63 protein-coding genes (2 of these 63 running past the window's edge) are annotated in these 54,517 nt (G+C 58.4%); 49 read left to right on the top strand and 14 right to left on the bottom strand.

All coding sequences use genetic code 11. From position 1 onward, the window contains the following. From rpoB to bfr, 36 genes are all read left to right on the top strand, one after another. Positions 1 to 3,994, top strand: partial view of a DNA-directed RNA polymerase subunit beta gene (gene rpoB / locus M2497_RS28465; protein ID WP_019819139.1) — the 3' portion only. It extends 80 nt beyond the left edge of the window; only the last 3,994 of its 4,074 coding nucleotides appear in the window; its start codon lies off the left edge, out of view; it ends in the stop codon at positions 3,992 to 3,994. A gap of 64 nt (positions 3,995 to 4,058) precedes the next feature. Further along, positions 4,059 to 8,258, top strand: a complete 4,200-nt coding sequence (rpoC, locus tag M2497_RS28460; protein ID WP_058424562.1) for a DNA-directed RNA polymerase subunit beta' — start codon at positions 4,059 to 4,061, stop codon at positions 8,256 to 8,258. Positions 8,259 to 8,475: 217 nt separating this feature from the next. Further along, positions 8,476 to 8,847 carry a 30S ribosomal protein S12 gene (gene rpsL, locus M2497_RS28455; RefSeq protein ID WP_002555494.1) on the top strand — a complete coding sequence of 124 codons (372 nt, stop codon included), beginning with the start codon at positions 8,476 to 8,478 and terminating at the stop codon, positions 8,845 to 8,847. Positions 8,848 to 8,965: 118 nt separating this feature from the next. Continuing rightward, complete coding sequence (rpsG, locus tag M2497_RS28450; RefSeq protein ID WP_002555493.1) at positions 8,966 to 9,436, top strand: 30S ribosomal protein S7; 471 nt, start codon at positions 8,966 to 8,968, stop codon at positions 9,434 to 9,436. A gap of 30 nt (positions 9,437 to 9,466) precedes the next feature. Then, positions 9,467 to 11,572, top strand: a complete 2,106-nt coding sequence (fusA, locus tag M2497_RS28445; protein ID WP_010206921.1) for an elongation factor G — start codon at positions 9,467 to 9,469, stop codon at positions 11,570 to 11,572. Positions 11,573 to 11,602: 30 nt separating this feature from the next. Then, positions 11,603 to 12,796 carry an elongation factor Tu gene (gene tuf / locus M2497_RS28440; RefSeq protein ID WP_003176426.1) on the top strand — a complete coding sequence of 398 codons (1,194 nt, stop codon included), beginning with the start codon at positions 11,603 to 11,605 and terminating at the stop codon, positions 12,794 to 12,796. 159 nt (positions 12,797 to 12,955) lie between these two features. Then, on the top strand, positions 12,956 to 13,267 hold the full coding sequence (rpsJ, locus tag M2497_RS28435) for a 30S ribosomal protein S10 (protein ID WP_003186070.1): 312 nt from the start codon (positions 12,956 to 12,958) through the stop codon (positions 13,265 to 13,267). Between the two features lie 81 nt (positions 13,268 to 13,348). Continuing rightward, positions 13,349 to 13,984 (top strand): 50S ribosomal protein L3, encoded by a 636-nt coding sequence (rplC, locus tag M2497_RS28430; RefSeq protein WP_003194649.1) that lies wholly within the window; start codon positions 13,349 to 13,351, stop codon positions 13,982 to 13,984. Positions 13,985 to 13,996: 12 nt separating this feature from the next. Further along, the gene (rplD, locus tag M2497_RS28425) at positions 13,997 to 14,599 is read left to right on the top strand and encodes a 50S ribosomal protein L4 (protein ID WP_003176424.1); all 603 of its coding nucleotides are present in this window, start codon (positions 13,997 to 13,999) and stop codon (positions 14,597 to 14,599) included. Next, positions 14,596 to 14,895 carry a 50S ribosomal protein L23 gene (gene rplW, locus M2497_RS28420; RefSeq protein WP_002555488.1) on the top strand — a complete coding sequence of 100 codons (300 nt, stop codon included), beginning with the start codon at positions 14,596 to 14,598 and terminating at the stop codon, positions 14,893 to 14,895. The genes rplD and rplW overlap by 4 nt, the downstream gene beginning before the upstream one ends. A gap of 14 nt (positions 14,896 to 14,909) precedes the next feature. After that, entirely contained in the window at positions 14,910 to 15,734 is an 825-nt protein-coding gene (gene rplB, locus M2497_RS28415; protein WP_003186055.1) for a 50S ribosomal protein L2, read from the top strand. A gap of 16 nt (positions 15,735 to 15,750) precedes the next feature. After that, a complete protein-coding gene (rpsS, locus tag M2497_RS28410; RefSeq protein WP_003232420.1) occupies positions 15,751 to 16,026 on the top strand; it encodes a 30S ribosomal protein S19 in 276 nt (91 codons plus the stop codon). Between the two features lie 11 nt (positions 16,027 to 16,037). Next, positions 16,038 to 16,370: a 50S ribosomal protein L22 gene (gene rplV, locus M2497_RS28405; protein ID WP_003103908.1), complete on the top strand. Its 333-nt coding sequence runs from the start codon at positions 16,038 to 16,040 to the stop codon at positions 16,368 to 16,370. A gap of 13 nt (positions 16,371 to 16,383) precedes the next feature. After that, entirely contained in the window at positions 16,384 to 17,070 is a 687-nt protein-coding gene (gene rpsC / locus M2497_RS28400) for a 30S ribosomal protein S3 (protein ID WP_003176422.1), read from the top strand. A 12-nt stretch (positions 17,071 to 17,082) separates the two neighbouring features. Next, positions 17,083 to 17,496 (top strand): 50S ribosomal protein L16, encoded by a 414-nt coding sequence (gene rplP, locus M2497_RS28395; protein WP_003176421.1) that lies wholly within the window; start codon positions 17,083 to 17,085, stop codon positions 17,494 to 17,496. Then, a complete protein-coding gene (gene rpmC / locus M2497_RS28390; protein WP_002555481.1) occupies positions 17,496 to 17,687 on the top strand; it encodes a 50S ribosomal protein L29 in 192 nt (63 codons plus the stop codon). The genes rplP and rpmC overlap by 1 nt, the downstream gene beginning before the upstream one ends. Before the next feature lie 2 nt (positions 17,688 to 17,689). Beyond that, complete coding sequence (gene rpsQ, locus M2497_RS28385) at positions 17,690 to 17,956, top strand: 30S ribosomal protein S17 (protein WP_003176419.1); 267 nt, start codon at positions 17,690 to 17,692, stop codon at positions 17,954 to 17,956. A 23-nt stretch (positions 17,957 to 17,979) separates the two neighbouring features. Further along, positions 17,980 to 18,348, top strand: a complete 369-nt coding sequence (gene rplN, locus M2497_RS28380; protein WP_002555479.1) for a 50S ribosomal protein L14 — start codon at positions 17,980 to 17,982, stop codon at positions 18,346 to 18,348. An 11-nt stretch (positions 18,349 to 18,359) separates the two neighbouring features. Then, positions 18,360 to 18,674 (top strand): 50S ribosomal protein L24, encoded by a 315-nt coding sequence (rplX, locus tag M2497_RS28375; protein WP_003176416.1) that lies wholly within the window; start codon positions 18,360 to 18,362, stop codon positions 18,672 to 18,674. A 22-nt stretch (positions 18,675 to 18,696) separates the two neighbouring features. Next, positions 18,697 to 19,236, top strand: coding sequence for a 50S ribosomal protein L5 (gene rplE, locus M2497_RS28370; protein WP_003194642.1), 540 nt, complete (start codon positions 18,697 to 18,699; stop codon positions 19,234 to 19,236). Between the two features lie 13 nt (positions 19,237 to 19,249). Continuing rightward, on the top strand, positions 19,250 to 19,555 hold the full coding sequence (gene rpsN, locus M2497_RS28365; protein ID WP_003176414.1) for a 30S ribosomal protein S14: 306 nt from the start codon (positions 19,250 to 19,252) through the stop codon (positions 19,553 to 19,555). A 206-nt stretch (positions 19,556 to 19,761) separates the two neighbouring features. Then, positions 19,762 to 20,154 (top strand): 30S ribosomal protein S8, encoded by a 393-nt coding sequence (rpsH, locus tag M2497_RS28360; protein ID WP_010206883.1) that lies wholly within the window; start codon positions 19,762 to 19,764, stop codon positions 20,152 to 20,154. Between the two features lie 12 nt (positions 20,155 to 20,166). Continuing rightward, positions 20,167 to 20,700 (top strand): 50S ribosomal protein L6, encoded by a 534-nt coding sequence (gene rplF, locus M2497_RS28355; protein WP_003194640.1) that lies wholly within the window; start codon positions 20,167 to 20,169, stop codon positions 20,698 to 20,700. Between the two features lie 10 nt (positions 20,701 to 20,710). After that, positions 20,711 to 21,061, top strand: a complete 351-nt coding sequence (gene rplR / locus M2497_RS28350; RefSeq protein WP_003186037.1) for a 50S ribosomal protein L18 — start codon at positions 20,711 to 20,713, stop codon at positions 21,059 to 21,061. Positions 21,062 to 21,064: 3 nt separating this feature from the next. Further along, the gene (rpsE, locus tag M2497_RS28345; protein ID WP_003176409.1) at positions 21,065 to 21,565 is read left to right on the top strand and encodes a 30S ribosomal protein S5; all 501 of its coding nucleotides are present in this window, start codon (positions 21,065 to 21,067) and stop codon (positions 21,563 to 21,565) included. A gap of 2 nt (positions 21,566 to 21,567) precedes the next feature. Further along, entirely contained in the window at positions 21,568 to 21,744 is a 177-nt protein-coding gene (gene rpmD / locus M2497_RS28340) for a 50S ribosomal protein L30 (RefSeq protein WP_003176408.1), read from the top strand. Positions 21,745 to 21,747: 3 nt separating this feature from the next. Further along, positions 21,748 to 22,185, top strand: a complete 438-nt coding sequence (rplO, locus tag M2497_RS28335; protein WP_003176407.1) for a 50S ribosomal protein L15 — start codon at positions 21,748 to 21,750, stop codon at positions 22,183 to 22,185. Beyond that, entirely contained in the window at positions 22,186 to 23,514 is a 1,329-nt protein-coding gene (secY, locus tag M2497_RS28330; RefSeq protein WP_003176406.1) for a preprotein translocase subunit SecY, read from the top strand. A gap of 28 nt (positions 23,515 to 23,542) precedes the next feature. Continuing rightward, a complete protein-coding gene (rpmJ, locus tag M2497_RS28325; RefSeq protein WP_002555468.1) occupies positions 23,543 to 23,659 on the top strand; it encodes a 50S ribosomal protein L36 in 117 nt (38 codons plus the stop codon). 129 nt (positions 23,660 to 23,788) lie between these two features. Continuing rightward, on the top strand, positions 23,789 to 24,145 hold the full coding sequence (rpsM, locus tag M2497_RS28320) for a 30S ribosomal protein S13 (RefSeq protein WP_024077676.1): 357 nt from the start codon (positions 23,789 to 23,791) through the stop codon (positions 24,143 to 24,145). A gap of 30 nt (positions 24,146 to 24,175) precedes the next feature. Continuing rightward, positions 24,176 to 24,565: a 30S ribosomal protein S11 gene (rpsK, locus tag M2497_RS28315; protein ID WP_002555466.1), complete on the top strand. Its 390-nt coding sequence runs from the start codon at positions 24,176 to 24,178 to the stop codon at positions 24,563 to 24,565. Positions 24,566 to 24,583: 18 nt separating this feature from the next. Beyond that, the gene (rpsD, locus tag M2497_RS28310) at positions 24,584 to 25,204 is read left to right on the top strand and encodes a 30S ribosomal protein S4 (protein ID WP_003176404.1); all 621 of its coding nucleotides are present in this window, start codon (positions 24,584 to 24,586) and stop codon (positions 25,202 to 25,204) included. 22 nt (positions 25,205 to 25,226) lie between these two features. Then, complete coding sequence (gene rpoA, locus M2497_RS28305) at positions 25,227 to 26,228, top strand: DNA-directed RNA polymerase subunit alpha (protein ID WP_003176403.1); 1,002 nt, start codon at positions 25,227 to 25,229, stop codon at positions 26,226 to 26,228. 41 nt (positions 26,229 to 26,269) lie between these two features. Continuing rightward, positions 26,270 to 26,656 (top strand): 50S ribosomal protein L17, encoded by a 387-nt coding sequence (gene rplQ, locus M2497_RS28300; RefSeq protein ID WP_003176402.1) that lies wholly within the window; start codon positions 26,270 to 26,272, stop codon positions 26,654 to 26,656. A 238-nt stretch (positions 26,657 to 26,894) separates the two neighbouring features. Continuing rightward, positions 26,895 to 28,343 (top strand): catalase, encoded by a 1,449-nt coding sequence (locus M2497_RS28295; RefSeq protein ID WP_248484931.1) that lies wholly within the window; start codon positions 26,895 to 26,897, stop codon positions 28,341 to 28,343. 155 nt (positions 28,344 to 28,498) lie between these two features. Continuing rightward, positions 28,499 to 28,963 (top strand): bacterioferritin, encoded by a 465-nt coding sequence (gene bfr / locus M2497_RS28290; RefSeq protein WP_033900044.1) that lies wholly within the window; start codon positions 28,499 to 28,501, stop codon positions 28,961 to 28,963. A 66-nt stretch (positions 28,964 to 29,029) separates the two neighbouring features. Here bfr and uvrA read toward each other — a convergent pair whose 3' ends face one another. Next, on the bottom strand, positions 29,030 to 31,864 hold the full coding sequence (uvrA, locus tag M2497_RS28285) for an excinuclease ABC subunit UvrA (protein WP_248484930.1): 2,835 nt from the start codon (positions 31,862 to 31,864) through the stop codon (positions 29,030 to 29,032). Positions 31,865 to 32,042: 178 nt separating this feature from the next. Here uvrA and M2497_RS28280 point away from each other — a divergent pair, with 178 nt between their 5' ends. Together M2497_RS28280 and M2497_RS28275 are read left to right on the top strand one after the other, a co-directional pair. Then, positions 32,043 to 33,437 (top strand): MFS transporter, encoded by a 1,395-nt coding sequence (locus M2497_RS28280; RefSeq protein WP_248484929.1) that lies wholly within the window; start codon positions 32,043 to 32,045, stop codon positions 33,435 to 33,437. A 9-nt stretch (positions 33,438 to 33,446) separates the two neighbouring features. Further along, the gene (locus M2497_RS28275) at positions 33,447 to 33,962 is read left to right on the top strand and encodes a single-stranded DNA-binding protein (protein ID WP_003232445.1); all 516 of its coding nucleotides are present in this window, start codon (positions 33,447 to 33,449) and stop codon (positions 33,960 to 33,962) included. Positions 33,963 to 34,019: 57 nt separating this feature from the next. On the opposite strand, the gene M2497_RS28270 is transcribed toward M2497_RS28275, so the two are convergent. Next, entirely contained in the window at positions 34,020 to 34,937 is a 918-nt protein-coding gene (locus M2497_RS28270) for a LysR family transcriptional regulator (RefSeq protein ID WP_248484927.1), read from the bottom strand. 102 nt (positions 34,938 to 35,039) lie between these two features. Here M2497_RS28270 and tam point away from each other — a divergent pair, with 102 nt between their 5' ends. Then, positions 35,040 to 35,801 (top strand): trans-aconitate 2-methyltransferase, encoded by a 762-nt coding sequence (tam, locus tag M2497_RS28265; protein ID WP_248484926.1) that lies wholly within the window; start codon positions 35,040 to 35,042, stop codon positions 35,799 to 35,801. A 21-nt stretch (positions 35,802 to 35,822) separates the two neighbouring features. On the opposite strand, the gene M2497_RS28260 is transcribed toward tam, so the two are convergent. Beyond that, positions 35,823 to 36,386 carry a cysteine hydrolase family protein gene (locus M2497_RS28260; RefSeq protein WP_248484925.1) on the bottom strand — a complete coding sequence of 188 codons (564 nt, stop codon included), beginning with the start codon at positions 36,384 to 36,386 and terminating at the stop codon, positions 35,823 to 35,825. A gap of 96 nt (positions 36,387 to 36,482) precedes the next feature. Here M2497_RS28260 and M2497_RS28255 point away from each other — a divergent pair, with 96 nt between their 5' ends. Beyond that, the gene (locus tag M2497_RS28255) at positions 36,483 to 37,442 is read left to right on the top strand and encodes a GlxA family transcriptional regulator (RefSeq protein WP_248484923.1); all 960 of its coding nucleotides are present in this window, start codon (positions 36,483 to 36,485) and stop codon (positions 37,440 to 37,442) included. Positions 37,443 to 37,460: 18 nt separating this feature from the next. Here M2497_RS28255 and M2497_RS28250 read toward each other — a convergent pair whose 3' ends face one another. Genes M2497_RS28250 through M2497_RS28240 form a run of 3 tightly spaced genes read right to left on the bottom strand, consistent with a single transcriptional unit; the run spans position 37,461 to position 40,436 of the window. Further along, entirely contained in the window at positions 37,461 to 38,408 is a 948-nt protein-coding gene (locus M2497_RS28250) for a lysylphosphatidylglycerol synthase domain-containing protein (RefSeq protein ID WP_248484920.1), read from the bottom strand. Beyond that, a complete protein-coding gene (gene clsB, locus M2497_RS28245; protein ID WP_248484917.1) occupies positions 38,398 to 39,660 on the bottom strand; it encodes a cardiolipin synthase ClsB in 1,263 nt (420 codons plus the stop codon). The genes M2497_RS28250 and clsB overlap by 11 nt, the downstream gene beginning before the upstream one ends. Beyond that, on the bottom strand, positions 39,657 to 40,436 hold the full coding sequence (locus tag M2497_RS28240; protein WP_248484915.1) for an endonuclease/exonuclease/phosphatase family protein: 780 nt from the start codon (positions 40,434 to 40,436) through the stop codon (positions 39,657 to 39,659). The genes clsB and M2497_RS28240 overlap by 4 nt, the downstream gene beginning before the upstream one ends. Positions 40,437 to 40,592: 156 nt before the next feature. Here M2497_RS28240 and M2497_RS28235 point away from each other — a divergent pair, with 156 nt between their 5' ends. Further along, positions 40,593 to 42,677 (top strand): mechanosensitive ion channel family protein, encoded by a 2,085-nt coding sequence (locus tag M2497_RS28235; RefSeq protein ID WP_248484912.1) that lies wholly within the window; start codon positions 40,593 to 40,595, stop codon positions 42,675 to 42,677. 86 nt (positions 42,678 to 42,763) lie between these two features. Then, positions 42,764 to 43,648, top strand: coding sequence for a sugar nucleotide-binding protein (locus tag M2497_RS28230; protein WP_248484909.1), 885 nt, complete (start codon positions 42,764 to 42,766; stop codon positions 43,646 to 43,648). 134 nt (positions 43,649 to 43,782) lie between these two features. On the opposite strand, the gene M2497_RS28225 is transcribed toward M2497_RS28230, so the two are convergent. The 5 genes from M2497_RS28225 to M2497_RS28205 all read right to left on the bottom strand — a co-directional run bounded on the left by M2497_RS28225 (position 43,783) and on the right by M2497_RS28205 (position 47,674). Continuing rightward, positions 43,783 to 44,481, bottom strand: a complete 699-nt coding sequence (locus M2497_RS28225) for an OmpW family outer membrane protein (protein WP_248484907.1) — start codon at positions 44,479 to 44,481, stop codon at positions 43,783 to 43,785. A 94-nt stretch (positions 44,482 to 44,575) separates the two neighbouring features. Then, complete coding sequence (locus tag M2497_RS28220; RefSeq protein ID WP_248484905.1) at positions 44,576 to 45,088, bottom strand: DUF3299 domain-containing protein; 513 nt, start codon at positions 45,086 to 45,088, stop codon at positions 44,576 to 44,578. An 11-nt stretch (positions 45,089 to 45,099) separates the two neighbouring features. Further along, entirely contained in the window at positions 45,100 to 46,365 is a 1,266-nt protein-coding gene (locus M2497_RS28215) for an ABC transporter permease (protein WP_058424578.1), read from the bottom strand. 1 nt (position 46,366) lies between these two features. Continuing rightward, the gene (locus M2497_RS28210) at positions 46,367 to 47,077 is read right to left on the bottom strand and encodes an ABC transporter ATP-binding protein (RefSeq protein WP_248484903.1); all 711 of its coding nucleotides are present in this window, start codon (positions 47,075 to 47,077) and stop codon (positions 46,367 to 46,369) included. A gap of 6 nt (positions 47,078 to 47,083) precedes the next feature. Continuing rightward, positions 47,084 to 47,674 carry a DUF2796 domain-containing protein gene (locus M2497_RS28205; RefSeq protein WP_248484901.1) on the bottom strand — a complete coding sequence of 197 codons (591 nt, stop codon included), beginning with the start codon at positions 47,672 to 47,674 and terminating at the stop codon, positions 47,084 to 47,086. Between the two features lie 130 nt (positions 47,675 to 47,804). On the opposite strand from M2497_RS28205, the gene M2497_RS28200 reads away from it, so the two are divergent. Further along, a complete protein-coding gene (locus M2497_RS28200) occupies positions 47,805 to 48,152 on the top strand; it encodes a hypothetical protein (protein ID WP_248484899.1) in 348 nt (115 codons plus the stop codon). On the opposite strand, the gene trxA is transcribed toward M2497_RS28200, so the two are convergent. The 3 genes from trxA to M2497_RS28185 are packed head-to-tail and all read right to left on the bottom strand — an operon-like array spanning position 48,149 to position 50,168. After that, complete coding sequence (trxA, locus tag M2497_RS28195) at positions 48,149 to 49,021, bottom strand: thioredoxin (protein WP_248484896.1); 873 nt, start codon at positions 49,019 to 49,021, stop codon at positions 48,149 to 48,151. The genes M2497_RS28200 and trxA overlap by 4 nt on opposite strands. 32 nt (positions 49,022 to 49,053) lie before the next feature. After that, positions 49,054 to 49,716 (bottom strand): 50S ribosomal protein L11 methyltransferase, encoded by a 663-nt coding sequence (locus M2497_RS28190; protein WP_248484893.1) that lies wholly within the window; start codon positions 49,714 to 49,716, stop codon positions 49,054 to 49,056. After that, positions 49,713 to 50,168, bottom strand: coding sequence for a YbaY family lipoprotein (locus M2497_RS28185; protein ID WP_058424585.1), 456 nt, complete (start codon positions 50,166 to 50,168; stop codon positions 49,713 to 49,715). Before M2497_RS28185 ends, M2497_RS28190 begins: the two co-directional genes overlap by 4 nt. Before the next feature lie 141 nt (positions 50,169 to 50,309). Between M2497_RS28185 and nrdR the strand changes: the two genes are divergently transcribed. The 6 genes from nrdR to nusB all read left to right on the top strand — a co-directional run. After that, a complete protein-coding gene (gene nrdR / locus M2497_RS28180) occupies positions 50,310 to 50,774 on the top strand; it encodes a transcriptional regulator NrdR (RefSeq protein WP_010206843.1) in 465 nt (154 codons plus the stop codon). Then, complete coding sequence (gene ribD / locus M2497_RS28175; RefSeq protein ID WP_248484892.1) at positions 50,771 to 51,907, top strand: bifunctional diaminohydroxyphosphoribosylaminopyrimidine deaminase/5-amino-6-(5-phosphoribosylamino)uracil reductase RibD; 1,137 nt, start codon at positions 50,771 to 50,773, stop codon at positions 51,905 to 51,907. The genes nrdR and ribD overlap by 4 nt, the downstream gene beginning before the upstream one ends. A 47-nt stretch (positions 51,908 to 51,954) precedes the next feature. Beyond that, positions 51,955 to 52,617, top strand: coding sequence for a riboflavin synthase (locus M2497_RS28170; protein ID WP_058424587.1), 663 nt, complete (start codon positions 51,955 to 51,957; stop codon positions 52,615 to 52,617). Positions 52,618 to 52,632: 15 nt separating this feature from the next. After that, complete coding sequence (gene ribBA, locus M2497_RS28165; RefSeq protein ID WP_248484890.1) at positions 52,633 to 53,724, top strand: bifunctional 3,4-dihydroxy-2-butanone-4-phosphate synthase/GTP cyclohydrolase II; 1,092 nt, start codon at positions 52,633 to 52,635, stop codon at positions 53,722 to 53,724. A gap of 90 nt (positions 53,725 to 53,814) precedes the next feature. Beyond that, positions 53,815 to 54,291 carry a 6,7-dimethyl-8-ribityllumazine synthase gene (ribE, locus tag M2497_RS28160; protein WP_003176356.1) on the top strand — a complete coding sequence of 159 codons (477 nt, stop codon included), beginning with the start codon at positions 53,815 to 53,817 and terminating at the stop codon, positions 54,289 to 54,291. Further along, positions 54,288 to 54,517, top strand: the start of a protein-coding gene (gene nusB, locus M2497_RS28155; protein ID WP_010206836.1) for a transcription antitermination factor NusB. The gene runs 271 nt beyond the window's last position; 230 of the gene's 501 nt are visible here — the first part of the coding sequence; its start codon is at positions 54,288 to 54,290; the stop codon falls past the right edge of the window. The genes ribE and nusB overlap by 4 nt, the downstream gene beginning before the upstream one ends.

Raw genomic sequence — 54,517 nt, 5'->3', positions numbered from 1 at the left:
TCTGGCTATCCAGCTGGATTCGTATCGTGAATTCTTGCAGGCGGGAGCGACCAAAGATCAGTTCCGCGACGTGGGCCTGCATGCGGCCTTCAAATCCGTTTTCCCGATCATCAGCTACTCCGGCAATGCTGCGCTGGAGTACGTCGGTTATCGCCTGGGCGAACCGGCATTTGATGTCAAAGAATGCGTGTTGCGCGGTGTTACGTACGCCGTACCTTTGCGGGTAAAAGTCCGTCTGATCATTTTCGACAAAGAATCGTCGAACAAAGCGATCAAGGACATCAAAGAGCAAGAAGTCTACATGGGTGAAATCCCATTGATGACTGAGAACGGTACCTTCGTAATCAATGGTACCGAGCGTGTGATCGTTTCCCAGCTGCACCGTTCCCCGGGCGTGTTCTTCGACCACGACCGCGGCAAGACGCACAGCTCCGGCAAGCTCCTGTACTCCGCGCGGATCATTCCGTACCGTGGTTCGTGGTTGGACTTCGAGTTCGACCCGAAAGACTGCGTGTTCGTGCGTATCGACCGTCGTCGCAAGCTGCCGGCCTCGGTACTGCTGCGCGCGCTCGGCTATACCACTGAGCAAGTGCTCGACGCCTTCTACACCACCAACGTATTCAGCCTGAAGGATGAAACCCTCAAGCTGGAGCTGATCGCTTCGCGTCTGCGTGGTGAAATTGCCGTCCTGGACATCCAGGATGAAAAAGGCAAGGTCATTGTTGAGGCTGGCCGTCGTATTACTGCGCGCCACATCAACCAGATCGAAAAAGCCGGTATCAAAGAGCTGGAAGTGCCTCTGGACTACGTCCTGGGTCGCACTACCGCCAAGGTTATCGTTCACCCGGCGACAGGCGAAATCCTGGCTGAGTGCAACACCGAGCTGAACACCGAGATCCTGGCCAAAATCGCCAAGGCTCAGGTCGTTCGCATCGAGACCCTTTATACCAACGACATCGACTGCGGTCCGTTCATCTCCGACACTCTGAAGATCGACTCCACCAGCAACCAATTGGAAGCGCTGGTCGAGATCTATCGCATGATGCGTCCAGGCGAGCCGCCAACCAAAGACGCTGCCGAGACCCTGTTCAACAACCTGTTCTTCAGCCCTGAGCGCTATGACCTGTCTGCGGTCGGCCGGATGAAGTTCAACCGTCGTATCGGTCGTACCGAAATCGAAGGTTCGGGCGTGCTGTGCAAGGAAGATATCGTCGCGGTACTGAAGACCCTGGTCGACATCCGTAACGGTAAAGGCATCGTCGATGACATCGACCACCTGGGTAACCGTCGTGTTCGCTGCGTAGGCGAAATGGCCGAGAACCAGTTCCGCGTTGGCCTGGTACGTGTTGAGCGTGCGGTCAAAGAGCGTCTGTCGATGGCTGAAAGCGAAGGCCTGATGCCGCAAGACCTGATCAACGCCAAGCCAGTGGCTGCGGCGGTGAAAGAGTTCTTCGGTTCCAGCCAACTGTCCCAGTTCATGGACCAGAACAACCCGCTCTCCGAGATCACCCACAAGCGCCGTGTTTCTGCACTGGGCCCGGGCGGTCTGACCCGTGAGCGTGCCGGCTTTGAAGTTCGTGACGTACACCCGACGCACTACGGTCGTGTTTGCCCGATCGAAACGCCGGAAGGTCCGAACATCGGTCTGATCAACTCCCTGGCCGCTTATGCGCGCACCAACCAGTATGGCTTCCTCGAGAGCCCGTACCGAGTGGTGAAAGACGCTCTGGTCACCGACGAGATCGTGTTCCTGTCCGCCATTGAAGAAGCTGATCACGTGATCGCTCAGGCTTCGGCCACGATGAACGACAAGAAAGTCCTGATCGACGAGCTGGTAGCGGTTCGTCACTTGAACGAGTTCACCGTCAAGGCGCCGGAAGACGTCACCTTGATGGACGTTTCGCCGAAGCAGGTAGTTTCGGTAGCGGCGTCGCTGATCCCGTTCCTGGAGCACGATGACGCCAACCGTGCGTTGATGGGTTCCAACATGCAGCGTCAAGCTGTACCGACCCTGCGCGCTGACAAGCCGCTGGTAGGTACCGGCATGGAGCGTAACGTAGCCCGTGACTCCGGCGTTTGCGTCGTGGCTCGCCGTGGCGGCGTAATTGACTCCGTTGATGCCAGCCGTATCGTGGTTCGTGTTGCCGATGACGAAGTTGAAACTGGCGAAGCCGGTGTCGACATCTACAACCTGACCAAATACACCCGTTCGAACCAGAACACCTGCATCAACCAGCGTCCGCTGGTGAGCAAGGGTGATCGCGTTCAGCGTAGCGATATCATGGCCGACGGCCCGTCCACCGACATGGGTGAACTGGCACTGGGTCAGAACATGCGCATCGCGTTCATGGCATGGAACGGCTTCAACTTCGAAGACTCCATCTGCCTGTCCGAGCGTGTCGTTCAAGAAGACCGCTTCACCACGATCCACATTCAGGAACTGACCTGTGTGGCCCGTGACACCAAGCTTGGCCCAGAGGAAATCACTGCAGACATCCCGAACGTGGGTGAAGCTGCACTGAACAAACTGGACGAAGCCGGTATCGTTTACGTAGGTGCTGAAGTAGGCGCAGGCGACATCCTGGTCGGCAAGGTCACTCCGAAAGGCGAGACCCAACTGACCCCGGAAGAAAAACTGCTGCGTGCCATCTTCGGTGAAAAAGCCAGCGACGTTAAAGACACATCCCTGCGTGTACCTACCGGTACCAAAGGTACTGTCATCGACGTACAGGTCTTCACCCGTGACGGCGTTGAGCGTGATGCTCGTGCACTGTCCATCGAGAAGACCCAGCTCGACGAGATCCGCAAGGACCTGAACGAAGAGTTCCGTATCGTTGAAGGCGCGACCTTCGAACGTCTGCGTTCTGCCCTGGTAGGCCACAAGGCTGAAGGCGGCGCAGGTCTGAAGAAAGGTCAGGACATCACCGACGAAATCCTCGACGGTCTTGAGCATGGCCAGTGGTTCAAGCTGCGCATGGCTGAAGATGCTCTGAACGAGCAGCTCGAGAAAGCCCAGGCCTACATCGTTGATCGCCGCCGTCTGCTGGACGACAAGTTCGAAGACAAGAAGCGCAAACTGCAGCAGGGCGATGACCTGGCTCCAGGCGTGCTGAAGATCGTCAAGGTTTACCTGGCAATCCGTCGCCGCATCCAGCCGGGCGACAAGATGGCCGGTCGTCACGGTAACAAAGGTGTGGTCTCCGTGATCATGCCGGTTGAAGACATGCCGCACGATGCCAATGGCACCCCGGTCGACGTCGTCCTCAACCCGTTGGGCGTACCTTCGCGTATGAACGTTGGTCAGATCCTTGAAACCCACCTTGGCCTCGCGGCCAAAGGTCTGGGCGAGAAGATCAACCGTATGATCGAAGAGCAGCGCAAGGTTGCAGACCTGCGTAAGTTCCTGCACGAGATCTACAACGAGATCGGCGGTCGCAACGAAGAGCTGGACACCTTCTCCGACCAGGAAATCCTGGATCTGGCGAAGAACCTGCGCGGCGGTGTTCCAATGGCTACCCCGGTGTTCGACGGTGCCAAGGAAAGCGAAATCAAGGCCATGCTCAAACTGGCGGACCTGCCAGAAAGCGGCCAGATGCAGCTGTTCGACGGCCGTACCGGCAACAAGTTCGAGCGTCCGGTTACTGTTGGCTACATGTACATGCTGAAGCTGAACCACTTGGTAGACGATAAGATGCACGCTCGTTCTACCGGTTCGTACAGCCTGGTTACCCAGCAGCCGCTGGGTGGTAAGGCTCAGTTCGGTGGTCAGCGTTTCGGGGAGATGGAGGTCTGGGCACTGGAAGCATACGGTGCTGCTTACACTCTGCAAGAAATGCTCACAGTGAAGTCGGACGATGTGAACGGTCGGACCAAGATGTACAAAAACATCGTGGACGGCGATCACCGTATGGAGCCGGGCATGCCCGAGTCCTTCAACGTGTTGATCAAAGAAATTCGTTCCCTCGGCATCGATATCGATCTGGAAACCGAATAACACGTGACGCGAATCGAGAGCGGGGCTGTTTAGCCCGCTCTCTGCTCCGCCAGGAGGAAAGGCCTTGAAAGACCTACTGAATTTGCTGAAAAACCAGGGTCAAGTCGAAGAGTTCGACGCCATCCGTATTGGGTTGGCATCGCCTGAGATGATCCGTTCGTGGTCGTTCGGTGAAGTTAAAAAGCCGGAAACCATCAACTACCGTACGTTCAAACCTGAGCGTGACGGCCTGTTCTGCGCCAAGATCTTTGGCCCGGTTAAGGATTACGAGTGCCTGTGCGGTAAGTACAAGCGCTTGAAGCACCGTGGTGTGATCTGCGAGAAGTGCGGCGTTGAAGTTGCACTGGCCAAGGTTCGTCGTGAGCGCATGGCGCACATCGAACTGGCTTCGCCGGTTGCCCACATCTGGTTCCTGAAATCGCTGCCGTCCCGTATCGGCTTGCTGATGGACATGACCCTGCGTGATATCGAACGTGTTCTCTACTTCGAGAGCTATGTCGTTATCGATCCAGGCATGACCACCCTTGAAAAAGGTCAACTGCTGAACGACGAGCAGTACTTCGAAGCGCTGGAAGAGTTCGGCGATGATTTCGATGCCCGCATGGGTGCCGAAGCTGTCCGCGAACTGCTGCACGCTATCGACCTGGAGCACGAGATTGGCCGTCTGCGTGAAGAGATTCCGCAAACCAACTCCGAAACCAAGATCAAGAAGCTGTCCAAGCGTCTGAAGTTGATGGAAGCCTTCCAGGGTTCCGGCAACTTGCCAGAGTGGATGGTGCTGACCGTTCTGCCGGTTCTGCCGCCAGACCTGCGTCCGCTGGTACCGTTGGATGGTGGTCGTTTCGCGACTTCCGACCTCAACGACCTGTACCGTCGCGTGATCAACCGTAACAACCGCTTGAAGCGCCTGCTTGATCTGTCCGCTCCGGACATCATCGTGCGCAACGAAAAGCGTATGTTGCAAGAAGCTGTCGATGCCCTGCTCGACAACGGTCGTCGTGGCCGCGCTATCACCGGTTCGAACAAGCGTCCTCTGAAATCCCTGGCTGACATGATCAAGGGTAAGCAAGGTCGTTTCCGTCAGAACTTGCTCGGTAAGCGTGTTGACTACTCCGGTCGTTCGGTAATTACCGTAGGCCCGACCCTGCGTCTGCACCAGTGCGGTCTGCCTAAGAAGATGGCACTTGAGCTGTTCAAGCCATTCATCTTCGGCAAGCTGGAAATGCGCGGTCTTGCGACCACCATCAAAGCCGCCAAGAAAATGGTCGAGCGCGAACTGCCAGAGGTTTGGGACGTTCTCGCCGAAGTGATCCGCGAACACCCGGTTCTCCTCAACCGTGCACCGACCCTTCACCGTCTGGGTATCCAAGCGTTTGAACCGGTACTGATCGAAGGTAAGGCTATCCAGCTGCACCCGTTGGTCTGTGCTGCGTACAACGCCGACTTTGACGGCGACCAAATGGCCGTGCACGTACCGCTGACACTGGAAGCCCAGTTGGAAGCGCGTGCGTTGATGATGTCGACCAACAACATTCTGTCGCCAGCCAACGGTGAGCCAATCATCGTTCCGTCGCAGGACGTTGTATTGGGTCTGTACTACATGACGCGTGAAGCGATCAACGCCAAGGGCGAAGGTCGTGTGTTCGCTGACCTGCAAGAAGTTGACCGTGTGTTCCGTGCCGGCGAAGCCGCACTGCACGCCAAGGTCAAAGTGCGGATCAACGAAACCGTCAACGATCGTGATGGCGGCAGCGTGAGCAACACTCGTATTGTCGACACCACTGTCGGCCGTGCGTTGTTGTACCAGGTTGTGCCAAAAGGTCTGTCGTACGACGTCGTCAACCTGCCGATGAAGAAGAAGGCGATCTCCAAGCTGATCAACCAGTGCTACCGCGTGGTTGGTTTGAAAGAGACCGTGATCTTCGCTGACCAGTTGATGTACACCGGTTTTGCCTATTCGACCATTTCTGGCGTTTCCATCGGTGTTAACGACTTCGTTATCCCGGATGAAAAAGCCCGCATCATCAGTGCTGCCACTGATGAAGTGAAAGAGATCGAAAGCCAGTACGCCTCCGGCCTGGTAACCCAGGGCGAGAAGTACAACAAGGTAATCGACCTTTGGTCCAAGGCGAACGACGAAGTTTCCAAGGCGATGATGGCCAACCTCTCGAAAGAGAAAGTCATCGACCGTCACGGCGACGAAGTTGACCAAGAGTCCTTCAACTCGATGTACATGATGGCCGACTCGGGCGCACGGGGTTCTGCTGCGCAGATCCGTCAGCTCGCCGGTATGCGTGGCCTGATGGCCAAGCCGGACGGTTCCATCATCGAAACGCCGATCACTGCGAACTTCCGTGAAGGTTTGAGCGTACTTCAGTACTTCATCTCGACTCACGGTGCTCGTAAGGGTCTTGCGGATACCGCGTTGAAAACTGCTAACTCCGGTTACCTGACTCGCCGTCTGGTAGACGTTGCACAAGATCTGGTTGTAACCGAGATCGATTGCGGCACAGAGCATGGCCTGCTGATGACGCCGCACATTGAAGGCGGTGACGTTGTAGAGCCGTTGGGTGAGCGCGTATTGGGTCGTGTTATTGCCCGTGATGTATTCAAGCCAGGTACCGAGGAAGTTATCGTTCCTGCCGGCACCCTGGTTGATGAGAAGTGGGTCGAGTTCATCGAACTCAACAGCATCGACGAAGTGATCGTTCGCTCGCCGATCAGCTGCGAAACCCGCTACGGCATCTGCGCCAAATGCTACGGCCGTGACTTGGCTCGTGGTCACCAGGTGAATATCGGTGAAGCGGTCGGCGTTATCGCTGCCCAGTCCATCGGTGAGCCCGGTACCCAGCTGACCATGCGTACATTCCACATCGGTGGTGCGGCAAGCCGGACCTCCGCAGCCGACAGCGTTCAGGTGAAGAATGGCGGTACTGTCCGTCTGCACAACCTGAAACATGTTGAGCGAGTGGATGGCCACCTGGTTGCTGTGTCCCGTTCCGGTGAGCTGGCAATCGCTGATGACTACGGTCGTGAGCGTGAGCGTTACAAGCTGCCGTACGGTGCTGTGATTTCGGTTAAAGAAGGTGACAAGGTCGACGCTGGCGCAATCGTGGCCAAGTGGGATCCGCACACTCACCCAATCGTTACCGAAATGAAAGGTACCGTGACCTACGTGGGCATGGAAGAAGGCATCACGATCAAGCGTCAGACTGACGAATTGACCGGTATGACCAACATTGAAGTACTCGACGCGAAAGATCGTCCAGCTGCCGGCAAGGACATCCGTCCTGCCGTGAAGATGGTCGATGACAACGGCAAGGATCTGTTGCTGCCAGGCACTGACGTAATCGCTCAGTACTTCCTGCCAGCCAACGCCCTGGTCGGTGTAGCGGATGGTGCGAAGATCGCCATCGGTGATGTTATCGCGCGTATCCCGCAAGAAACTTCGAAAACCCGTGACATCACCGGTGGTCTGCCGCGTGTTGCCGACTTGTTCGAAGCGCGTCGTCCGAAAGAAGCGTCGATTCTGGCTGAAGTCAGCGGCACCATCGCGTTCGGTAAGGAAACCAAGGGCAAGCGCCGTCTGGTCATTACCCCGAACGACGGTAGCGATCCGTATGAAGAGCTGATTCCGAAGTGGCGTCACCTGAACGTCTTCGAAGGCGAACAGGTAAACCGCGGCGAAGTTATCTCTGACGGTCCAAGCGATCCACATGACATCCTGCGTCTGCTGGGTGTAAGTGCGCTGGCCAAGTACATCGTTAACGAGATCCAGGACGTTTACCGCCTGCAAGGCGTGAAGATCAACGATAAGCACATCGAGACCATCCTGCGTCAGATGCTGCGTAAAGTTGAAATCGCTGAATCCGGCGATTCCAGTTTCATCAAGGGCGACCAGATGGAACTGACTCACGTACTGGTGGAAAACGAGCGCTTGGCGACCGAAGACAAATTCGTGTCCAAGTTCACTCGCGTGCTGTTGGGTATCACCAAGGCGTCGTTGTCGACTGAATCGTTCATCTCGGCGGCCTCTTTCCAGGAGACCACCCGCGTACTGACCGAAGCAGCGGTAACCGGCAAGCGCGATTACCTGCGCGGCCTGAAAGAAAACGTAGTTGTGGGTCGTTTGATCCCAGCCGGTACCGGTTTGGCTTACCACAGCGAGCGTAAGCGCCGCCGTGATGCTGACAAGCCGTTGCGCGTAAGCGCCAGTGAAGTGGAAGCTGCACTGACCGAAGCGCTGAACTCCAGCGGTAACTGAGTTCTGCGATAAATAAGTCCGGGCCCTGGCAGCCCCCATTCGTCGGATCGAGGCAGTTTTGTCCCGGTTCGATGAGAGGGGAGGTCGGGGCCTTGCCTTGACTGGGGACAAGATCCTCTTTAGACTCTTGTACCCCTAAATTTGGCGGGAATTCGTTCCTGCCATTTTGCTTTTCTTGCAAGACAATAGCGTCGCAAGACAACAGTGGAGCTAGTAGATGGCAACTATCAACCAGCTGGTACGTCAGCCGCGTAAGCGTATCGTCGAGAAATCCGACGTGCCTGCGCTGCAGAACTGCCCGCAACGTCGTGGCGTATGCACTCGCGTGTATACCACTACGCCGAAAAAACCTAACTCGGCACTGCGTAAAGTATGCCGTGTGCGCCTGACCAACGGTTTCGAGGTTTCCTCGTACATCGGTGGTGAAGGTCACAACCTGCAAGAGCACAGCGTGGTACTGATCCGCGGCGGTCGTGTAAAAGACTTGCCAGGTGTTCGTTACCACACCGTACGCGGCTCCTTGGATACTTCCGGCGTTAAAGGTCGTAACCAGGGTCGTTCGAAGTACGGTACCAAGAAGCCTAAGTAGTAGCGGCTTTTTGTAACACTGAATCATCTTATTTTCTGAGTCGATAAGAGTAAGGTCGGAGGCGTCCCGAAAGGGCACCGATTCCGAGCGAACCTGAAGACCGTTTGAGGGCTTATCCATGCCAAGAAGACGCGTAGCAGCCAAGCGCGAAGTGCTTGACGATCCAAAATACGGAAGCCAAATCCTGGCCAAGTTCATGAACCACGTGATGGAAAGCGGCAAGAAAGCCGTTGCCGAGCGTATCGTTTATGGCGCGCTGGAGAAGGTTAAAGAACGCAAGAACAGCGATCCCCTGGAAATCTTCGAGAAAGCTCTCGACGCCATCGCTCCGCTGGTCGAAGTGAAGTCGCGCCGTGTAGGCGGTGCTACTTACCAGGTTCCGGTCGAAGTTCGCCCGTCCCGTCGTAACGCTCTGGCAATGCGCTGGTTGGTAGACTTCGCCCGTAAGCGCGGCGAGAAGTCTATGGCTCTGCGTTTGGCCGGCGAGCTGTTGGACGCTGCTGAAGGTAAAGGTGCTGCTGTTAAGAAGCGTGAAGACGTGCACCGTATGGCTGAAGCTAACAAAGCTTTCTCGCACTACCGCTTCTAATCTTAGCTTCACTAATTTTGCGAGGGCTTTATGGCTCGTACTACTCCGATTAGCCGCTACCGTAACATCGGTATCGTTGCTCACGTGGATGCTGGTAAAACCACCACCACCGAGCGCGTACTGTTTTACACCGGCAAAAGTCACAAAATGGGCGAGGTGCATGATGGCGCCGCGACCACAGACTGGATGGTTCAGGAGCAGGAGCGTGGTATTACCATTACTTCTGCTGCTATTACCGCCTTCTGGAAAGGTTCCGAGAAGCAGTACAAAGACGAGCATCGCTTCAACGTAATCGATACCCCGGGTCACGTAGACTTCACCATTGAAGTTGAGCGTTCCCTGCGCGTACTCGACGGCGCTGTCGTTGTGTTCTGCGGTACTTCGGGTGTTGAGCCTCAGTCGGAAACCGTATGGCGCCAAGCCAACAAGTACGGCGTTCCACGTCTTGTTTATGTAAACAAGATGGACCGTGCTGGTGCCAATTTCCTGCGCGTGATCGGTCAGATCAAGCAGCGTCTGGGTCACACCCCGGTGCCAATCCAATTGGCTATCGGTTCCGAAGACAACTTCCAGGGTCAGATTGATCTGATCAACATGGAAGCTGTTTACTGGAATGATTCCGACAAAGGTATGGTTCCTGTTCGCAAGCCTATCCCTGCAGAGTTGCAGGAACTGGCTGACGAGTGGCGCAACAACATGGTTGAGGCTGCGGCCGAAGCCAGCGAAGAGCTGATGAACAAGTACCTCGAAGGTGAAGAGCTCACCAACGTGGAAATCAAGGCTGCTCTGCGTCAGCGTACTATCGCTGGTGAGATCGTCCTGGCTGTTTGCGGTTCTTCCTTCAAGAACAAGGGTGTTCCCCTGGTTCTCGACGCCGTTATCGACTACCTGCCGGCTCCAACCGACATTCCTGCTATCAAGGGTACCAACCCTGATAACGAGGAAGAAGAAATGGAGCGTCACGCCGATGACAGCGAGCCGTTCTCGGCTCTGGCGTTCAAGATCGCTACCGACCCATTCGTGGGTACTTTGACCTTCGTCCGCGTTTATTCGGGCGTGTTGGCCTCCGGCGACGGCGTGATCAACTCGGTTAAAGGCAAGAAAGAGCGCGTGGGTCGTATGGTGCAAATGCACGCAAACGCCCGTGAAGAGATCAAGGAAGTGCGCGCTGGTGACATCGCGGCCCTGATCGGCATGAAGGACGTCACCACGGGTGAGACTTTGTGCGACGCTGCCAAGCCAATCATCCTGGTTCGCATGGACTTCCCGGAGCCGGTTATTTCGGTTGCCGTAGAGCCTAAGACCAAGGATGACCAGGAAAAAATGGGTATCGCTCTGGGCAAGCTTGCTCAGGAAGATCCATCTTTCCGCGTCAAAACTGATGAAGAGACTGGTCAAACGATCATCTCCGGCATGGGCGAGCTTCACCTGGACATCCTGGTTGACCGGATGCGCCGTGAGTTCAACGTCGAAGCCAACATCGGTAAGCCTCAGGTTTCCTATCGTGAGCGCATCACGAAAAACTGTGAAATCGAAGGCAAGTTCGTTCGTCAGTCCGGCGGTCGTGGTCAGTTCGGTCACTGCTGGATCCGTTTTGCTCCTGCTGACGAAGGTCAGGAAGGTCTGCAATTCGTGAACGAAGTAGTAGGTGGTGTGGTTCCTAAGGAATACATCCCTGCTATCCAGAAGGGTATCGAAGAGCAGATGAAGAACGGTGTTGTTGCCGGCTATCCGCTGATCGGCCTGAAAGCAACCGTTTTTGACGGTTCTTACCACGACGTCGACTCCAACGAGATGGCGTTTAAGGTGGCTGCTTCCATGGCAACCAAGCAACTGGCCCAGAAGGGCGGTGGTGAGTTGCTTGAGCCAATCATGGCGGTAGAAGTTGTTACACCTGAAGACTATATGGGTGATGTCATGGGCGACCTTAACCGTCGTCGCGGCATGATCTTGGGTATGGAAGACACGGTTTCCGGCAAAGTGATTCGCGCCGAGGTTCCGTTGGGTGAGATGTTCGGTTATGCGACCGACGTTCGCTCCATGTCCCAGGGTCGCGCAAGCTACTCTATGGAATTCAAAAAATACAACACAGCTCCGGCGCACATCGCTGAAACTGTATCCAAAAAACAAGGCTGATTCAGTCCTTTAGGCAAGGAGTTAATTGTCGTGGCTAAAGAAAAATTTGATCGTTCCCTACCGCACGTCAACGTTGGCACCATCGGTCACGTTGACCACGGTAAAACCACTCTGACTGCTGCTCTGACTCGCGTTTGCTCCGAAGTTTTCGGTTCCGCAATCGTTGATTTCGATAAAATCGACAGCGCGCCAGAAGAAAAAGCTCGTGGTATCACCATCAACACCGCGCACGTTGAATACAACTCGCTGATCCGTCACTACGCTCACGTTGACTGCCCAGGTCACGCTGACTATGTGAAGAACATGATCACCGGTGCTGCTCAAATGGACGGCGCTATCCTGGTTTGCTCGGCCGCTGATGGTCCGATGCCACAAACCCGTGAGCACATCCTGTTGTCCCGCCAGGTAGGCGTTCCGTACATCGTGGTTTACCTGAACAAGGCTGACCTGGTAGACGACGCTGAGCTGCTGGAACTGGTTGAGATGGAAGTGCGCGATCTGCTGAGCACTTACGACTTCCCAGGTGACGACACTCCGATCATCATCGGTTCTGCTCGTATGGCTCTGGAAGGCAAAGACGACAACGAAATGGGCACCACGTCCGTTCGTAAGCTGGTTGAGACTCTGGACAGCTACATCCCAGATCCAGTCCGTGTTATCGACAAGCCGTTCCTGATGCCAATCGAAGACGTATTCTCGATTTCCGGTCGCGGTACTGTTGTAACTGGTCGTATCGAGCGCGGTATCGTCAAGGTTCAAGATCCACTGGAAATCGTTGGTCTGCGTGACACTACCGTCACCACCTGCACCGGTGTTGAAATGTTCCGTAAGCTGCTCGACGAAGGTCGTGCTGGCGAGAACTGCGGCGTTCTGCTGCGTGGTACCAAGCGTGACGACGTTGAGCGTGGCCAGGTTCTGGTTAAGCCAGGTTCGGTTAAGCCGCACACCAAGTTCGAAGCTGAAGTGTACGTGCTGAGCAAAGAAGAAGGCGGTCGTCACACTCCGTTCTTCAAAGGCTACCGTCCACAGTTCTACTTCCGTACTACTGACGTGACTGGTAACTGCGAACTGCCGGAAGGCGTAGAAATGGTAATGCCAGGCGACAACATCAAAATGGTTGTCACCCTGATCAAAACCATCGCTATGGAAGACGGTCTGCGTTTCGCAATCCGTGAAGGCGGCCGTACCGTTGGTGCTGGCGTCGTAGCTAAAATCATCGAGTAATTATCTCTTCTGAGATAGCTCTGATGTTTTGAAAAGGCCCCCGCTCAGCGGGGGCCTTTTTTATTGGGTTGACACCTATCAGGGCCGTCTATAGAATTGCGCCTCCTTTTAACGGGCGTATTGCGCTCGCTGGGAATAGCAGCCGGAGTCTGAAATCCAATGCAAAATCAGCAAATCCGTATCAGGTTGAAGGCTTTTGACCATCGCCTGATCGACCAATCCACCCAGGAAATCGTGGAAACCGCGAAACGTACTGGTGCACAAGTGCGTGGTCCAATTCCACTGCCTACCCGTAAAGAGCGGTTCACCGTTCTGGTCTCCCCGCACGTCAACAAAGACGCGCGTGACCAGTACGAGATCCGTACTCATAAGCGCGTACTGGACATTGTCCAGCCAACGGATAAAACCGTTGATGCACTTATGAAGCTCGATCTGGCGGCCGGTGTGGAAGTACAGATCAGCCTCGGCTAAGACTCGGGTCTTAGTCGTGTAACGCTCTGAAATGGGCGGCCATAGCGGGTGAAAGCCCCGTACACTCATGAGGTTTACAACATGACTATTGGTGTAGTCGGTCGTAAATGCGGTATGACCCGTATTTTCACCGAAGAAGGTGTCTCCATTCCGGTCACGGTCATTGAGATCGAGCCGAATCGCGTCACCCAGTTCAAAACTGAAGAAACCGATGGCTATCGTGCAGTGCAAGTCACTGTCGGCGAGCGTCGTGCTTCGCGTGTGACTGCTGCTCAAGCAGGCCACTTCGCTAAAGCAAACGTTGCAGCTGGTCGCACTGTTATGGAGTTCCGTCTTGAAGACGGTGACTACCAGGCTGGCGATCTGATCAACGCTGAAATCTTCGCTGCTGGTCAACTGGTTGATGTAACCGGTCAGTCCAAAGGTAAAGGCTTCCAGGGTACGATCAAGCGTTGGAATTTCCGTGGCCAAGACAACACTCACGGTAACTCCGTTTCCCACCGCGTCCCGGGCTCTATTGGCCAGTGCCAGACTCCTGGTCGTGTATTCAAGGGCAAAAAAATGTCCGGTCATATGGGCGCTGAGCGCGTGACCGTGCAGTCCCTCGAAGTAGTGCGCGTCGACGCTGAACGCAATCTGTTGTTGGTCAAGGGTGCTGTTCCTGGCGCTACTGGCGGCAACCTGGTTGTACGTCCAGCGGCCAAGGCTCGCGGTTAAGGGGAAGCTGACATGCAATTAAATGTAAATGACGCTCAAGCGATCGAAGTTTCCGAACTGACATTTGGCGGCGAATTCAACGAGACGCTGGTTCACCAAGCAGTCGTGGCCTACATGGCCGGCGGCCGTCAAGGTAGCAAGCAGCAAAAGACCCGTTCCGACGTACGTGGTGGCGGTAAGCGCCCTTGGCGTCAGAAAGGTACTGGCCGTGCTCGTGCCGGTACTATCCGTAGTCCAATCTGGCGTGGCGGCGGTACCACTTTCGCAGCTCGTCCGCAGGATCACTCGCAGAAGCTCAACAAGAAGATGTACCGCGCAGCTCTGCGCTCCATCCTTGCTGAACTCGTGCGTACTGACCGTCTGGTCGTGGTTCAGGACTTCGCTGTTGAAAGCCCGAAAACCAAAGATCTGCTGGGCAAACTGAACAACATGAGCCTGACCGACGTTTTGATCGTGTCGGAAGCTGTTGATCAGAACCTGTACCTGGCTGCTCGCAACCTGCCACACGTTGATGTACGTGACGTGCAAGGTTCCGATCCAGTTAGTCTGATCGCATACGACAAGGTGTTGATCACCGTGTCGGCCGTGAAGAAATTCGAGGAGCTGCTGGGATGAACCAGGAACGCGTATTTAAAGTTCTGCTTGGCCCGCACGTTTCCGAAAAGGCTACGGTTCTGGCTGACAAGAAAGGCCAGTTCGTTTTCAAGGTTGCAACTGACGCAACCAAGCTGGAAATCAAGAAGGCCGTCGAAAGCCTGTTCAGCGTGAAAGTAGAGCGTGTTACTACCCTGAATGTTCTGGGTAAGAGCAAGCGCACTGCTCGCGGTCTGGGCAAGCGTAATGACTGGAAGAAGGCAGTTATCTCCCTTCAGCCAGGCCAAGATCTCGATTTCAGCAGCAGTGCTGAGTAAGGAAGGGGTGCATCATGGCAATCGTTAAATGCAAACCGACTTCCCCTGGCCGCCGTTTTGTGGTCAAGGTGGTCAACCAGGAGCTGCATAAAGGCGCTCCTCACGCACCGCTGCTCGAGAAAAAATCGAAGTCTGGTGGTCGTAACAACAATGGTCGTATTACCACTCGTCACATCGGTGGTGGCCATAAGCAGCATTATCGTCTGGTCGACTTCCGTCGCAACGACAAAGATGGCATCGCTGCCACTGTCGAGCGTATCGAATACGATCCAAACCGTACTGCTCACATCGCTCTGCTGCTGTACGCAGATGGCGAGCGTCGCTACATCATTGCCCCTAAAGGCGTGAGCGCTGGCGACCAGCTGATCGCAGGTGCCCTGGCACCGATCAAGCCGGGCAACGCTCTGCAACTGCGCAACATTCCAGTTGGTAGCACCGTACACGGCATCGAATTGAAGCCAGGTAAAGGCGCGCAAATCGCTCGTTCCGCTGGTGCTTCGGCTCAGCTGATCGCTCGTGAAGGTGTCTACGTGACCCTGCGTCTGCGTTCTGGTGAGATGCGTAAAGTGCTGGCTGAATGCCGCGCGACCCTGGGCGAAGTCTCGAACTCCGAGCACAGCCTGCGTTCGCTGGGTAAAGCTGGTGCCAAACGCTGGCGTGGCGTTCGCCCAACCGTTCGTGGTGTTGCCATGAACCCGGTTGACCACCCACACGGTGGTGGTGAAGGTCGTACCTCTGGTGGTCGTCATCCGGTATCGCCATGGGGCTTCCCGACTAAGGGCGCGAAGACTCGTGGTAATAAGCGTACCGACAAAATGATCGTCCGTCGTCGCAAGTAAATAGAGGGATACGACAGTGCCACGTTCTCTGAAAAAAGGTCCTTTTATTGATCTTCACCTACTGAAGAAGATCGAAGTGGCGGCGGAAAAGAACGATCGCAAACCAGTTAAGACCTGGTCGCGTCGTTCGATGATCCTGCCACAAATGGTCGGTCTGACCATCGCTGTACACAACGGTCGCTTGCACGTCCCAGTTCTCGTGAACGAAGACATGGTCGGCCACAAACTAGGCGAGTTTGCCGGTACCCGCACTTATCGTGGGCACGTGGCAGACAAGAAAGCCAAGCGTTAAGGGGTAAGGAAATGGAAGTAGCCGCTAAGTTGTCGGGCGCTCGAATCTCCGCCCAGAAAGCCCGCTTGGTCGCCGACCAGATCCGCGGGAAGAAGGTGGGCGAAGCGCTCAACCTGTTGGCTTTCAGCAGTAAGAAAGCCGCCGAGATCATGAAGAAAGTGCTGGAGTCGGCCGTAGCCAACGCCGAGCATAACGAAGGCGCAGACGTTGATGACCTGAAGGTCAGCACCGTTTTCGTCAACGAAGGGCGTTCGCTGAAGCGCATCATGCCACGTGCCAAAGGCCGTGCTGATCGCATCGTCAAGCGGTCTTGCCATATCACTGTCAAGGTTGCTGACAAGTAACGGAGTCGAAGAGATGGGTCAGAAAGTACATCCCATTGGCATTCGCCTGGGAATCGTCAAGGAGCACACCTCCGTCTGGTACGCAGACGGTCGGACTTATGCGGACTACTTGTTCGCTGATCTGAAGGTGCGTGAGTATCTCCAAGACAAACTAAAAAGCGCGTCCGTAAGCCGTATCGATATCCATCGTCCGGCGCAAACTGCACGTATCACCATCCACACCGCTCGTCCAGGTATTGTTATCGGGAAGAAAGGTGAAGATGTTGAGAAACTGCGTCAGGACCTGACCAAGCAAATGGGTGTGCCTGTGCACATCAATATCGAAGAGATCCGCAAGCCGGAGCTCGACGGTATGCTGGTTGCGCAGAGCGTAGCTCAGCAGCTGGAGCGTCGCGTAATGTTCCGTCGCGCTATGAAGCGCGCTGTACAGAACGCCATGCGCATTGGTGCCAAAGGCATCAAAATCCAAGTGAGCGGTCGTCTCGGCGGTGCTGAAATCGCACGTACTGAATGGTATCGCGAAGGTCGTGTGCCACTGCACACCCTGCGTGCCGACATCGACTATGCCAACTACGAAGCTCACACCACTTACGGTGTGATCGGTGTAAAGGTTTGGATCTTCAAAGGCGAAGTAATTGGTGGTCGCCAAGAAGAACTGAAACCACAAGCACCAGCGCCTCGTAAAAAAGCTGCTAAGTAAGGGGTACGCCAAATGTTGCAACCTAAGCGTACGAAGTTCCGCAAGCAGATGACAGGCCACAACCGTGGTCTGGCTCAGCGCGGTAGCAAAGTCAGCTTCGGCGAGTTCGCGCTGAAGTCTGTAGCTCGTGGTCGTCTCACCGCTCGTCAGATCGAGTCAGCGCGTCGTGCACTGACCCGTCACGTGAAACGTGGCGGCAAGATCTGGATCCGTGTATTCCCGGACAAGCCGATCTCCAAAAAACCTCTCGAGGTTCGGATGGGTAAAGGTAAGGGTAACGTGGAATACTGGGTAGCCCAGATTCAGCCAGGCAAAGTCCTGTATGAAATCGAGGGTGTTTCTGAAGAGCTGGCGCGTGAGGCTTTCGCCCTGGCTGCTGCAAAGCTGCCGCTCGCCACCTCCTTTGTTAAACGGACGGTGATGTGATGAAAGCGAATGAACTTCGTGAAAAATCCGCACAGCAGCTGAACGAGCAACTGCTCGGCCTGCTGCGCGACCAGTTCAATCTGCGTATGCAGAAAGCAACTGGCCAGTTGGGGCAGTCTCATCTGCTCTCGCAAGTTAAGCGTGACATCGCTCGCGTGAAGACTGTGCTCAACCAGCAGGCAGGTAAGTGATCATGGCTGAAGCCGAAAAGACTGTCCGTACGCTGACTGGCCGTGTTGTCAGCGACAAGATGGACAAAACCATCACCGTTCTGATCGAGCGTCGCGTTAAGCACCCGATCTACGGTAAATATGTTAAGCGTTCGACTAAGCTGCACGCGCACGACGAAACCAATCAGTGCCACATCGGCGACAAAGTCACTATTCGTGAAACTCGTCCGCTGGCCAAGACCAAGTCTTGGGCACTGGTTGATGTTCTCGAACGCGCTGTGGAAGTCTAAGGACTAGGGGTCGGAGAAATTATATGATTCAGACTCAATCCATGCTCGATGTGGCCGATAACAGCGGCGCTCGCCGTGTTATGTGCATCAAGGTGCTGGGTGGCTCCCATCGTCGTTACGCTGGTATCGGTGACATCATCAAAGTTACCGTGAAGGAAGCAATTCCTCGCGGTAAAGTGAAAAAAGGCCAAGTGATGACTGCTGTTGTAGTCCGCACTCGCCACGGCGTACGTCGTGCTGATGGCTCCATTATCCGCTTTGATGGCAACGCTGCTGTTCTTCTGAACAACAAGCAAGAGCCGATCGGCACCCGTATCTTTGGGCCAGTGACCCGTGAGCTTCGTACTGAGAAGTTCATGAAGATCGTCTCGCTCGCCCCAGAAGTGCTGTAAGGAGATCCGACATGCAAAAGATTCGTCGTGACGACGAGATCATCGTGATCGCCGGCAAAGACAAAGGTAAGCGCGGTAAGGTGCTTAAGGTTCTCGCTAATAACCGTCTGGTTATCGGTGGTCTGAACCTGGTCAAGCGTCATACCAAGCCTAACCCGATGTCGGGCGTGCAGGGCGGTATCGTCGAGAAAGAAGCTCCGCTGGACGCTTCTAACGTCGCCATCTTCAACGGCGAAACCAACAAGGCTGACCGCGTTGGTTTCAAAGTAGAAGACGGTAAGAAAATTCGTGTCTTCAAGTCGACCCAAAAAGCGGTTGATGCTTGAACACTGCTAGGTAGATTAGACCATGGCACGACTACAAGAGATTTACCGGAAGGAAATCGCCCCTAAGCTTAAGGAAGAACTTAAGCTTGGGAACGTGATGGAAGTTCCGCGCGTTACCAAAATCACCCTGAACATGGGTCTGGGCGAAGCGATCGGTGACAAAAAAGTCATCGAGCACGCTGTTGCTGACCTGGAAAAGATCACCGGCCAGAAAGTCGTTGTGACCTACGCTCGGAAATCCATCGCTGGCTTTAAAGTCCGTGAAGGTTGGCCGATCGGCGTCAAAGTGACCCTGCGCCGTGAGCGTATGTATGAGTTCCTGGATCGTCTGCTGTCGATCTCCCTGCCTCGGGTTCGCGACTTCCGCGGCCTGAACGCCAAGTCCTTCGATGGTCGTGGTAACTACAGCATGGGCGTGAAAGAGCAGATCATCTTCCCGGAAATCGACTACGACAAGATCGATGCTCTCCGCGGTCTGGACATCACCCTGACCACCACTGCTAAGAACGATGATGAAGGTCGCGCCCTGTTGCGTGCTTTCAAATTCCCGTTCCGCAACTGATTGGAGTAGGACCATGGCCAAGATGAGCATGAAAAACCGCGAGCTGAAGCGTCAGCTCACGGTTGCCAAGTACGCCAAGAAGCGTGCAGCACTGAAAGCAATCATCGTTGATCTGAACGCAAGTCCAGAAGCGCGTTGGGAAGCGACAGTTGCCCTGCAGAAGCAGCCACGTGACGCAAGCGCCTCGCGCATGCGTAACCGCTGCCGCCTGACCGGTCGTCCACACGGCGTTTACCGCAAGTTCGGCCTCGGCCGTAACAAACTGCGTGAAGCGGCAATGCGTGGTGACGTACCAGGTCTGGTTAAAGCCAGCTGGTAAGTACTTTCGAAGTCCAGGTGGTTCGAATCGCAAGATAACGACCACCGGTGACCTTGAATCTGGAACAAGCCCCTTTTGGGGCTTGTTTCATTTCTGGAGTGTGTCTAAAATACGCGGCTCGCCTGAGCCCGTGTGTTTTACCCGGAGATTCTCGGCGACATATGTAGCCGCAAGGCTAATTTTTTTGTATTAGGAGCGTCTAGCCCATGAGTATGCAGGACCCGTTAGCGGACATGCTAACTCGTATCCGTAATGCCCAGATGGCTGAAAAGTCCGTCGTAAGCATGCCATCTTCCAAGTTGAAGGTAGCTGTTGCCAAAGTCCTGAAAGACGAAGGCTACATTGCGGGTTATCAGATCAGCAGCGATGTAAAAGCACTGCTGTCCATCGAGCTGAAGTACTTCGAAGGCCGTTCGGTCATCGAGGAAGTGAAGCGCGTTAGCCGTCCAGGCCTGCGTCAGTACAAGTCCGCTGAAGATCTGCCGAAAGTTCGTGGCGGTCTGGGCGTGTCTATCGTCTCCACCAACAAAGGTGTGATGACGGATCGTGCTGCGCGCGCTGCCGGTGTCGGCGGCGAAGTTCTTTGCACTGTGTTCTAAGGGGGGATAAGCATGTCTCGCGTCGCTAAGAACCCCGTTAAGCTGCCAGCCGGTGTCGAAGTCAAATTCGCAGGCCAACAGCTTTCGGTGAAGGGTGCCAAGGGTACTCTTGAACTGAACATCCATTCGTCCGTTGAGATCGTTGAAGAAGCTGGTGAGCTGCGTTTCGCTGCTCGCAATGGCGATCAACAAACTCGCGCAATGGCCGGTACCACGCGTGCGTTGGTAAACAACATGGTCCAAGGCGTAAGCCAAGGCTTCGAGCGTAAGCTCCAGCTGGTCGGTGTTGGTTACAAAGCGCAAGCAAAAGGCACGGTTTTGAACCTGGCCCTTGGCTTCTCGCACCCTGTGGATTACGAACTGCCAGCGGGCATCACTGCTGAGACTCCTAGCCAGACCGATATCCTGATCAAGGGCATCGACAAGCAGCTGGTAGGTCAAGTGGCCGCTGAGATCCGCGACTTCCGTCCACCAGAGCCGTACAAAGGCAAAGGTGTGCGCTACGCGGACGAAGTCGTCCGTCGTAAAGAAGCCAAGAAGAAGTAGGGCATAGCAAATGACCGACAAAAAAGTTACTCGACTGCGTCGCGCTCGCAAAGCACGCCTGAAAATGCACGAACTCGAAGTCGTGCGTCTCTGCGTGTTCCGCTCGTCGCAGCACATCTACGCCCAGGTCATCTCGGCCGACGGCAACAAAGTCCTGGCAAGCGCCTCGACTTTGGATAAAGAACTGCGTGATGGTGCCACCGGCAACATCGACGCGGCCACAAAGGTTGGCCAGCTGGTCGCTACGCGTGCTAAGGCCGCTGGCGTCTCGCAAGTGGCTTTCGACCGCTCTGGCTTCAAGTACCACGGTCGCGTGAAAGCGCTGGCTGATGCTGCTCGTGAAGCTGGGCTGGAGTTCTAAGTTATGTCAAATAACGACCAAAAGCGCGACGAAGGCTACATTGAGAAGCTGGTTCAAGTTAACCGCGTAGCCAAAACCGTTAAAGGCGGCCGTATCTTCACTTTCACCGCGTTGACCGTGGTAGGTGATGGTAAAGGGCGTGTTGGCTTCGGCCGTGGCAAGTCACGTGAAGTGCCTGCTGCGATCCAGAAGGCAATGGAAGCTGCTCGTCGCAACATGATCCAAGTTGATCTGAACGGCACCACTCTGCAGTACGCAATGAAGTCCGCCCATGGCGCTTCGAAGGTGTACATGCAGCCTGCTTCTGAAGGTACCGGTATCATCGCTGGCGGCGCTATGCGTGCTGTCCTCGAAGTTGCTGGCGTTCAGAACGTTCTGGCCAAGTGCTACGGCTCGACTAACCCGGTAAACGTGGTTCACGCCACTTTCAAAGGTTTGAAAGCTATGCAATCTCCTGAGTCCATCGCTGCCAAGCGTGGCCTGACTGTCAAGGAGATCTTCTGATCATGGCTACCGTTAAAGTAACGCTGATCAAAAGCATGACCGGCCGCATCCCTAACCACAAACTGTGCGTTAAAGGTTTGGGTCTGCGTCGCATCGGTCACACTGTAGAAGTCCAGGATACTCCCGAGAATCGCGGGATGATCAACAAGGCTTACTACATGCTGCGTGTAGAGGGTTAATCGATGAAACTCAATGATCTGAGTCCAGCGCCGGGTTCCCGTCGCGAAAAGCATCGTCCGGGCCGTGGTATCGGTAGCGGTTTGGGTAAGACTGGTGGCCGTGGCCACAAAGGTCAAACCTCCCGCTCCGGTGGCACCATCGCTCCAGGCTTTGAAGGCGGTCAACAGCCGCTGCATCGTCGCCTGCCTAAGTTCGGTTTCGTTTCTCTGAAAGCCATGGATCGCGCAGAAGTGCGTCTGTCCGAGCTGGCTAAAGTGGAAGGCGACATCGTTACTGTGCAGACCCTGAAAGATGCCAACGTGATCAACGTCAACGTACAGCGCGTGAAAATCATGCTGTCCGGTGAAGTGACTCGCGCTGTCACTATCGGCAAGGGAATCGGCGCCACCAAAGGTGCGCGTTCGGCTATCGAAGCAGCTGGCGGCAAGTTCGAGGAATAAATGGCTAAGCAAGGTGCTCTCTCAGCGCTCGGCAAAGGCGGTATGTCTGAACTTTGGGCTCGTCTGCGTTTTCTGTTCCTGGCGATTATCGTCTACCGAATAGGCGCACACATCCCGGTTCCAGGTATCAACCCGGACCGACTCGCAGACCTGTTTCGACAGAATGAGGGGACCATTCTTAGCTTGTTCAACATGTTTTCCGGCGGCGCGCTGGAACGGATGAGCATCTTTGCACTGGGGATCATGCCGTACATCTCGGCATCGATCATCATGCAACTGATGACCGCCGTCAGTCCGCAGCTGGAGCAGTTGAAGAAGGAAGGTGAAGCTGGCCGTCGCAAGATAAGCCAGTACACCCGCTACGGCACTGTCATCCTCGCCTTGGTCCAAGCTATCGGCATGTCCGTTGGCCTGGCCGGGCAGGGTGTTGCGTTCACTGGTGACTTTGGCTTCCATTTCGTCGCGGTATCCACTTTTGTGGCTGGTGCGATGTTCATGATGTGGCTGGGTGAGCAGATTACTGAGCGTGGTGTTGGCAACGGTATCTCGATGTTGATTTTCGCAGGTATCGTCGCCGGTCTTCCGAGAGCGATTGGGCAGTCTTTCGAGTCTGCACGTCAGGGTGATATCAACATTTTTGCCTTGGTTGCCATCGGTTTGCTGGCAGTAGCGATTATCGGTTTTGTGGTGTTCATTGAGCGTGGCCAGCGTCGTATTGCTGTTCACTACGCCAAGCGTCAGCAGGGCCGTAAGGTTTTTGCTGCGCAGACTAGCCACTTGCCGCTGAAAGTGAATATGGCCGGTGTTATTCCGGCAATTTTCGCGAGCAGCATTTTGCTGTTTCCGGCTTCGTTGGGTACCTGGTTTGGTCAGTCTGAAAATATGGGCTGGCTGCAGGACCTCTCTCAGTCGATCGCTCCTGGTCAGCCGTTGAATATTCTGCTGTTTAGTGCAGGGATTATTTTCTTCTGCTTCTTCTATACGGCGTTGATGTTCAATCCGAAAGACGTAGCGGAAAACCTGAAGAAGTCCGGTGCCTTTATTCCGGGCATCCGTCCAGGTGAGCAGTCTGCACGCTACATTGATGGCGTTCTGACTCGTTTGACCCTGTTCGGTGCTCTATATATGACGGCCGTGTGCTTGTTGCCCCAGTTCCTGGTGGTTGCAGCAAACGTTCCGTTCTACCTTGGCGGGACCTCGTTGCTGATCGTGGTCGTGGTTGTGATGGACTTCATGTCCCAAGTACAATCGCACCTCGTTTCGCACCAGTACGAATCCCTGATGAAGAAAGCCAACCTGAAGGGCTACGGCAGCGGCATGTTGCGCTGAGTACCCCATAAGGTTCGAGGAGTTGGTGATGAAAGTTCGTGCATCGGTGAAAAAGCTGTGCCGTAACTGCAAGATTATTCGCCGCGAAGGTGTTGTTCGAGTAATTTGCAGCGCGGAACCGCGTCACAAACAGCGCCAAGGCTGAGTGTGATCCGCTTGAAGCCCGGCAGCTAGTGCGCTGCCGGGTTGATTATTTGTTATTACAGCGATATTATCTCGCGCCCTATTTCTTGGCTTCCGGGGCGTAGGTAGCTGTCAATTGGAGTCCCACTGAATGGCCCGTATTGCAGGCGTTAACATTCCAGATAACAAGCACACTGTTATCTCGCTGACCTACATCTATGGTGTTGGTCGCACTACTGCGCAGAAAATTTGCGCAGTTGCTGGGGTAAACCCAGCCGCTAAGATCAAGGATCTGAGCGACGAGCAGATTGAATTGCTGCGTGGCGAAGTGGCGAAGTTCACCACTGAAGGTGACCTGCGTCGCGAAATCAACATGAAAATCAAGCGTTTGATGGACCTCGGTTGCTATCGCGGTCTGCGTCATCGTCGTGGTCTTCCAGTGCGCGGTCAGCGTACCAAGACTAACGCGCGTACCCGTAAAGGTCCGCGTAAGCCGATCCGCAAGTAATCGCCCCAGCGAATCGACAGGAAAATTATCATGGCAAAACCTGCTGCTCGTCCTCGTAAAAAAGTTAAAAAGACAGTGGTTGATGGCATCGCCCACATCCATGCTTCTTTTAACAACACCATCGTGACCATCACCGACCGTCAAGGTAACGCGCTTTCTTGGGCTACCTCCGGTGGTTCGGGTTTCCGCGGTTCCCGCAAGTCCACCCCGTTTGCTGCTCAAGTAGCTGCTGAACGTGCTGGTCAAGCTGCGCTGGAATACGGCCTGAAAAACCTCGACGTTAACGTCAAAGGTCCAGGTCCAGGTCGTGAGTCTGCTGTCCGTGCTTTGAACGGCTGTGGCTATAAGATCGCCAGCATCACCGACGTGACGCCAATCCCGCACAACGGGTGCCGTCCGCCGAAGAAGCGCCGCGTGTAATCCAGGAGATTGTAAAGAATGGCTCGTTACATTGGTCCAAAATGCAAACTCGCTCGTCGCGAAGGCACCGATCTCTTCCTGAAGAGCGGCGTGCGCGCGATCGAATCGAAGTGCAACATTGAAGCAGCACCTGGTATCCACGGCCAACGCCGCGGTCGCCAGTCCGATTACGGCACCCAACTGCGTGAAAAGCAGAAGGTCCGTCGTATCTACGGCGTTCTCGAGCGTCAGTTCAGCGGCTACTACAAAGAAGCTGCTGGCAAGAAAGGTGCAACCGGTGAAAACCTGCTGCAACTGCTCGAATGCCGTCTGGACAACGTTGTATACCGTATGGGCTTTGGTTCGACTCGTGCCGAATCCCGTCAGCTGGTATCGCACAAGTCGATCAGCGTTAACGGTCAGACCGTAAACGTTCCGTCCTACCAGGTTCGTGCTGGTGACGTGGTCGCAGTTCGCGAGAAAGCAAAAAACCAACTTCGCATTGTCCAAGCTCTCGATCTGTGTGCCCAACGTGGCCGCGTAGAATGGGTAGAAGTAGACACTGAGAAGAAGTCGGGCGTTTTCAAGAACGTTCCTGCTCGCAGTGATCTGTCCGCCGACATCAACGAAAGCCTGATTGTCGAGCTCTACTCCAAGTAAGGGCTAGAAAATAGGTGCATCCATGCAGATTTCGGTAAATGAGTTCCTGACACCCCGCCACATTGATGTGCAGGTTGTCAGTCCAACCCGCGCCAAAATTACTCTCGAGCCTCTCGAGCGTGGTTTTGGCCACACCCTGGGCAACGCGCTGCGCCGCATCCTGTTGTCCTCAATGCCCGGCTGTGCAGTAGTCGAGGCCGAGATTGACGGTGTGCTCCACGAGTACAGCGCCATCGAAGGTGTACAGGAAGACGTAATTGAAATCCTGTTGAACCTTAAAGGTCTGGCTATCAAGCTGCACGGCCGTGACGAAGTTACGCTGACCTTGTCGAAGAAGGGTTCGGGGGTGGTTACCGCTGCCGATATTCAGCTGGATCATGATGTCGAGATCGTTAACCCCGATCACGTAATCGCTAACCTGGCGTCTAACGGCGCCCTGAACATGAAGCTCACCGTAGCTCGTGGTCGTGGTTATGAACCGGCCGACTCGCGTCAGAGCGATGAAGACGAAAGCCGCAGCATTGGTCGCTTGCAGCTTGACTCTTCGTTCAGCCCGGTTCGCCGCATCGCATACGTGGTGGAAAACGCCCGTGTCGAGCAGCGTACTAACCTGGACAAGCTGGTTATTGATCTGGAAACCAACGGTACTCTGGATCCTGAAGAGGCTATCCGCCGCGCTGCAACCATCCTGCAACAGCAGTTGGCTGCGTTCGTCGACCTCAAAGGTGACAGCGAACCAGTGGTAATCGAGCAGGAAGACGAGATCGATCCGATCCTGCTTCGCCCGGTTGACGATCTGGAACTGACTGTACGTTCGGCTAACTGCCTTAAGGCGGAAAACATTTACTACATCGGCGACCTGATTCAGCGTACCGAAGTAGAACTGTTGAAGACTCCGAACCTGGGCAAGAAATCCTTGACTGAAATCAAGGACGTTCTGGCCTCCCGCGGTCTGTCCCTCGGCATGCGCCTCGACAACTGGCCGCCTGCAAGTCTTAAGAAGGACGACAAGGCGACTGCCTGATCGTCGTAATCACCGAACGTGAGTTTGGTAAGGAATGAACCATGCGTCATCGTAAAAGTGGTCGTCACCTGAGCCGTACCAGCTCGCACCGCAAGGCCATGTTCCAAAACATGGCGGTGTCGCTGTTCGAGCACGAGCTGATCAAAACTACACTGCCGAAAGCTAAAGAACTGCGTCGCGTTGCTGAGCCGCTGATTACTTTGGCCAAGACAGACAGCCTGGCTAACCGCCGTCTGGCTTTCGACCGTACTCGTTCGAAAGCTATCGTTGGTAAGCTCTTCAACGATCTGGGCAAGCGTTACGCTACCCGTGAGGGTGGCTACCTGCGCATCCTCAAGTGCGGTTTCCGCGCTGGCGACAACGCGCCTATGGCGTACGTCGAGTTGGTTGATCGTGCTACTGCTGGCGAAGCTGTAAGCGCCGAGTAAGACGACAAGCTGTAACGAAGAACCGGGCCTAGTGCCCGGTTTTTTGTGCGCGTAAGAAAAGCGCGATTTGTACAATTTTCTGTCGGTTGTGCTTGGCACTATGAGTCGCGGGGAGTTTGGTAGTTATTTTCTATCGAAGCCTACAATTTAATGAATTTGTAGACGTCATATTGATGATCAATACTCCCTCCAAGCCGATTAGCCGGCAGTTCCAAGTCTGACCTGAGGGAAATTGAACATGAGCCAGAATAAAATCCTTACTACCGCCAGCGGCGCTCCCGTTGCGGACAACCAGAATTCCCGTTCTGCCGGCCCGCGCGGTCCGTTGCTCCTCGACGATTTTCACCTGATCGAGAAGCTCGCTCACTTCAACCGTGAAAACATCCCGGAGCGCCGCGTACACGCCAAGGGCTCGGGTGCCTACGGCACCTTCACGGTTACCCAAGACATTACTCAATACACCAGCGCCAAACTGTTCGAGTCCGTCGGTAAGCAAACGCCTACCTTCTTGCGATTCTCCACAGTGGGTGGCGAACGCGGTTCGGCGGATACCGAGCGCGACCCACGCGGCTTCGCCCTGAAGTTCTATACCGAAGAAGGCAACTGGGACATCGTTGGCAACAACACCCCGGTATTCTTCATTCGCGACCCATTGAAGTTCCCTGACTTCATCCACACCCAGAAGCGTCTGCCGCAAAGCAACCTGAAGAGCGCGCAAATGATGTGGGACTTCTGGTCTCACTCGCCAGAGGCGCTGCACCAGGTCACCATCCTGTTCTCGGACCGTGGCATCCCTGATGGCTACCGCCACATGCACGGCTTTGGCAGCCACACCTATAGCCTGATAAACGCCAAGGGCGAGCGTCACTGGGTCAAGTGGCACTACAAGACCAAACAGGGCATCAAGAATCTGGCACCCGCCGAAGCTGCTCGCCTGGCCGGTACTGATCCGGACTATGCCCAGCGCGATCTGTTTGGTGCGATCGAGCGCGGTGATTTCCCGAAATGGCGCGTGTGCATCCAGATCATGACCGAGGCCCAGGCCAACGCTCATTACGAGAATCCTTTCGATGTGACCAAAACCTGGTCGCAGAAGGAATTCCCTTTGATTGAAGTCGGCGAACTGGAGTTGAACCGCAACCCGCAGAACTACTTTGCTGAAGTGGAACAAGCCGCATTCGGCCCGAGCAACATGGTTCCAGGCGTAGGCCTGTCGCCAGACCGCATGCTGCAAGGTCGTGTCTTTGCCTACGCAGATGCCCACCGCTACCGTGTCGGCACCAATCACCAGCACTTGCCGGTGAACGCCCCACGTAGCCCGGTGAACAGCTACCAGCGTGATGGTTCGATGGCGTTCGGCAGCAACGGCGGTGCTGCACCTAACTACGAGCCGAACAGCTACGCCGATGCGCCGAAACAGGCTCCTCAGTACGCTGAGCCTGCCTTGGCCTTGAGCGGTGCGGCTGATCGCTACGATCACCGTGAAGACACCGATTACTACAGCCATGCCGGTGCACTGTTCCGCTTGATGAGCGATGAGCAGAAAGACTTGCTCACCAACAACATTGCCGGCGCAATGGGGGGTGTTTCCACTGACGTGGTTCAGCGCCAACTGCAGCATTTCTACAAGGCCGATCCGGCTTATGGAGAAGCAATCGCAAAGGCGCTGGGTGTATCGCTTAACTGACTCTAAACGATAAGCAGAACCGCCCTCATTTGGGCGGTTTTTGCGTTAATTCCGCCACTTTTCTCGGAAAATCTTCACTTTTCTGCCGTTGGTCCCGTGACCTTCGAGTCATCATGGTTCAAACTACAGACTTTCAAGCAGGGAGATGTAGGGCGATGCAAGGTCACCCCGACGTAATCGATTACCTCAACACGTTGCTGACGGGCGAACTGGCGGCTCGTGACCAATATTTCATCCACTCGCGTATGTACGAAGACTGGGGCTTTACTGAGCTCTACGAGCGTATCAACCACGAAATGGAAGAAGAGGCACAGCACGCCGACGCACTGATGCGCCGTATCCTCATGCTCGAAGGCACGCCACGTATGCGTCCGGATGACCTGGATGTGGGCACCACGGTCCCTGACATGCTCGCTGCCGACCTGCGTCTCGAGTACAAGGTCCGTGCTGCGCTTTGCAAAGGCATCGAGCTCTGTGAGCAGCACAGCGACTTTGTCACGCGGGAAATCCTGCGCGTGCAGTTGAATGACACCGAAGAAGATCACACCTACTGGTTGGAAAAGCAGCTGGGCCTGATCAAGCTGATCGGCCTGGAGAATTACCTGCAATCGCAGTTCTGATTCCCGGATACGAAAAACCCCCTGTCACCGTAAAGTGACAGGGGCTTTTTATTGAGCCTGAAAAAGTCAGGCCCGGTCGCGCTCCAGCAACGGCTTCAAGTAGTAACCAGTGTGCGACTGCGGCATTTCGGAGACCTGCTCCGGCGTGCCCACAGCGATAATCTGACCGCCCTTGGAACCACCTTCCGGCCCGAGGTCTACCAGCCAATCGGCAGTCTTGATCACGTCAAGGTTGTGCTCGATCACTACCACGGTGTTGCCGTGGTCGCGCAGGCGGTGCAGCACGTCCAACAATTGCTGGATATCCGCGAAGTGCAGGCCGGTGGTCGGCTCATCAAGGATATACAGGGTCTTGCCGGTATCGCGCTTGGACAGCTCGCGGGACAGTTTCACCCGTTGCGCTTCACCACCGGACAGCGTGGTCGCCGACTGCCCCAGCTTGATATACGACAGGCCCACATCCATCAGGGTCTGCAGCTTGCGCGCGAGTGCCGGAACGGCGTCGAAGAACTCCCGCGCTTCCTCGATGGTCATCTCGAGGGTTTCGTGGATGCTCTTGCCCTTGTATTTGATCTCCAGCGTTTCGCGGTTATAGCGCTTGCTCTTACACACATCGCACGGCACGTAGATGTCCGGGAGGAAGTGCATCTCCACCTTGATCAAGCCATCGCCCTGGCACGCTTCACAGCGGCCGCCCTTGACGTTGAACGAGAACCGACCCGGTCCGTAGCCCCGTGAGCGTGATTCCGGTACGCCCGCAAACAGCTCACGAATCGGCGTGAACAGTCCGGTGTAGGTCGCCGGGTTGGAGCGTGGGGTACGGCCAATCGGGCTTTGGTCGATATCGACCACCTTATCTAGGTGCTCCAGGCCCTTGATGCTGTCATGGGCCGCTGCTTCCAGGGTGGTCGCGCCATTCAGGGCAGTGGCACTCAACGGGAACAGCGTGTTGTTGATCAGCGTCGACTTGCCGGAGCCGGAAACACCGGTCACGCAGGTCAGCAGCCCCAGCGGGATTTCCAGGTCTACATTGCGCAGGTTGTTGCCGCGTGCGCCCTTGAGGTGCAGCGCCAGCTTCTTGTTACGTGGAGTGCGCTTTGCCGGTACTTCGATCTTCACCCGGCCGGACAGGTACTTACCGGTCAGCGAGTCCGGGTGCGCCATGACTTCTGCAGGCGTGCCCTCGGCGACAATATGTCCGCCATGCACGCCCGCGCCCGGGCCGATATCAACCACGTAATCCGCCAGGCGAATCGCGTCTTCATCGTGCTCGACCACGATCACCGTGTTGCCGATATCCCGCAGGTGTTTCAACGTACCCAGCAGGCGATCGTTGTCCCGCTGGTGCAAACCAATGGACGGCTCATCAAGAATGTACAACACCCCCACGAGACCGGCGCCAATCTGGCTGGCCAGGCGAATCCGTTGGGCTTCACCGCCAGACAAGGTATCGGCGCTGCGATCCAGCGACAGGTAGTCCAGGCCAACGTTGACCAGGAACTGCAGCCGCTCGCGGATTTCCTTGAGGATCTTGTCGGCGATCTCCCCACGGCGACCGGTCAGCTTGAGCACGCCAAAGTATTCGCAGGCATCACCGATCGGCAGGTTGGTCACCGCTGGCAATGTCTTCTCGCCGACCCACACATGCCGTGCCTCACGACGCAGGCGAGTGCCGCGGCAATCCGGGCAAGGCTGGGTGCTGAGGAATTTCGCCAACTCTTCGCGCACGCTGGCCGATTCGGTCTCGCGGTAGCGACGCTCAAGGTTCGGCACGATGCCTTCGAACGGGTGGGAGCGTTTGACGATATCGCCACGGTCGTTCAGGTACTTGAAGTCGACGTTCTGCGAACCGCTGCCGTGAAGGATGACTTTCTGCTGGTCCGCCGGCAGTTGATTGAAAGGCACTTCGAGGCTGAATTTATAGTGCGACGCCAGCGACCCCAGCATTTGGAAGTAATAGACGTTGCGCCTGTCCCAGCCGCGTATGGCGCCCTCCGCCAGCGTCAGGTCACCGTTGACCAGGCGCTTGATATCGAAGAACTGCTTAACGCCCAGGCCATCGCAGGTCGGGCAGGCGCCGGCCGGGTTGTTGAAGGAAAACAGCTTGGGTTCCAACTCGCTGATGGCATGGCCGCAGATCGGGCAGGCAAAGCGGGCGGAGAAGATGATCTCTTCGCCCGGTTCGTCGTCCATCGGTGCTACCAGCGCAATACCGTCGGCCAGTTTCAATGCGGTTTCGAAGGATTCCGCCAGGCGCTGCTGCAGGTCGGCGCGCACCTTGAAGCGGTCGACCACGACATCGATCGAGTGCTTCTTCTGCTTGTCGAGCTTCGGCGCTTCGTCCAGCTCATACAGCTTGCCGTTGATCCGTGCCCGCACAAAACCTTGCGCCCGCAGCTCTTCGAAGACGGAAAGGTGTTCGCCCTTGCGCTCACGAATCACCGGTGCCAGCAGCATCAGCTTGGCGCCTTCCGGCTGGGCCAGCACCAGGTCGACCATCTGGCTGACGGTCTGGGCTTCCAGGGGTATGTCGTGGTCAGGGCAACGCGGAATACCCACGCGTGCATACAGCAGGCGCAGGTAGTCGTAGATTTCGGTGATGGTGCCCACGGTGGAACGCGGGTTATGGGAGGTCGACTTCTGCTCGATGGAGATCGCCGGCGACAAGCCTTCAATGGTGTCGACATCGGGCTTTTCCATCATCGACAGGAACTGCCGGGCGTAGGCCGACAGCGATTCCACATAGCGGCGCTGGCCTTCGGCATACAGCGTGTCGAACGCCAGCGACGATTTGCCGGACCCGGACAAGCCGGTGATGACGATCAGTTTGTCCCGGGGCAGGGTCAGGTCGATGTTCTTCAGGTTGTGGGTTCTAGCCCCACGAATCAGGATCTTGTCCAAGATGGCCTCGCACGGCGGGCATAAATAATGCCGGAGTATACGGCTAAAGACTGGATGAATATACACTGTCAAAAGGCCGTGTGCAGCCTTAGATGAAAGCTGCGCGGCAAAGCGCCGCATATACCCTCTCAATCGATGGGACTGGTAGAATCGCCGCCGGTTCACACGAGGTTTTTCCATGCACGATCCCCACAGCGAACGCATGAGTAGCGGCGAGACCCGAGCGGCAAGCGGTCTGGCCCTGGTGTTCGCCTTCCGTATGCTGGGCATGTTTATGGTGTTGCCGGTACTGGCGACCTATGGCATGGATCTCGCTGGCGCGACCCCCGCATTGATCGGCCTGGCCATTGGTGCCTACGGCCTGACCCAGGCGATTTTTCAGATACCGTTCGGGATCATTTCCGACCGCATTGGTCGCCGCCCGGTGATCTACCTGGGGCTGATCGTGTTTGCCCTCGGCAGCGTGCTCGCGGCTCAAGCCGATTCCATCTGGGGCGTGATCGCCGGGCGTATCCTCCAAGGCGCCGGCGCGATTTCCGCTGCGGTCATGGCGTTGCTGTCGGACCTGACCCGCGAACAACACCGCACCAAGGCCATGGCCATGATCGGCATGACCATCGGCCTGTCGTTTGCCGTGGCCATGGTGGTCGGCCCCTTGCTGACCCGCGCGTTCGGGCTGCACGGGCTGTTTCTCGCCACCGGCGGCATGGCACTGTTCGGCATCGTGATCGTGGCCTTTATGGTGCCGCGCTCCACCGGCACGTTGCAGCACCGTGAGTCCGGCGTTGCGCGCAAAGCCCTGTTGCCGACGCTCAAGCACCCGGACCTGCTCCGCCTGGATTTAGGTATCTTTGTGTTGCACGCCATGCTGATGTGCAGCTTTGTCGCCTTGCCCCTGGCGCTGGTGTCAAAAGCCGGCCTGCCCAAGGAGCAGCACTGGTGGGTCTACCTCACAGCGTTGCTGATTTCGTTCTTCGCCATGATCCCGTTCATCATCTATGGCGAGAAGAAACGCAAAATGAAACGAGTTTTGCTCGGCGCCGTCGCGACGCTGATGCTCACTGAGCTATTCTTCTGGCAGTTCGGCGACAGCCTGCGAGCGCTGGTAATCGGCACGGTGGTGTTCTTCACCGCGTTCAACCTGCTGGAGGCATCGCTGCCTTCGCTGATCAGTAAAGTTTCACCGGCCGGCGGCAAAGGGACGGCGATGGGGGTGTATTCCACCAGTCAGTTCCTGGGTTCCGCACTGGGCGGCATCATGGGTGGCTGGATGTTCCAGCATGGCGGTTTGTCGGTTGTGTTCCTTGGATGCGCAGGTCTGGCTGCCCTCTGGCTAGCCTTTGCTGTTACCATGCGCGAACCTCCCTATGTGACGAGTCTGCGTTTGCCGTTATCGCCCGAAGCGATCCGCGAAGCCGGTCTGGTCGAGCGCCTTAAGGCCGTTACTGGGGTTACCGATGCCGTGGTTGTTGCTGAAGAAGCCGCCATCTACATCAAATTGGACACCGAATTATTGGATCGCGCGACGCTCGAGCAGCTGGTCAACCCAGTGCCGACAGCGCGCCCAGCCTAGGAGAACGTTATGGCCCGTGGGGTTAACAAAGTCATATTGGTCGGTACGTGCGGCCAGGATCCCGAAGTTCGCTACTTGCCTAACGGTAACGCCGTGACCAACCTGAGTCTGGCGACCAGCGAACAGTGGACCGACAAGCAGACCGGCCAGAAGGTCGAGAAAACCGAATGGCACCGTGTGTCGATGTTCGGCAAGGTCGCAGAGATCGCCGGCGAGTACCTGCGCAAAGGTTCGCAGGTCTATATCGAAGGCAAGCTGCAGACCCGCGAGTGGGAAAAAGACGGCATCAAGCGTTACACCACTGAAATCGTGGTCGACATGCAAGGCACCATGCAACTGCTGGGCGGCCGTCCTCAGGGCGACCAACAGGGCCAGGGCGGCATGTCCAACTCGGCACCGCGTCCACAGCAGTCGCGTCCGCAGCCAAGCCAGCAGCCGCAGCGTGAGTCGCGTCCAGCGCCACAGCAGGCCGCTCCGCAGCCGGCTCCGGATTTTGACAGCTTTGATGACGATATCCCGTTCTGAGGTTTAAAACCCGGAACACACAGAACCCCCGCTGGCTCAGGCCTCGGGGGTTTTTTATTACCCGTGGTCAGCTTCAGTCGACGCGGCGGTGACAACCATCTCCTTGAACCGCTGCAACACCGCCGAACTGTCATCGATCCGCGTCGCCAGATGCAACGGCGCCACCAGGCTGCGGCACTCCGTCAACGCCCGATAAACGATGCCATCCCCGCGCAAGCGCTGCATCGACGCCGGGACAATGGACACCCCAAGCCCCGCCGCCACCAGGCTCAGGGTCGCGGTCATGCGCGGGGCTTCCTGGACCACCTGCGGGCTGAACCCAGCTTCTCGGCATGCCACCAGAATCGCGTCATACAAGCCCAACCCCACGCGCCGGCGATACAGCACGAAAGACTCCGTCGCCAATGCCGCCAAGGGCAGGGGCGATCCTGAATCGATTGCCAAGGGATGCTCCGTCGGTAGCGCCAGCAACATGGGTTCTACCAGGATCGGTTCGTCCTGCAACGATTGCGTCCCGCTGAGGGGCGAGCGGATAAACGCGGCGTCGAGCTTCTCGTGTATTAACGCGTCCAGCAGTTCGCCGGTCCCGGCTTCCTCCAGCACCACTGTCACGCCGACAAAGGTTTCGCGAAACCGCCGTAAAACGCTCGGCACAAAGGGATGCAGCGCCGCCGAGCTGGTGAAGCCGATTGCCAGGCGCCCCCGTTCACCGCGTGCGGCACGGCGCACCACCTCTGCAACCCTATCTGCCTGGGCGAGAATCTGCCGCGCTTCGTCCAGTAACGCGAGCCCGGCCGTAGTGGGGCGTACGCCACGGGGCAAGCGCTCCATCAAGACCACGCCTAACTCGGCTTCAAGGCTTTGCAGCATCCGCGTCAACGGTGGTTGCTGCATGCCCAGGCGTTCGGCGGCACGGGTGATGTAGCCTTCTTCGGCGATGGCAACGAAGGCCTTGAGTTGGCGAAGTTCCAGCATCGGGATACTTTTCAGGTATGGGAGTGCGTCAATCCTGGCATTTGTTCTCATTGCTCACAAGATTTAGGCTTGCAGCCACCCTCAAAAAGAAGGAAAGCCGTGATGACCTGGTCAGCCAAGCAGTACACGATGTTCGAACAGCAGCGCACCCGTCCTGTCCGTGATCTGGTCGCGGCCATTGCGAATACCGAGGTACGCAATGCCGTTGACCTTGGATGTGGACCCGGCAACTCCACTGAAGTGCTGGCCGAGCGCTTTCCTCAAGCCCATGTCACCGGCATGGACAGCTCCGATGACATGCTGGCCGACGCCCGCGAGCGGCTACCGGCGCTTAACTTCGAACTGGCGGATATCGGTGCCTGGAAGCCTGCGCAAGCCTTCGATGTGATCCTGGCCAACGCGTCCCTGCAATGGTTGCCGGACCACGCCGCGCTGTACCCGCACCTGGTCCGCCAACTGACCCCTGGCGGTACGCTGGCGGTACAAACCCCGGACAATCTGGATGAGCCCGCCCACCGGCTGGCCCGCGAAGTCGCCGCCGATGGCCCCTGGTCTGCAAAAATCGGCGCGGTCAAACACAATGAGCGCCACGCCGCGAGTTACTACTACGAGCTGCTGAGTCAGCACTGCAGTACCGTCGATGTGTGGCGCACCACCTATCTGCACCCGCTGGCGGATCACGCGGCAGTGGTGGAGTGGTTCAAAGCCTCGGCGCTGCGACCCTTTCTCGCACTGTTGACTGGCGATGAAAAAGCCGCGTTCCTACAGGAATACCAGGCGCGGATCACCCAGGCTTATCCAGCCCTGGCCGATGGCACCGTGCTGCTGCCGTTTCCGCGCCTGTTCATCATCGCGACCCGCTGACGCCGCAGCGACAAGTGGCGGTCATGCCGCCGCCGCTTGCGCCTTCAAGTATTCATCCGCCGATACCACGCCCGCATACCCAAACGCCAGCGACGCCATATAAGCCCCATGCACCTGCGCCGCCGGAATCACCTGCCCATTGAACTCCAGGTCCCGCGTCGCACAGGCGTCATGAATCACCGTAACCGTGTAGCCCAGGTCCGCCGCCGCCCGCACCACCGCGTCGATGCACATATGGCTCATGCTGCCGACCACCACCAGGTCCGTGATGCTGCGCTGTTCCAGCAGGGCACGCAGGTTGGTTTCGCGAAACGCATTCACGAAATGCTTGAGCACCACCGGCTCATTGCCCTGGTTCAGCACTTTGCCATGCAGGTGCGCGCCCTCGGAGCCCGGCGTGAAGAACGGCGCGTCATCGGAGGTGAACTCATGACGTACATGAATCACCGCATCACCCGTCTTGCGAAACGCCTGCAGCACCTGTGCAGCCTTGTCCGCCGCGGCGTCCACGCCGTCAAGTGGCCACTTGCCCTGGGGGAAGTAGTCGTTCTGGATATCGATTAGGATGAGCGCTTGCTTGGCCATGTGTGTTGCCTCGTGATGGGTTGATGGGCCCAGTATCTTAGCTGGCGTCCGCACTTAGGATTGGCTGCACCGACAATAACAGGGGGAAAACTGACAATGGTCGTGGTTGAGCTGGGTGTGTTGATCTACCAGGGGGCGCAACTGGCCGCCGTGCACGGCTTGACTGACCTGTTCGGCGTGGCCAATCGCATCGCCGCCGAGCATCAATCCGCGCAGTTGCCATTGCTACGGGTCAGCCATTGGCAGGTGGATAGCGCCGGTACACCGGTGCGCGTCTTCAGCAGTCATCCCGGTCCCGAGCAACCGATGATGGCGGTGCTGGTGCCGCCGTCGATCGGCGAGTTTACAGAAGAGCAGGCACCCCCTGCGCTGCTGGAGTGGATTCGCCAACAACATGCGGCAGGCACGGTGCTGGGCGGTGTGTGCATTGGCTCGATCATGCTGGCGCGCAGTGGACTGCTCGATGGGCGCAGCGCTACCACCCATTGGTCTTCCGCCAAGTCTTTCGCCACCCGCTACCCGGCGGTGCGCCTGGAGGCCGACAAGCCTATCGTCGATGACGGCGACCTGATCACCACCGCCGGCTTGATGGCCTGGTCCGAACTTGGCCTGCGCCTGGTCGACCGCCTTATGGGCCCGAGCATCGCGGCGGACACGGCGCGGTTCCTGGTGATCGAACACAGTGACAGTGCCAGCCAATGTGGCAGTAACTTCGCGCCGATTCTTGGCCACGGTGATGCGGCCATTCTCAAGGTTCAGCACTGGTTGCAGGCCAGCGGGGCGGTGGATGTCTGTCTTGCGGCGATGGCTCAGGAAGCCGGGTTGGAAGAGCGCACTTTCCTACGGCGCTTTCGCAACGCCACGGGCTTGAAACCCACCGAATACTGCCAGCACCTGCGCGTGGGCAAGGCGCGACAGATGCTGGAGTTCACCAACGGCACTATCGACCATATCGCCTGGACGGTGGGCTATCAGGACCCCGGTGCCTTTCGCGCCACGTTCAAAAAAATCACCGGCCTCGCGCCCAGCGATTACCGCAGCCGCTTTGGGGTTTGAGTCATCGTCCACGGTGAATCAGGCGGGCGTGTTCTTCACCCGCAACGCCTTGGCCTTCGCCTCCACACCGAGGTACATCACCAGCGCAATCAGCAGAGGCACAATGAAATAAATGGCGCGGTACGCAATCAACCCGGCGAGCAAACTGCCCCGCGAGGCCTCATGCTGCAACAGCGCAATAAACACCGCCTCCAGTACGCCCAGCCCGGCTGGAATATGGGTGAGCACTCCGGCAATCGCACTGATCAGCAACACCCCCAATACCAGTGGATAGTCGAGCTTGGCCGGCAGCAGGGTGAAGATCACCGCCGCCATCAGTGACCAGTTCAAGGCGCCCAGCAGCAACTGCAGACACGCCATGCGCACCGACGGCAGGTTGATTTCCATGCCGCGAATGGTCCACGCCCGCTTTTTCGAAAACTGACAGGCCACCATGTAACCCAGGCTGGCCAGCACCAACAACGCGCCGATGCCTTGTAATGCCGTGGTGCTGACTTTCCACCCCGGTGGCATCGTGACCAGGCCGCTGCTGAACACGACCCCGGCGATCGCCATATAGCCAAACCAATTGGTGGCCAGGCTCAGGCCAAGAATCTTGGCGATATTGCTGGTGCTCACGCCCAATCGCGAATACAGCCGATAACGCATGGCGATGCCGCCGACCCACGCGCTCAGGTTGAGGTTGAACGCATAGCTGATGATGCCTACCGGCAAGATCTGCTTCCACACCAGGTTCTGGCGGATGTAGGTGCGGCCAATCAAGTCGAAGCTGGCGTACACCAGGAAACTGCACAGCGTCAGTGCGCTTGCGATCAGCAGCGTGCGTACCTTGAAGTCGCCCAGGGTCTGCACCACCTCGCTCCAATCAATGCGGCGAGCGAGCAGGGTGAACAGCACGATCAGCAGTAGGAAGAAGGCAATCGTCAGCGGTTTTTTCCACCGTGCAAACCTGGATTCAGTGCTCATTGGCCTGGCTCCCGATGGGTTTCAAGCGTGGCTTGTGGGCAGGCAGCCAGCCGGTCAAGGCGGGGAAGTGACGCATCACATGAAACACCAGGAAGCCCACGGTCAATCGCCAGAGCCACAGGCGTGGCTTGCGGTTTTCCGGCATGGTCTGGCAATGGTTTTTGGCGAGTGTTTCCAGGCGCTCGTACAGCTGTTGATTGAACCCTCGGTCGCGAATCAACACGTTGGCTTCCAGGTTCAGCGACAGGCTCAACGGGTCCAGGTTACTTGAACCCACGGTGCTCCATTCGTCATCCACCAGCGCCACCTTGCCGTGCAGTGGCCGCTGGCAGTACTCATGAATCACCACGCCATCCTTGAGCAGATAGTCGTAGAGCATGCGCGCCGCCAGCTTGGCCAGCAGCACATCGGGCTGGCCCTGCATGATCAGTTGCACCTGCACGCCACGGCGCGCGGCGTTGCGAATCTCGCGTAGCAGGCGGTAGCCGGGGAAGAAGTAGGCGTTGGCGATCACCACGCGCTGTTGCGCCTTGCTCAGTGCATGGATGTACGCCTCTTCGATGTCATCGCGATGCTGCACGTTGTCGCGGTAGATCAAGCGCACCAGGCCTTCACCGTTGTCGCTGGACCACAACGCAGGCCGCTGCTGGCGCCGCCGCCAACCGCGTCGCGTGCGCACCTGGCGGCCACTTTGAGCCAGGGCGAAATGATGCAGGTCGGCCACCGCCGGGCCTGTCACCCGCACCGCATAATCCTGCTTGGCTTCTGGGCCGAAATCGCCCAGGTGATCGGCGGAAAAGTTGATCCCGCCGATAAACGCGACTTCGGCATCTACCACCACAATCTTGCGGTGCAAGCGGCGAAACCAATTGGTACGGATGCCCAGGGTCTTGGATGCGGGGTCAAACATCTGCACGATGACGCCAGCCTCGGCCAGCTCGCCAAGAAAGGGCTGGCTCAATTCGCCACAGCCGAATCCGTCCAGGCTCGCCACCACCTTCACGCCGCGCCGCGCGGCTTCGATCAGAATGCCTTGCAGCTCGTGGCCCACCTTGTCTTCGAAAAGAATGAAGGTCTCCAGCAGGATCTCCCGCCGCGCCACGCGCATGGCCTCGAACACCTTGGGGAAGTACGCCTCGCCGTTCTCCAGCAACTCGATCTGGTTGCCGCTCTGCCAGCCGTAATCCCGGTCGCGGGCCTTGGCGTCGTCGGGCGGTTGGTCGGTGGCGATGTGTTCTACGGCGACGTTCATAGCTCGATCTCCACTGACAGCGGCACATGGTCGGACAGATGAGACCAGGGCCGTGTGGTCAGTACCCGGGCGTTATGCACCTTCAAATTGCGCACGTAGATCCGGTCCAGCGGCAGCAACGGCAGGCGTGCCGGGAAAGTTCGTGCGGGTTTGCCGTGGGTTTCGACGAAGACCTCTCTGAGGCCGCTGCGGCTCAGGTCGGCCTTTTGTCGCCAGTCGTTGAAATCACCGGCAACAATCAACGGCGCATCGGCCGGGATCTCGCTGATGCGCTGCTCGATCAAGCGCAATTGCTGTTGGCGATGCACCTCGCGCAAGCCCAGGTGAATACAGACGGCATGCACCTCCTGGCCGGTGCCCGGCAGGCGCAGTACGCAATGCAGCAGGCCACGGTTTTCATGGCCGCTCTGGGAGATGTCGAGGTTGTCGTAGCGCACGATCTGGAATTTCGACAGCAACGCGTTGCCGTGGTCGCCGTGGGGGTAGACCGCGTTGCGGCCGTAGGCGTATTGCGGCCAGATGCTGTCGGCCAGGAACTCGTACTGCGGCATGTTCGGCCAGTCGCTGAAGCGCTGCGGATGACGCTCGTGGGTGCCGTGGATTTCCTGCAGGAACACCATGTCGGCGCCCACGCTGCGTACGGCTTCACGCAGCTCAGGCAGGATGAAGCGTCGATTCAAGGCGGTGAAGCCCTTGTGGATATTGACCGTCAACACCGTGAAGCGAGTGATGGCGACACTGGGGGTGATGGGCACCCAGTCGGGGATCGCAGCCATGATTGCTCCTGTGAAAGAAGTGGGGGCCAGGCCCCCGTGTATGGCTGACTGCGATTTTTGGCTGAAAGTTTCCGCCTTCCTACAGACGGCAGAGGGGAACGTTCAAGGCGCAAACCCGTCAGTTCCTTACAGACCCTTTTGAAGGAGCCCGGTGTTTTGCTGAATCCCAAGATTGCATTACTGCTCGGCGTGCTGTTGTTTTGCGGCACTGGCGCGCTACACGCTGCGGCCACTGCGCCTGAGCCCGAGGCGCCGGCCAAGCCGGAGTTGCTGGTGGAAGGTGGCCTTCTGGGGGCGATCAGCTCCAGCATCGATGATGTGCAGCAGAAGCTGGACCTCAATCAGAACTTCATTGACGAATGGCGCCTGCGCGCCGACCGGGCCGCGAACGAAGTCGGCCGCCTGGTCAACCAGACCGCTGAGCGCTCGCCGTGGAGCGTCGCCGGGGACTTTCTGTTGCTGTCCGGGGTGTGGGTCGGCGCCTTTACGCTGCTGACGTTACTGGGGCGTGTGATGGTGCGACGCCTGGGGCAACGCACGTTTTTCGAGCGGCGCAAACGTTTCCAGGCCGTTCTCGGCTATGTCGTGCCGTACACACTCCCGGCTTTGGTTTGCCTGCCCCTCACGTTGTACGTCAGCCATTTTCTACCGACCTCCGTGGGCCGCGCGCTGGCGCTGTGTTTTGCCTACGCCACCAGCAGCGGTATCTTTTCCACCTCAATGCTGTTGTGCGTGATCGTCATGTTCAACGTCGGCCACAAACGCCCGGCGGTGCAGATCATTCGCGACTACTGCCCCAAGCCGCTGTTCCTGATCGGCTTCCTCGCCGCCCTCAGCGACGCGCTCACCAGCCCGCAGATCGCACGCCAATTGGGCGGTAATATCACCAGTAGCATCGCGGTATTCACCGGCCTGTTTGCGACGGTGATCTTCGGCGTGCTGGTGGTTCGCCTGCGCCGCCCGGTCGCCCACCTGATCCGCAATCGGCCATTGGCCCAGCGCCTCAAGCACCCGGCGCTGCAGCAATCACTGCGGATCTTCTCGGGGCTCTGGTACTGGCCGATCCTGCTGATGGTGCTGGTCTCGGCGATCAACCTGATCGGCGCCGGCGACGACAACCAGAAGGTGCTGCGCTGTGCGTTGTTCACCACGATCCTGCTGATCGGCACGGTATTCCTCAGTACGGTGCTGCAACACCTGTTCAAATCCCGCAGCCAGGTGGCAATCCAGCGCAGCAGCGCCTACAAAGAGCGCTTCCTCAGTCTGCTGCATGCGCTGTTGCGCATTGTCATGGCGGTGGCCTTTATCGAAGTGCTCGGGCGTATCTGGGGCGTGTCGTTGTTTGAATTCGCCGAGCGCAACTCGATTGGTCGCGCGATCAGCGACTCGCTCAGCAGCATCGGCCTGATCCTGTTGATGACCTGGCTGTTCTGGGTGGTGCTCGACACGGCGATCCAGGAAGCGCTAAAGCCGCCGGTCAACAAACGCTCCAGCCGCCAGCCCAGCACGCGGGTGAAAACCATCCTGCCGTTGCTGCGCAATGCGGTGAAAATCATTTTGGTGGTGATCTGCGCGATCACCACCATGGCCAACCTCGGCATCAACGTCGCACCGTTGCTGGCGGGTGCCGGAGTAGTCGGCCTGGCGATCGGTTTCGGCTCCCAGCAACTGGTGCAGGACGTGATCACCGGCCTGTTCATCATCATCGAAGACACCCTGTCCATTGGCGATTGGGTGGTACTCGACTCCGGCCATGCCGGCACCGTCGAAGGCCTGACCATCCGCACCCTGCGCCTGCGCGACGGCAAGGGCTTTGTGCACTCGGTGCCGTTCGGCCAGATCAAGGCGGTCACCAACCAGTCGCGGCAATTTGCCTATGCGTTCTTCTCGGTACAGTTCACCTACGACACGGATGTGGACAAGGCAGTGGAGCTGATCCGTGAAGCGGGGCAGTCGATCCGTGACGACGTATTCCTCAAGTACAACCTGCAAGGGCCGCTGGAGGTGTTTGGCGTAGACAAGATGGACCTCAACGGCGTGGTGCTGACGGCGCAGTTCCGCACGGTGTCGGGCGGGCAGTATGCGGTGAGCCGTGCGTTCAACCAGCGCCTGAAAAAGCTTGTGGATAACTGCGCCGAGGTGCACTTCGCGCAGACTTATCCACAGCAGGTCATGGTGCCAGCGCGCACGGCCCTTGAGCATGAGCCCGGGGAGGTGGATGCGAAGATAGTTAATCCGTGACGGTTGCGCTACAAACCCGCAAAATGCAACGATTCTGGCCAATACCAGAAAACCTTCGTTCCAAACAGACCGGGCCTGCTCAATCTATGCGAATGCGCCTTATGTTACTGGGCGGCGGGAATGCCCTCGGGCAGGCGCTGATTCGCCTCGGTGCAGAGGAAGACATCGGTTTCCTCGCACCCAAACCGCCCCAAGACGGCTGGGATGCCGCGAGCCTCACCCAATTGCTCGACGACACCCGTCCCGATGCGTTGATCAACCTCGCCTACTACTTCGACTGGTTCCAGGCCGAAGCGGTCAGCGAAACCCGCCTGGCTGCCCAGGAGTTCGCCATCGAGCGCCTGGCCGAGCTGTGCCAGCACCACAACATCACCTTGTTGCAGCCGTCCAGCTACCGCGTGTTCGATGGCTCCCGCGCCACCGCCTACAGCGAAAAAGACGAGCCGGTGCCCCTGGGCCTGCGTGGCCAGGCGTTGTGGCGTATCGAACAGAGCGTGCGCGCCACCTGCCCGCAACATGTGTTGTTGCGGTTCGGCTGGCTACTGGATGACAGCGTCGACGGTACCCTCGGGCGCTTCCTGGCCCGGGCCGAGAAGCCGGATGAGTTGCTGATGGCGGACGACCGGCGCGGCAACCCGACACCGGTGGATGACGCGGCACGGGTGATCATTTCGGTGCTCAAGCAACTCGATTGCGCGGCGCCGCTGTGGGGCACGTACCACTACGCCGGCCATGAGGCGACCACGCCGTTGGCGCTGGGCCAGGCGATCCTCACCGAAGCGCGCAACTACCACCCGTTGGCGATCGAGTCCCCCACTGCCCAGGCCCACGCAGCCCGGCCGGATGCGAGTGAAGAACCGCAACACGCGGTGCTCGCCTGCAAGAAGATCCTCCACACGTTCGGCATCAAGCCACGGGCGTGGCGGGCGGGGTTGCCGGCATTGCTGGACCGGTTCTACCGCCACAGCTGAAGAAACTGAGCTCCAAATGTGGGAGGGGGCTTGCCCCCGATAGCGGTGGCTCAGTCAACTAGGTGTTGGCTGACACACTGCTATCGGGGGCGAGCCCCCTCCCACATGAGTTTGTGTTGCTGGTCAGGTCGGTGTCAGAACTTGTAACCGATACCCACCATGTAAACCATCGGGTCCACGTCCACGTTCACCTTGGCGCGAGTACCTTGGCCCAGGGCGTTGTTGTCCACGGTGGCCTTGGTGCTGATGTCGATGTAGCGCGCCTGGGCGTTGATCATCCACTTGTCGTTGATCATGTAGTCGGCGCCGATCTGCGCGGCCCAGCCCCAGGAGTTCTCAGCCTTGAAGTTGCTGAAACCTGCGCCTTGGGCACGGCTGCCGACGTGCTCGTCGTAGATCCAGGTGTAGTTGATACCGGCGCCCACGTACGGTTGGAAGGCCGACTTGTTGTCCAGCGGGTAGTACACGATGCTCAGGGTCGGCGGCAGGTGTTTCAGGGTGCCGAGCTTGCCGTTGGCGGCGCCGAGGGCGGTGCCCTTGATCTTCACGTCATGCTCGAACGGCGTGGCGGCCAGCAGTTCGATACCCACGTGGTTGGTCAGCATGTAGGCGAAGTTCAGGCCCAACTGAGTGTCGCTGCTCATGGTCGCCTTGCCGCCGAGGTTGGCGCCGGCCAATGGGCCTTGGTCAACCTTGACGTGGCCGCTGTCGGCCTTCGGGTTCACGGTGATTGCACCGGCACGAACCAGAATGTCGCCCGCTTCGTGAGCGTGCGCAACAGGGGCAACGAGGGCGAGCGCGAAGAGGGACGCGCCGAGCAGAGACTTGTTCATGGGAGCTCCAAAGGACGTTTAAAAGTTGTAGGTCCAATGGTAAAGATCGTTCCGTTCGGTCTTTTGACTCAGCTCAATGAAAGGGCGATAAGCGTTATTCGGGCAATTCGTACATGTAAATCTTCTCGGCATCCATCTGGTAACCGGCGTCGGCGAGCTCGCTGGTGGACGGTTTGACCTGCATTGCACCCTCGATCCAGTACGGCTGATACAACTCATCGAGCTTCACGCCGATTTCGCTTTTGACATGCACGATCTGGTTCGACGGCGGCGGCGGCACATGGATGCACGCGCCGAAATACGGCACCAGCAAAAACTCGGTGGTGCGGCCGTTTTCACTGACTTCCAGTGGCACGATGTAGCCGGGCAAGCGAATGTGCTGGCCATCGAGCGCTGGCACCACCGGCGCGTTGGGCAGGTCCTGCTTGGCTGCAGGGGCCGATTCCAGGGCATCCGCCATGCTGGAGAGATTGTGCAGGGGTTGCATGTTCGGCACTTCCGGCGGGGCATCCGGCGGTATCAGCTCCGACCAGGTCAGTTCTTTAGGCTCGGCTGCCCAGGCGGGCAGGGCAAGCAGCAGCAACAGTGCAAACAGGACGCGACGCATCAAGGCCTTCCTCATAAACGTATGGACAGGCCGTCGGCCAGGGATTGCCGATAGGCGCGCCACGCGGGCACGCTGCCCATCAACAGCGCGGCGCCCAGGATACCGGCGAGCAGCGTCCATTCATATTCGCTCGGCCACGACATCGGTAGGTCCAGGCCGTAGTTGGCCTGCAGATACCCGCGTGACGCGGCGATGCACACATACAGCAACCCCACGCCGGCGATCACACCGGATAACGCCAGGGCGAAGGCTTCGAAGATCAGCAGCGTCGCGATATGCCAGGGCCGTGCACCCACCGAACGCAAGATCGCCATTTCGCGGCGGCGTTCGTTGAGGCTGGTAAGGATCGCCGTGAGCATGCCGATCAGGCCGGTGAGCACCACGAACAGCGAGATCACAAACAGCGCTTTTTCGGCGGTGCCCATCATGCTCCACAGCTCTTGCAGCGCCACGCCGGGCAGGATCGCCAGCATCGGCTCGCCACGGAATTCGTTGATCTCCCGTTGCAGGGCAAAGGTGGAAATCTTGTTGTTCAGGCCGAGCATGAACGCGGTGATGGCCTGCGGCGTGAGGTCCATGTTGCGCGCCTGGTCGGCGCTGATGCGGCCTTTGCCCTGGGCCGGCACGCCGTTGTGCCAGTCGATGTGGATCGCTTCCATGCCGCCGAGGCTGATGTGCAAGGTGCGGTCCACCGGGGTGCCGGTGCGCTTGAGAATGCCGACCACGGTGAACGGTTTGTCATCGTGCTTGACCAGGCTGACCACCGCGACGCCATGGGCCAGCACCAGTTTGTCGCCGAGTTTGTAATGCAGCGCATCGGCGACTTCGGCGCCGAGTACCACCTCGAAGGGATCGGTGGCGAAAGCTCGGCCGCTGGCCAGTTCAAGGTTCTGCTTGCGCCCGTATTGGTAGTGCTCGAAGTAGGATTCGTTGGTGCCCATCACGCGGTAGCCGCGGTGCGAATCGCCGAGGGAAATCGGGATCGCCCATTTAACCTGGGGGCTGGCGGCGAAGTGTTCGAAGCTGTCCCAGCGGATGTTATTGGTGGCGTTGCCGATGCGGAACACCGAGTACAGCAGCAGGTTCACCGAACCGGAACGGGCGCCGACGATCAGGTCGGTACCGCTGATGGTGCTGGCAAAACTGTTGCGCGCTTCAACGCGCACGCGTTCCACCGCGAGCAACAAGCAGACTGAAAGCGCGATGGCGAACGCGGTGAGAATCGCGGTAAAGCGGCGGTTAGCCAGGCTGGCCATCGCTAGACGGAACAGATACATCTCAAACCTCTGCGGGCGTGGCGGCGCGATTGAGTTCGGCCAGCGACAGGTTGCGGTCGAACAGCGAGGCCAGGCTCTGGTCGTGGCTGACAAACAACAGGCTGGCGCCGGCTTCGCGGCATTCGGCGAACAGCAGTTGCAGGAAAGCTTCGCGGGCGTCGTAGTCCAGGGCCGAAGTGGGTTCGTCGGCGATCACCAGTTCCGGCTGACCGATCAGCGCACGGGCGGCGGCGACGCGTTGTTGCTGGCCGATGGACAGCGAGTCGGCGCGGCGTTCCAGCAGGGTTTTGTCTTTCAAACCCAGGTGCGCGAGCAGGGCTGCTGCGGCCTGATCAACGCTGCCGTGGCGCTGCTTGGCGCGTTGTGCACGCAGTTTGGAAAAGTGGCAAGGCAACTCGACGTTCTCGCGCACCGACAGGAACGGCAGCAGGTTGAACTGCTGGAAGATATAGCCGGTGTGGTCGACGCGAAAACGGTCGCGGGCGCCGGCCGAGAGTGCGGTCAGCTCCTGGCCGAGCAGGCGGATGCTGCCCTGGCTGGGTTTCTGCACGCCGCCGAGCAAGCCGAGCAGGGTGGTTTTGCCACTGCCGCTGGGGCCCTTGAGAAACAGGGTTTCCCCCGCTTCCAGGCGGAACGCGGGGATATCCAGCAACTGTGGATGACCGGGCCAGTTGAAGCCCAGGCCGGACAGTTCGATCAATGCGTGGGTCATGTGAACTCAGAATTTCAGGGTGGCTGCTGTGGCCGTCGCTTCCACACCTTGTTGGCCGCTCGGGCCGATCAGTTGTACCTGAATTTTCTGGGTGGCGGGGAAGGTCTTGAACACCTGGGTCAGGTCCAGGTTGCTCAGCGCACTCGGCGTGGCGCAGGTGAACTGGTAGTGGGCGTGGATTTCGCTGTGGTCGTGATGATGTTCGTGGGCGCCGTCTTTGGCGTCGTCGTCATCGTCGTCATGGTCGGCTTCGGGCTTGTCGCCGAACAGAGGGCTGTTGAGTTCCTGGCTGCTGACCATGCAACCGGCGGCCTTGGGCAGGTTGAACAGCGCTACGGGGTTTTCCAGCTGTTTGCGTGCAGCGGCGACCTTGGCCTTGTCCGCCGGGGTGGTGGCCAGGTGTTCAAAACCCACCAGGTTCATCGCCGGGCTGTCCAGTTCAAGCTCCAGGGCCTGGCCGTCGAGTACCGCGTTGAGGCGGCCTACGCCATGCTCGTGGGCGCCAAGGCTACCGTGTTCATGGTCGTGATCATCATGAGCGTGGGCAACCGCCAATGGCAGCAGGGCAAACGGTAAAGCAAGCAACAGACGGCGCATGAGAGGACTCCAGAACATGAAAGTTTTGTTATGTGATCTTATAACAATGGCGCCAGAGTTTGACCGCCCGCTTGGCGTTGCGCAAGCCGCATGGGAGCATGCTCGTCAGAAAAGTGCAGGAGTGAGGACGATGTTGCGAATTCGTGGAACGGTCGGCGACTTGCCGGTGGATTTGACTCTGGAGCTGGACGACGGCGATTGGGCACGGCTGGGTGCGCAGTTGCAGGCGGCGCCCGCTGCCAGCGCGACCACCGCACCGGCGGCTCCGGTCAAACACAATGATGACCTGTGGCAAGGCGCCCAGGACCTGTTGCGCAAGGCCGGCCAGCTCAGCGGTCTGGAACTGCTTGATCAACTGGAAGGCTTGGCCGGCGATACCTCGGTGGGCAAGCGCCTGTTGGTGCGCCTGCGCCATAGTGCCCAGGTAAAAGTCAGCAGCGGCGGGGATACGCCGCTGTACAGTTGGGTCGGCGATTAATACAACGCGGCAAATAACTTGCGGCGGTACACGCTCGCCAGCGGGTGATCGTTGCCCAGCAATTCGAACACCTGCAGCAAGGTCTTGTGCGGCAGGCCTTCGCTGTAGCTGCGGTTGCGGATGAACAGCTTGAGCAAGCCTTCCAGTGCTGCGTCGTACTGCTGGCGCGCCAATTGCTGGATCGTCAACTGGTAGGCCGCTTCATCGTCCTGCGGGTTTTGCGCCAGGCGGCTTTTCAGGTCGGCGGCGTCCGGCAGGTCGGCCGCTTGGCGCAGGAAAGTGATCTGCGCCTTGGCCCCGGCGAGGGCGGCCTTGTGGTCGTCGCTTTTCACCGCGTCCAGCACGGTCTGGGCCTCGCCCAATTCACCGCGCTCGGCCAGGCAACGTGCGTACAGGATCAACGCGGCGGCGTTGGTGTTGTCTTCGCCCAACAGCGCGACCAGCACCGCTTCGGCATCGCTGATACGACCTTCGGCAAACAGCGCCTGGGCCTGTTCCAGAGGATCTGCCGCAGCCGGCGGCGGCATCTGCACATGCGGCTCCAGCATCGCCCGCACCGCCGACTCCGGCTGCGCCCCGGCAAACCCGTCCACCGGCTGGCCATCCTTGAACAGCACCACTGTCGGCAGGCTGCGAATACCAAAACGCGCAACGATATCCTGCTCGGCCTCGCAGTCGACCTTGGCCAGCAGCAATTCACCCTGATAACTCTCGGCAATCTGCGCCAGCAGCGGCATCAATGCCTTGCACGGCGCGCACCACTCGGCCCAGAAGTCCACCAGCACGGGTTTTTCGAAGGAGTTCTGGATCACTGCCTGGTCAAAATTGGCGGTAGTGACGTCGAAGATGTACGGCGTGGGCTCACTCATGGGGCGTCTCGAATAAAGCGGGAATGGGGCAACTATAAGGGCTGGCGCCGCGAATGGTACAGGCTCACCTTGCGAAACTCCCAAGGCTCCGCCAGGTCAGGCAGTGTCAGCGCATCAAGGATCTCCAGCCTTTGATAAGCGGGGTGCTGGAAGTCGCGCACGCGCGAATCGGCGACCAGCGCTTCGCGGCCTCGGGTCAGGAACTGGTCCAGCAGCGGCAGGTTCGCGCGGTCGTAGAGTACGTCGGCGACCAGGATCAGGTCGAAGCGATCGGCTTCGGCAAAAAAGTCTGCGGAGTAACCCAGTTCCACACCGTTGAGTTCGGCATTCGCCCGGCAGGCCGCCAGCGCCAGCGGGTCGAGGTCGCAGGCCACCACTTCCAGCGCGCCAGCCTTGATCGCCGCAATCCCGGCAACGCCGGAACCCGCGCCAAAATCCAGCACGCGTTTGCCGGCGACCCACTCAGGGTTCGCCGCCAGGTACCGTGCCAGCGCCAAGCCACTGGCCCAACAAAAACTCCAGTAGGGCGGTTCATGCAGGATGCGCCGGGTTTCTTCGGGGCTGAAGGCGCGGTCCATGTTGTCCGCATCCAGCAACCACAACGACAACTCAGTGCCCGGCAGTGGGCAGGGCACCAATTGCGCGTCGCCGATCAGTTCGCTCAGGGCAACTTGCAGGCCCAGCGGTGGCGTCATGGGGCCTTGACGAGTTGCAGGGGGCCGGTGGTCTGGGTGATCGCCTGGGTGATGCGCACGGCCGGCAGGTGCAGGATCAACTGGCCGGACTGGCTGGCGCGACCACGCAATTCAACCCGGGCACCCGCTGGGAACGCTTCAGGATTGAAGCGCAGGCGGAAGGCCAGGGGCTTGCCGTTACCGGTCAGCACGCTGCTGGCCAGCAATTGTTGCGGGCGCGAACGGTCGTCGATCACCAGCAGCGCCATCTCCACTTCGGCACCGGCCGGAATGTTGGTCAGGCTGCCGCTGATTTCACGTTGATAGGCGGGCAGGGGGCCGAGGTCTTCAATACCGGGGACTTTTTTCTCTTGTGCGGGCGTCGGTTGAGGCGTGGTCGGTTTGGGGGCTTCGCTGCTGCAGGCGACCAGGAAACTGAACAGGGTGAGCAAAACAAGTGGTCGTAACTGCATGTACGGCTCCAGAAAGGACAAAATCCGTGGCTTAAAAAAATATGAAACATAATAGTCAGCCTATATACCGTAAAGGCTATGGCTTGTCTTGCCACGGGGATGCGCTACCATGGCCCTCCCATTATTTGTGGCCTGCCCACCATGCACTGTCCCTTCTGCGGTGCCAACGACACCAAGGTCATTGACTCGCGTCTGGTCGCCGAGGGCGATCAAGTCCGTCGCCGGCGCGAATGCCTGGCCTGCGGTGAACGTTTCACCACCTTCGAAACCGCCGAACTGGTATTGCCGCGCCTGATCAAATCCGACGGCAGCCGCCAACCCTTCGACGAAGAAAAACTGCGTGCCGGTATGCAGCGCGCCCTGGAAAAACGCCCGGTGAGTGTCGAGCGGCTGGAGGCGGCGCTGGTGCATATCAAGCACAAGCTGCGTGCCACCGGCGAACGCGAGGTCAAGAGCCTGGTGGTGGGAGAGTTGGTGATGGGTGAGCTGCAAAAGCTCGACGAAGTCGCCTACATCCGTTTCGCCTCAGTGTATCGACGCTTCCAGGACCTCAATGAGTTCCGCGAAGAGATCGACCGCCTGGCCCGGGAGCCTGCCAAAGAATGAACCCACCGTCTGCCGAACAAGCGGTGCTCGACGCCCATTACATGGCCCGCGCCCTGGAACTCGCGCGCAAGGGTTTGTACACCACCCATCCCAATCCGCGTGTGGGCTGCGTGATTGTGCGCGATGGGCAGATTGTCGGCGAAGGCTGGCATGAGCGCACCGGCGAACCCCATGCCGAGCCCAACGCCCTGCGTGCTGCCGGTGAGAAGGCCCGTGGCGCCACGGTGTACGTGACCCTCGAACCCTGCAGCCACCATGGGCGCACGCCGCCGTGCGCGGACGCGTTGGTAACGGCCGGTGTCGCACGTGTGGTGGCGGGTATGCAGGACCCGAACCCCGAAGTGGCCGGGCGCGGCATGCAGCGTTTGGCGCAGGCCGGGATCGAGGTCCTCAGTGGCGTGCTGGAAGCCCAGGCCCGCGCGTTGAATCCGGGGTTTCTCAAGCGCATGGAACACGGCCTGCCCTTCGTGCGGGTCAAGCTGGCGATGAGCCTGGACGGTCGCACCGCCATGGCCAGCGGCGAAAGCCAATGGATCACCGGCCCCGCCGCCCGCGCCGCCGTGCAGCGCCTGCGTGCCGAGGCCAGCGTGGTGCTGACCGGCGCCGACACGGTGCTGGCCGATGGCGCCCGCCTGACCGTGCGCGCCGCCGAACTCGGCCTGGACGAAGCGACCACGGCGCTGGCCATGTCGCGCCCGCCGTTGCGTGTGCTGATCGACGGCCGCCTGCGCGTGCCGCTCAATGCGCCGTTCTTCAAGGCCGGGCCGGCGTTGGTCATCACTTGCGTGACGGCGGAGAACCAGTTCCCTCGTGGTCCCGAATGCCTGGTGGTGCCGGGCGTCGATGGCCAGGTCGATCTACGCTCGGCGCTGGTCGCCTTGGCCGCCCGTGGCGTCAACGAAGTGTTGGTAGAAGCAGGCCCAAGCCTGGCGGGGGCATTTGCCCAGCAAGACCTAGTGGATGAGTACGTGATATTCATCGCCGGCAAATTCCTCGGCTCCGCCGCCCGGCCTTTGCTGGACTGGCCGCTTGAGAGACTGGCCGACGCTCCCCAACTCAAGATCACTGAAATGCGCGCTGTAGGCGACGACTGGCGAGTCACTGCCATCCCGCTTCCACCCGCGAGCGTATAATTCTGACCGGGCGCTCAAGTGCCCGTCCCGTTTTCCAGGAGAAGGCCATGTTCACCGGCATTATCGAATCCATCGGCAGCATCCGCGCCATGACCCCCAAGGGCGGCGACGTGCGCCTGCTGGTTGAAACCGGCAAGTTGGACCTGGGCGACGTCAAGCTGGGCGACAGTATCGCCGTCAGCGGCGTGTGCCTCACCGTCATCGAACTGCCGGGCAACGGCTTTGCTGCCGATGTCAGTCGGGAAACCCTGGACTGCACCGCGATGAACGACCTCAAGGCCGGCAGCCCGGTGAACCTGGAAAAAGCCCTGACCCCGACCACCCGTCTCGGCGGTCACCTGGTCAGCGGCCACGTCGACGGCGTTGGCGAAGTGGTATCGCGCAGCGAAAACGCGCGTGCTGTGGAGTTCCGCATCCGCGCACCCAAAGAGCTGGCCAAGTACATTGCCCATAAAGGCTCGATCACCGTCGATGGCACCAGCCTCACCGTGAACGCTGTGAACGGCGCCGAATTTGAACTGACCATCATTCCCCACACCCTCAGCGAAACCATCATGGCGTCTTACCAGCCAGGTCGCCGGGTGAACCTGGAAGTGGACTTGCTTGCCCGTTACCTGGAGCGCCTGTTGTTGGGCGATAAGGCCGCAGAGCCAGCCGGGAGTAACATCACCGAAAGTTTTCTGGCCGCTAACGGCTACCTGAAATCCTGACCAAGGGGGTGCCGCGTGGCGCTCAATAGCATCGAAGAACTGGTTGAAGACATCCGCCAAGGCAAGATGGTCGTCCTGATGGATGACGAAGACCGCGAGAACGAAGGCGACATCATCATGGCCGCCGAGGCCTGCAAGCCTGAGCACATCAACTTCATGGCCAAGCACGCCCGTGGGCTGATCTGCATGCCCATGAGCCGTGAGCGCTGCGAGTTGCTCAAGCTGCCGTTGATGGCGCCGCGCAATGGCTCGGGCTTTGGCACCAAGTTCACCGTATCGATTGAAGCCACTACCGGCGTCACCACCGGGATTTCCGCCGCCGACCGCGCCCGTACGGTACAAGCCGCCGCCGCGAAAGATGCCAAGGCCGAAGACATCGTGAGCCCCGGCCACATCTTCCCGCTGATGGCCCAACCGGGTGGCACCCTGGCCCGTGCCGGCCACACCGAGGCCGCCTGCGACCTGGCGCGCATGGCCGGTTTCGAGCCAAGCGGCGTGATCTGCGAAGTGATGAACGACGACGGCACCATGGCCCGCCGTGCCGAACTCGAAGCCTTTGCCGCCGAACACAACATCAAGGTGGGCACCATTGCCGACCTGATTCACTACCGCATGATCCACGAACGTACCGTTCAGCGGATTGCCGAGCAGCCACTGGACAGCGAACTGGGCCAATTCAATTTGGTGACCTACCGTGATTCGGTGGAAGGCGATGTGCACATGGCCCTGACCCTGGGCAACATCTGCGCCGAAGAGCCGACCCTGGTGCGTGTGCATAACATGGACCCTCTGCGCGACCTGCTGATGGTCAAGCAGCCGGGCCGCTGGAGCCTGCGCGCCGCCATGGCCGCGGTCTCCGAGGCAGGCAGCGGTGTGGTGCTGTTGCTCGGTCATCCGCTGGATGGCGATGTGCTGCTGGCGCATATCCGCGAAACGGCGGACCACGCGCCGGTGAAAAAACCGACCACCTACAGCATCGTCGGTGCCGGTTCGCAGATCCTGCGTGACCTGGGCGTGCGCAAAATGCGCCTGATGAGCGCACCGATGAAATTTAATGCGATATCCGGTTTCGACCTGGAAGTAGTAGAATACGTGCCCTCCGAATAAAGGCCGGCGATTTTCGCCCCTTGTTCGCGGTTCAAATATCACTAAGGGACGCGTCATACACGCGTCCCGGCTCTTTAAGAGATTTGTCGAATGACCCTGAAGACCATCGAAGGTACCTTCATCGCCCCCAAAGGCCGCTATGCCCTGGTGGTTGGCCGCTTCAACAGCTTCGTGGTTGAAAGCCTGGTAAGCGGTGCCGTTGACGCCCTGGTTCGCCACGGTGTGAGCGAAAGCGACATCACCATCATCCGTGCCCCTGGCGCCTTCGAAATTCCACTGGTTGCGCAAAAAGTTGCTCAACAGGGTGAATACGCGGCGATCATCGCCCTGGGCGCGGTCATTCGTGGCGGTACGCCGCACTTCGAATACGTGGCTGGCGAATGCACCAAGGGCCTGGCCCAGGTGTCCATGGAGTTCGGCGTACCGGTTGCGTTCGGCGTGCTGACCGTGGATTCCATCGAGCAAGCCATCGAGCGTTCCGGCACCAAGGCCGGCAACAAAGGCGCTGAAGCTGCCCTGTCTGCCCTGGAAATGGTCAGCCTGCTGTCGCAGTTGGAGGCCAAGTGATTTCCGACGAGAGCGACAACTTCAACCCGCGCGAGCCACGTCCAGCCGATGCTGGCAAACCGTCGAAGAACGAGAAGCGCCGCGCTGCTCGTCAGTTGGCGACCCAGGCGCTGTATCAGCGTCACCTGGCGGGCGCGTCGTTGAACGAGATCGAAGCACAGTTTCGCGTCGATAACGATTTCACCTTCGCCGACCTGCCGTACTTCCACGACATCCTGCACGGTGT

The organism is Pseudomonas sp. CYM-20-01, from assembly GCF_023169845.1.
GTDB classification, from domain to species: Bacteria; Pseudomonadota; Gammaproteobacteria; order Pseudomonadales; family Pseudomonadaceae; genus Aquipseudomonas; species Aquipseudomonas azotoformans.
The sequence above is the reverse complement of the archived record's forward strand: the minus strand, read 5'-3'. Positions and strand labels throughout refer to the sequence as shown.

Coding starts and splice junctions, on each gene's coding strand:
- rpsL (WP_002555494.1), top strand. CDS start 8,476: ATGGCAACTATCAACCAGCTGGTACGTCAGCCGCGTAAGCGTATCGTC.
- rpsG (WP_002555493.1), top strand. CDS start 8,966: ATGCCAAGAAGACGCGTAGCAGCCAAGCGCGAAGTGCTTGACGATCCA.
- fusA (WP_010206921.1), top strand. CDS start 9,467: ATGGCTCGTACTACTCCGATTAGCCGCTACCGTAACATCGGTATCGTT.
- rpsJ (WP_003186070.1), top strand. CDS start 12,956: ATGCAAAATCAGCAAATCCGTATCAGGTTGAAGGCTTTTGACCATCGC.
- rplC (WP_003194649.1), top strand. CDS start 13,349: ATGACTATTGGTGTAGTCGGTCGTAAATGCGGTATGACCCGTATTTTC.
- rplD (WP_003176424.1), top strand. CDS start 13,997: ATGCAATTAAATGTAAATGACGCTCAAGCGATCGAAGTTTCCGAACTG.
- rplW (WP_002555488.1), top strand. CDS start 14,596: ATGAACCAGGAACGCGTATTTAAAGTTCTGCTTGGCCCGCACGTTTCC.
- rplB (WP_003186055.1), top strand. CDS start 14,910: ATGGCAATCGTTAAATGCAAACCGACTTCCCCTGGCCGCCGTTTTGTG.
- rplV (WP_003103908.1), top strand. CDS start 16,038: ATGGAAGTAGCCGCTAAGTTGTCGGGCGCTCGAATCTCCGCCCAGAAA.
- rpsC (WP_003176422.1), top strand. CDS start 16,384: ATGGGTCAGAAAGTACATCCCATTGGCATTCGCCTGGGAATCGTCAAG.
- rplP (WP_003176421.1), top strand. CDS start 17,083: ATGTTGCAACCTAAGCGTACGAAGTTCCGCAAGCAGATGACAGGCCAC.
- rpmC (WP_002555481.1), top strand. CDS start 17,496: ATGAAAGCGAATGAACTTCGTGAAAAATCCGCACAGCAGCTGAACGAG.
- rpsQ (WP_003176419.1), top strand. CDS start 17,690: ATGGCTGAAGCCGAAAAGACTGTCCGTACGCTGACTGGCCGTGTTGTC.
- rplN (WP_002555479.1), top strand. CDS start 17,980: ATGATTCAGACTCAATCCATGCTCGATGTGGCCGATAACAGCGGCGCT.
- rplX (WP_003176416.1), top strand. CDS start 18,360: ATGCAAAAGATTCGTCGTGACGACGAGATCATCGTGATCGCCGGCAAA.
- rplE (WP_003194642.1), top strand. CDS start 18,697: ATGGCACGACTACAAGAGATTTACCGGAAGGAAATCGCCCCTAAGCTT.
- rpsN (WP_003176414.1), top strand. CDS start 19,250: ATGGCCAAGATGAGCATGAAAAACCGCGAGCTGAAGCGTCAGCTCACG.
- rpsH (WP_010206883.1), top strand. CDS start 19,762: ATGAGTATGCAGGACCCGTTAGCGGACATGCTAACTCGTATCCGTAAT.
- rplF (WP_003194640.1), top strand. CDS start 20,167: ATGTCTCGCGTCGCTAAGAACCCCGTTAAGCTGCCAGCCGGTGTCGAA.
- rplR (WP_003186037.1), top strand. CDS start 20,711: ATGACCGACAAAAAAGTTACTCGACTGCGTCGCGCTCGCAAAGCACGC.
- rpsE (WP_003176409.1), top strand. CDS start 21,065: ATGTCAAATAACGACCAAAAGCGCGACGAAGGCTACATTGAGAAGCTG.
- rpmD (WP_003176408.1), top strand. CDS start 21,568: ATGGCTACCGTTAAAGTAACGCTGATCAAAAGCATGACCGGCCGCATC.
- rplO (WP_003176407.1), top strand. CDS start 21,748: ATGAAACTCAATGATCTGAGTCCAGCGCCGGGTTCCCGTCGCGAAAAG.
- secY (WP_003176406.1), top strand. CDS start 22,186: ATGGCTAAGCAAGGTGCTCTCTCAGCGCTCGGCAAAGGCGGTATGTCT.
- rpmJ (WP_002555468.1), top strand. CDS start 23,543: ATGAAAGTTCGTGCATCGGTGAAAAAGCTGTGCCGTAACTGCAAGATT.
- rpsM (WP_024077676.1), top strand. CDS start 23,789: ATGGCCCGTATTGCAGGCGTTAACATTCCAGATAACAAGCACACTGTT.
- rpsK (WP_002555466.1), top strand. CDS start 24,176: ATGGCAAAACCTGCTGCTCGTCCTCGTAAAAAAGTTAAAAAGACAGTG.
- rpsD (WP_003176404.1), top strand. CDS start 24,584: ATGGCTCGTTACATTGGTCCAAAATGCAAACTCGCTCGTCGCGAAGGC.
- rpoA (WP_003176403.1), top strand. CDS start 25,227: ATGCAGATTTCGGTAAATGAGTTCCTGACACCCCGCCACATTGATGTG.
- rplQ (WP_003176402.1), top strand. CDS start 26,270: ATGCGTCATCGTAAAAGTGGTCGTCACCTGAGCCGTACCAGCTCGCAC.
- M2497_RS28295 (WP_248484931.1), top strand. CDS start 26,895: ATGAGCCAGAATAAAATCCTTACTACCGCCAGCGGCGCTCCCGTTGCG.
- bfr (WP_033900044.1), top strand. CDS start 28,499: ATGCAAGGTCACCCCGACGTAATCGATTACCTCAACACGTTGCTGACG.
- M2497_RS28280 (WP_248484929.1), top strand. CDS start 32,043: ATGCACGATCCCCACAGCGAACGCATGAGTAGCGGCGAGACCCGAGCG.
- M2497_RS28275 (WP_003232445.1), top strand. CDS start 33,447: ATGGCCCGTGGGGTTAACAAAGTCATATTGGTCGGTACGTGCGGCCAG.
- M2497_RS28270 (WP_248484927.1), bottom strand. CDS start 34,937: ATGCTGGAACTTCGCCAACTCAAGGCCTTCGTTGCCATCGCCGAAGAA.
- tam (WP_248484926.1), top strand. CDS start 35,040: ATGACCTGGTCAGCCAAGCAGTACACGATGTTCGAACAGCAGCGCACC.
- M2497_RS28260 (WP_248484925.1), bottom strand. CDS start 36,386: ATGGCCAAGCAAGCGCTCATCCTAATCGATATCCAGAACGACTACTTC.
- M2497_RS28255 (WP_248484923.1), top strand. CDS start 36,483: ATGGTCGTGGTTGAGCTGGGTGTGTTGATCTACCAGGGGGCGCAACTG.
- M2497_RS28250 (WP_248484920.1), bottom strand. CDS start 38,408: ATGAGCACTGAATCCAGGTTTGCACGGTGGAAAAAACCGCTGACGATT.
- clsB (WP_248484917.1), bottom strand. CDS start 39,660: ATGAACGTCGCCGTAGAACACATCGCCACCGACCAACCGCCCGACGAC.
- M2497_RS28240 (WP_248484915.1), bottom strand. CDS start 40,436: ATGGCTGCGATCCCCGACTGGGTGCCCATCACCCCCAGTGTCGCCATC.
- M2497_RS28230 (WP_248484909.1), top strand. CDS start 42,764: ATGCGAATGCGCCTTATGTTACTGGGCGGCGGGAATGCCCTCGGGCAG.
- M2497_RS28225 (WP_248484907.1), bottom strand. CDS start 44,481: ATGAACAAGTCTCTGCTCGGCGCGTCCCTCTTCGCGCTCGCCCTCGTT.
- M2497_RS28220 (WP_248484905.1), bottom strand. CDS start 45,088: ATGCGTCGCGTCCTGTTTGCACTGTTGCTGCTGCTTGCCCTGCCCGCC.
- M2497_RS28215 (WP_058424578.1), bottom strand. CDS start 46,365: ATGTATCTGTTCCGTCTAGCGATGGCCAGCCTGGCTAACCGCCGCTTT.
- M2497_RS28210 (WP_248484903.1), bottom strand. CDS start 47,077: ATGACCCACGCATTGATCGAACTGTCCGGCCTGGGCTTCAACTGGCCC.
- M2497_RS28205 (WP_248484901.1), bottom strand. CDS start 47,674: ATGCGCCGTCTGTTGCTTGCTTTACCGTTTGCCCTGCTGCCATTGGCG.
- M2497_RS28200 (WP_248484899.1), top strand. CDS start 47,805: ATGTTGCGAATTCGTGGAACGGTCGGCGACTTGCCGGTGGATTTGACT.
- trxA (WP_248484896.1), bottom strand. CDS start 49,021: ATGAGTGAGCCCACGCCGTACATCTTCGACGTCACTACCGCCAATTTT.
- M2497_RS28190 (WP_248484893.1), bottom strand. CDS start 49,716: ATGACGCCACCGCTGGGCCTGCAAGTTGCCCTGAGCGAACTGATCGGC.
- M2497_RS28185 (WP_058424585.1), bottom strand. CDS start 50,168: ATGCAGTTACGACCACTTGTTTTGCTCACCCTGTTCAGTTTCCTGGTC.
- nrdR (WP_010206843.1), top strand. CDS start 50,310: ATGCACTGTCCCTTCTGCGGTGCCAACGACACCAAGGTCATTGACTCG.
- ribD (WP_248484892.1), top strand. CDS start 50,771: ATGAACCCACCGTCTGCCGAACAAGCGGTGCTCGACGCCCATTACATG.
- M2497_RS28170 (WP_058424587.1), top strand. CDS start 51,955: ATGTTCACCGGCATTATCGAATCCATCGGCAGCATCCGCGCCATGACC.
- ribE (WP_003176356.1), top strand. CDS start 53,815: ATGACCCTGAAGACCATCGAAGGTACCTTCATCGCCCCCAAAGGCCGC.